At 41.2% G+C, this 57,671-nt stretch carries 55 protein-coding genes and 1 tRNA gene (2 of these 56 running past the window's edge); 20 read left to right on the forward strand and 36 right to left on the reverse strand.

Annotation, left to right across the window (positions count from 1 at the left end):
* The 5 genes from ACFOSV_RS00795 to ACFOSV_RS00815 form a co-directional block, all read left to right on the forward strand.
* On the forward strand, positions 1–538 hold the 3' portion of the coding sequence (locus ACFOSV_RS00795) for an amidohydrolase (RefSeq protein WP_377902391.1). Its footprint begins 887 nt before the window's first position; the window shows 538 of its 1,425 coding nt (coding positions 888–1,425); its start codon lies off the left edge, out of view; the stop codon is at positions 536–538.
* Positions 539–543: 5 nt separating this feature from the next.
* On the forward strand, positions 544–2,889 hold the full coding sequence (locus tag ACFOSV_RS00800; protein WP_377902393.1) for a patatin-like phospholipase family protein: 2,346 nt from the start codon (positions 544–546) through the stop codon (positions 2,887–2,889).
* Between the two features lie 85 nt (positions 2,890–2,974).
* Complete coding sequence (locus tag ACFOSV_RS00805; RefSeq protein WP_377902395.1) at positions 2,975–3,511, forward strand: gluconate 2-dehydrogenase subunit 3 family protein; 537 nt, start codon at positions 2,975–2,977, stop codon at positions 3,509–3,511.
* 6 nt (positions 3,512–3,517) lie between these two features.
* Entirely contained in the window at positions 3,518–5,215 is a 1,698-nt protein-coding gene (locus ACFOSV_RS00810; protein WP_377902397.1) for a GMC oxidoreductase, read from the forward strand.
* Between the two features lie 62 nt (positions 5,216–5,277).
* Positions 5,278–6,141, forward strand: coding sequence for a sugar phosphate isomerase/epimerase family protein (locus ACFOSV_RS00815; RefSeq protein WP_377902399.1), 864 nt, complete (start codon positions 5,278–5,280; stop codon positions 6,139–6,141).
* Positions 6,142–6,477: 336 nt separating this feature from the next.
* Here ACFOSV_RS00815 and ACFOSV_RS00820 read toward each other — a convergent pair whose 3' ends face one another.
* The 3 genes from ACFOSV_RS00820 to ACFOSV_RS00830 form a co-directional block, all read right to left on the reverse strand.
* A complete protein-coding gene (locus tag ACFOSV_RS00820; protein WP_377902401.1) occupies positions 6,478–7,899 on the reverse strand; it encodes a DUF1501 domain-containing protein in 1,422 nt (473 codons plus the stop codon).
* A gap of 5 nt (positions 7,900–7,904) precedes the next feature.
* Positions 7,905–10,388, reverse strand: coding sequence for a DUF1549 domain-containing protein (locus tag ACFOSV_RS00825; protein WP_377902403.1), 2,484 nt, complete (start codon positions 10,386–10,388; stop codon positions 7,905–7,907).
* 106 nt (positions 10,389–10,494) lie between these two features.
* Positions 10,495–10,953 (reverse strand): GlcG/HbpS family heme-binding protein, encoded by a 459-nt coding sequence (locus ACFOSV_RS00830; protein WP_377902405.1) that lies wholly within the window; start codon positions 10,951–10,953, stop codon positions 10,495–10,497.
* Positions 10,954–11,250: 297 nt separating this feature from the next.
* On the opposite strand from ACFOSV_RS00830, the gene ACFOSV_RS00835 reads away from it, so the two are divergent.
* Positions 11,251–12,216 carry a c-type cytochrome gene (locus tag ACFOSV_RS00835; RefSeq protein WP_377902407.1) on the forward strand — a complete coding sequence of 322 codons (966 nt, stop codon included), beginning with the start codon at positions 11,251–11,253 and terminating at the stop codon, positions 12,214–12,216.
* A 122-nt stretch (positions 12,217–12,338) separates the two neighbouring features.
* Here ACFOSV_RS00835 and ACFOSV_RS00840 read toward each other — a convergent pair whose 3' ends face one another.
* Genes ACFOSV_RS00840 through ACFOSV_RS00855 form a run of 4 tightly spaced genes read right to left on the reverse strand, consistent with a single transcriptional unit; the run spans position 12,339 to position 15,661 of the window.
* Positions 12,339–13,487: an aspartyl protease family protein gene (locus ACFOSV_RS00840; protein WP_377902409.1), complete on the reverse strand. Its 1,149-nt coding sequence runs from the start codon at positions 13,485–13,487 to the stop codon at positions 12,339–12,341.
* 7 nt (positions 13,488–13,494) lie between these two features.
* Positions 13,495–13,866: a VOC family protein gene (locus tag ACFOSV_RS00845; protein ID WP_377902411.1), complete on the reverse strand. Its 372-nt coding sequence runs from the start codon at positions 13,864–13,866 to the stop codon at positions 13,495–13,497.
* Between the two features lie 41 nt (positions 13,867–13,907).
* Positions 13,908–15,005 carry a Gfo/Idh/MocA family protein gene (locus ACFOSV_RS00850; RefSeq protein ID WP_377902413.1) on the reverse strand — a complete coding sequence of 366 codons (1,098 nt, stop codon included), beginning with the start codon at positions 15,003–15,005 and terminating at the stop codon, positions 13,908–13,910.
* Complete coding sequence (locus ACFOSV_RS00855) at positions 15,005–15,661, reverse strand: DinB family protein (RefSeq protein WP_377902415.1); 657 nt, start codon at positions 15,659–15,661, stop codon at positions 15,005–15,007. The genes ACFOSV_RS00850 and ACFOSV_RS00855 overlap by 1 nt, the downstream gene beginning before the upstream one ends.
* Positions 15,662–15,812: 151 nt before the next feature.
* Between ACFOSV_RS00855 and ACFOSV_RS00860 the strand changes: the two genes are divergently transcribed.
* The gene (locus ACFOSV_RS00860) at positions 15,813–16,100 is read left to right on the forward strand and encodes a hypothetical protein (RefSeq protein ID WP_377902417.1); all 288 of its coding nucleotides are present in this window, start codon (positions 15,813–15,815) and stop codon (positions 16,098–16,100) included.
* 35 nt (positions 16,101–16,135) lie between these two features.
* Positions 16,136–17,776 (forward strand): M28 family metallopeptidase, encoded by a 1,641-nt coding sequence (locus ACFOSV_RS00865; protein WP_377902419.1) that lies wholly within the window; start codon positions 16,136–16,138, stop codon positions 17,774–17,776.
* A 43-nt stretch (positions 17,777–17,819) separates the two neighbouring features.
* Here ACFOSV_RS00865 and ACFOSV_RS00870 read toward each other — a convergent pair whose 3' ends face one another.
* From ACFOSV_RS00870 to ACFOSV_RS00885, 4 genes are all read right to left on the reverse strand, one after another.
* On the reverse strand, positions 17,820–18,275 hold the full coding sequence (locus tag ACFOSV_RS00870) for a DUF4231 domain-containing protein (RefSeq protein WP_377902421.1): 456 nt from the start codon (positions 18,273–18,275) through the stop codon (positions 17,820–17,822).
* A gap of 5 nt (positions 18,276–18,280) precedes the next feature.
* Positions 18,281–18,712 carry a hypothetical protein gene (locus tag ACFOSV_RS00875; RefSeq protein ID WP_377902423.1) on the reverse strand — a complete coding sequence of 144 codons (432 nt, stop codon included), beginning with the start codon at positions 18,710–18,712 and terminating at the stop codon, positions 18,281–18,283.
* A 66-nt stretch (positions 18,713–18,778) separates the two neighbouring features.
* Entirely contained in the window at positions 18,779–19,213 is a 435-nt protein-coding gene (locus tag ACFOSV_RS00880; protein WP_377902425.1) for a VOC family protein, read from the reverse strand.
* A gap of 39 nt (positions 19,214–19,252) precedes the next feature.
* Positions 19,253–19,849: a hypothetical protein gene (locus ACFOSV_RS00885; RefSeq protein WP_377902427.1), complete on the reverse strand. Its 597-nt coding sequence runs from the start codon at positions 19,847–19,849 to the stop codon at positions 19,253–19,255.
* An 85-nt stretch (positions 19,850–19,934) separates the two neighbouring features.
* Here ACFOSV_RS00885 and ACFOSV_RS00890 point away from each other — a divergent pair, with 85 nt between their 5' ends.
* The gene (locus ACFOSV_RS00890) at positions 19,935–20,477 is read left to right on the forward strand and encodes a hypothetical protein (protein ID WP_377902429.1); all 543 of its coding nucleotides are present in this window, start codon (positions 19,935–19,937) and stop codon (positions 20,475–20,477) included.
* Between the two features lie 141 nt (positions 20,478–20,618).
* Here ACFOSV_RS00890 and ACFOSV_RS00895 read toward each other — a convergent pair whose 3' ends face one another.
* Complete coding sequence (locus ACFOSV_RS00895; RefSeq protein WP_377902431.1) at positions 20,619–21,746, reverse strand: amidohydrolase family protein; 1,128 nt, start codon at positions 21,744–21,746, stop codon at positions 20,619–20,621.
* Positions 21,747–21,757: 11 nt separating this feature from the next.
* Positions 21,758–22,303, reverse strand: coding sequence for a DUF2911 domain-containing protein (locus tag ACFOSV_RS00900; protein WP_377902433.1), 546 nt, complete (start codon positions 22,301–22,303; stop codon positions 21,758–21,760).
* Between the two features lie 185 nt (positions 22,304–22,488).
* Here ACFOSV_RS00900 and ACFOSV_RS00905 point away from each other — a divergent pair, with 185 nt between their 5' ends.
* Together ACFOSV_RS00905 and ACFOSV_RS00910 are read left to right on the forward strand one after the other, a co-directional pair.
* On the forward strand, positions 22,489–23,085 hold the full coding sequence (locus ACFOSV_RS00905; RefSeq protein ID WP_377902435.1) for a hypothetical protein: 597 nt from the start codon (positions 22,489–22,491) through the stop codon (positions 23,083–23,085).
* Positions 23,086–23,766 (forward strand): DUF2490 domain-containing protein, encoded by a 681-nt coding sequence (locus tag ACFOSV_RS00910; protein ID WP_377902437.1) that lies wholly within the window; start codon positions 23,086–23,088, stop codon positions 23,764–23,766.
* A 105-nt stretch (positions 23,767–23,871) separates the two neighbouring features.
* Here ACFOSV_RS00910 and ACFOSV_RS00915 read toward each other — a convergent pair whose 3' ends face one another.
* The gene (locus ACFOSV_RS00915) at positions 23,872–25,251 is read right to left on the reverse strand and encodes a fibronectin type III domain-containing protein (RefSeq protein ID WP_377902439.1); all 1,380 of its coding nucleotides are present in this window, start codon (positions 25,249–25,251) and stop codon (positions 23,872–23,874) included.
* A 156-nt stretch (positions 25,252–25,407) separates the two neighbouring features.
* Entirely contained in the window at positions 25,408–25,635 is a 228-nt protein-coding gene (locus ACFOSV_RS00920) for a DUF3820 family protein (protein ID WP_377902441.1), read from the reverse strand.
* A 273-nt stretch (positions 25,636–25,908) separates the two neighbouring features.
* On the opposite strand from ACFOSV_RS00920, the gene ACFOSV_RS00925 reads away from it, so the two are divergent.
* Together ACFOSV_RS00925 and ACFOSV_RS00930 are read left to right on the forward strand one after the other, a co-directional pair.
* Positions 25,909–27,138 carry an amidohydrolase family protein gene (locus ACFOSV_RS00925; protein WP_377902443.1) on the forward strand — a complete coding sequence of 410 codons (1,230 nt, stop codon included), beginning with the start codon at positions 25,909–25,911 and terminating at the stop codon, positions 27,136–27,138.
* 211 nt (positions 27,139–27,349) lie between these two features.
* Positions 27,350–27,850 (forward strand): YybH family protein, encoded by a 501-nt coding sequence (locus tag ACFOSV_RS00930; protein WP_377902445.1) that lies wholly within the window; start codon positions 27,350–27,352, stop codon positions 27,848–27,850.
* Between the two features lie 85 nt (positions 27,851–27,935).
* On the opposite strand, the gene ACFOSV_RS00935 is transcribed toward ACFOSV_RS00930, so the two are convergent.
* From ACFOSV_RS00935 to mltG, 18 genes are all read right to left on the reverse strand, one after another.
* Positions 27,936–28,020: transfer RNA gene (locus ACFOSV_RS00935), tRNA-Ser, on the reverse strand.
* A gap of 161 nt (positions 28,021–28,181) precedes the next feature.
* Entirely contained in the window at positions 28,182–30,011 is a 1,830-nt protein-coding gene (locus ACFOSV_RS00940) for a DUF885 domain-containing protein (RefSeq protein ID WP_377902447.1), read from the reverse strand.
* Positions 30,012–30,194: 183 nt separating this feature from the next.
* Positions 30,195–31,271 carry a PCMD domain-containing protein gene (locus ACFOSV_RS00945; RefSeq protein ID WP_377902449.1) on the reverse strand — a complete coding sequence of 359 codons (1,077 nt, stop codon included), beginning with the start codon at positions 31,269–31,271 and terminating at the stop codon, positions 30,195–30,197.
* A gap of 13 nt (positions 31,272–31,284) precedes the next feature.
* Positions 31,285–32,055, reverse strand: a complete 771-nt coding sequence (locus ACFOSV_RS00950; protein ID WP_377902451.1) for a hypothetical protein — start codon at positions 32,053–32,055, stop codon at positions 31,285–31,287.
* Between the two features lie 108 nt (positions 32,056–32,163).
* Entirely contained in the window at positions 32,164–32,823 is a 660-nt protein-coding gene (locus ACFOSV_RS00955; protein WP_377902453.1) for a DUF3299 domain-containing protein, read from the reverse strand.
* A 35-nt stretch (positions 32,824–32,858) separates the two neighbouring features.
* Positions 32,859–34,109, reverse strand: a complete 1,251-nt coding sequence (locus ACFOSV_RS00960; RefSeq protein ID WP_377902455.1) for an ABC transporter permease — start codon at positions 34,107–34,109, stop codon at positions 32,859–32,861.
* Positions 34,106–34,849 (reverse strand): ABC transporter ATP-binding protein, encoded by a 744-nt coding sequence (locus ACFOSV_RS00965; RefSeq protein ID WP_377902457.1) that lies wholly within the window; start codon positions 34,847–34,849, stop codon positions 34,106–34,108. Before ACFOSV_RS00965 ends, ACFOSV_RS00960 begins: the two co-directional genes overlap by 4 nt.
* A 253-nt stretch (positions 34,850–35,102) precedes the next feature.
* Positions 35,103–36,281: a hypothetical protein gene (locus tag ACFOSV_RS00970; RefSeq protein WP_377902459.1), complete on the reverse strand. Its 1,179-nt coding sequence runs from the start codon at positions 36,279–36,281 to the stop codon at positions 35,103–35,105.
* Between the two features lie 222 nt (positions 36,282–36,503).
* A complete protein-coding gene (locus ACFOSV_RS00975) occupies positions 36,504–36,929 on the reverse strand; it encodes an ATP-binding cassette domain-containing protein (RefSeq protein ID WP_377902461.1) in 426 nt (141 codons plus the stop codon).
* Between the two features lie 175 nt (positions 36,930–37,104).
* A complete protein-coding gene (locus tag ACFOSV_RS00980; protein WP_377902463.1) occupies positions 37,105–38,400 on the reverse strand; it encodes a DcaP family trimeric outer membrane transporter in 1,296 nt (431 codons plus the stop codon).
* Between the two features lie 17 nt (positions 38,401–38,417).
* A complete protein-coding gene (locus ACFOSV_RS00985; protein ID WP_377902465.1) occupies positions 38,418–39,818 on the reverse strand; it encodes a metal-dependent hydrolase family protein in 1,401 nt (466 codons plus the stop codon).
* A 156-nt stretch (positions 39,819–39,974) separates the two neighbouring features.
* Entirely contained in the window at positions 39,975–41,261 is a 1,287-nt protein-coding gene (locus tag ACFOSV_RS00990) for a carbohydrate porin (RefSeq protein ID WP_377902467.1), read from the reverse strand.
* A gap of 51 nt (positions 41,262–41,312) precedes the next feature.
* Entirely contained in the window at positions 41,313–42,242 is a 930-nt protein-coding gene (locus ACFOSV_RS00995; RefSeq protein ID WP_377902469.1) for a hypothetical protein, read from the reverse strand.
* A gap of 92 nt (positions 42,243–42,334) precedes the next feature.
* Positions 42,335–42,592, reverse strand: coding sequence for a hypothetical protein (locus ACFOSV_RS01000; protein WP_377902471.1), 258 nt, complete (start codon positions 42,590–42,592; stop codon positions 42,335–42,337).
* A 196-nt stretch (positions 42,593–42,788) separates the two neighbouring features.
* On the reverse strand, positions 42,789–45,347 hold the full coding sequence (locus tag ACFOSV_RS01005; protein WP_377902473.1) for a LuxR C-terminal-related transcriptional regulator: 2,559 nt from the start codon (positions 45,345–45,347) through the stop codon (positions 42,789–42,791).
* 680 nt (positions 45,348–46,027) lie between these two features.
* Positions 46,028–46,996 carry a YihY/virulence factor BrkB family protein gene (locus ACFOSV_RS01010; protein WP_377902475.1) on the reverse strand — a complete coding sequence of 323 codons (969 nt, stop codon included), beginning with the start codon at positions 46,994–46,996 and terminating at the stop codon, positions 46,028–46,030.
* Positions 46,997–47,002: 6 nt separating this feature from the next.
* Positions 47,003–47,407 (reverse strand): acyl-CoA thioesterase, encoded by a 405-nt coding sequence (locus tag ACFOSV_RS01015; protein WP_377902477.1) that lies wholly within the window; start codon positions 47,405–47,407, stop codon positions 47,003–47,005.
* Complete coding sequence (gene mltG, locus ACFOSV_RS01020; protein ID WP_377902479.1) at positions 47,407–48,456, reverse strand: endolytic transglycosylase MltG; 1,050 nt, start codon at positions 48,454–48,456, stop codon at positions 47,407–47,409. The genes ACFOSV_RS01015 and mltG overlap by 1 nt, the downstream gene beginning before the upstream one ends.
* Before the next feature lie 82 nt (positions 48,457–48,538).
* Here mltG and ACFOSV_RS01025 point away from each other — a divergent pair, with 82 nt between their 5' ends.
* From ACFOSV_RS01025 to ACFOSV_RS01040, 4 genes are all read left to right on the forward strand, one after another.
* Positions 48,539–48,952 (forward strand): (deoxy)nucleoside triphosphate pyrophosphohydrolase, encoded by a 414-nt coding sequence (locus tag ACFOSV_RS01025; RefSeq protein WP_377902481.1) that lies wholly within the window; start codon positions 48,539–48,541, stop codon positions 48,950–48,952.
* 4 nt (positions 48,953–48,956) lie between these two features.
* Positions 48,957–49,586 carry an L-threonylcarbamoyladenylate synthase gene (locus ACFOSV_RS01030; protein WP_377902483.1) on the forward strand — a complete coding sequence of 210 codons (630 nt, stop codon included), beginning with the start codon at positions 48,957–48,959 and terminating at the stop codon, positions 49,584–49,586.
* Between the two features lie 3 nt (positions 49,587–49,589).
* Positions 49,590–50,213 carry a WbqC family protein gene (locus ACFOSV_RS01035; RefSeq protein WP_377902485.1) on the forward strand — a complete coding sequence of 208 codons (624 nt, stop codon included), beginning with the start codon at positions 49,590–49,592 and terminating at the stop codon, positions 50,211–50,213.
* 81 nt (positions 50,214–50,294) lie between these two features.
* The gene (locus ACFOSV_RS01040; RefSeq protein ID WP_377902487.1) at positions 50,295–52,820 is read left to right on the forward strand and encodes an ATP-dependent Clp protease ATP-binding subunit; all 2,526 of its coding nucleotides are present in this window, start codon (positions 50,295–50,297) and stop codon (positions 52,818–52,820) included.
* Positions 52,821–52,870: 50 nt separating this feature from the next.
* Here ACFOSV_RS01040 and ACFOSV_RS01045 read toward each other — a convergent pair whose 3' ends face one another.
* The 3 genes from ACFOSV_RS01045 to polX are packed head-to-tail and all read right to left on the reverse strand — an operon-like array spanning position 52,871 to position 55,350.
* The gene (locus ACFOSV_RS01045; RefSeq protein WP_377902489.1) at positions 52,871–53,335 is read right to left on the reverse strand and encodes a hypothetical protein; all 465 of its coding nucleotides are present in this window, start codon (positions 53,333–53,335) and stop codon (positions 52,871–52,873) included.
* A gap of 18 nt (positions 53,336–53,353) precedes the next feature.
* Positions 53,354–53,641, reverse strand: a complete 288-nt coding sequence (locus ACFOSV_RS01050; protein WP_377902491.1) for a hypothetical protein — start codon at positions 53,639–53,641, stop codon at positions 53,354–53,356.
* Positions 53,638–55,350 (reverse strand): DNA polymerase/3'-5' exonuclease PolX, encoded by a 1,713-nt coding sequence (gene polX / locus ACFOSV_RS01055; protein WP_377902493.1) that lies wholly within the window; start codon positions 55,348–55,350, stop codon positions 53,638–53,640. The genes ACFOSV_RS01050 and polX overlap by 4 nt, the downstream gene beginning before the upstream one ends.
* 101 nt (positions 55,351–55,451) lie before the next feature.
* Between polX and ACFOSV_RS01060 the strand changes: the two genes are divergently transcribed.
* The 3 genes in view from ACFOSV_RS01060 to pyrR are tightly spaced (at most 34 nt apart) and all read left to right on the forward strand, a layout consistent with a single transcriptional unit that may run on beyond the window.
* Positions 55,452–55,850, forward strand: coding sequence for an EVE domain-containing protein (locus ACFOSV_RS01060; RefSeq protein ID WP_377902495.1), 399 nt, complete (start codon positions 55,452–55,454; stop codon positions 55,848–55,850).
* Complete coding sequence (locus tag ACFOSV_RS01065; protein WP_377902497.1) at positions 55,847–57,475, forward strand: transcriptional regulator; 1,629 nt, start codon at positions 55,847–55,849, stop codon at positions 57,473–57,475. Before ACFOSV_RS01060 ends, ACFOSV_RS01065 begins: the two co-directional genes overlap by 4 nt.
* A 34-nt stretch (positions 57,476–57,509) precedes the next feature.
* A protein-coding gene (pyrR, locus tag ACFOSV_RS01070) for a bifunctional pyr operon transcriptional regulator/uracil phosphoribosyltransferase PyrR (RefSeq protein ID WP_377902499.1) crosses the window boundary here: on the forward strand, positions 57,510–57,671 show its start. The gene runs 387 nt beyond the window's last position; 162 of the gene's 549 nt are visible here — the first part of the coding sequence; it begins with the start codon at positions 57,510–57,512; its stop codon lies off the right edge, out of view.

Genomic DNA, 57,671 nt, shown 5'->3' on the forward strand with positions numbered 1-57,671 from the left:
CGGAACCAAAACGGAAATGGAATATGAAATCATCAATGGGGTTTATAACATTCTTCCCAATGAGACGATTTCAAGGATCATGCATAAGAATCTTGAAATTGTTGGAGGAGTGGAATATACTGCGGAGGAGAGAAAATTTGCCGAAGAAATTATTTCCACTTTCCCTGAAGGGGTACTCGCTTCTCCAGAGGATGCTGCTAAGATCGAACCATTTGAGGTCAGAGAAAAAGGAACAGGTGGTTCAACAGATGTAGGAGATGTGAGCTGGATTGTACCTACAGCAGGTTTGAGAACAGCCACTTGGGTTCCAGAGACATCTGCTCATACATGGCAAGCAGTGGCCGCGGGAGGCACCACAATAGGAAAAAAGGGTATGATGGTAGCGGCCAAGACTTTGACCCTAACTGCAATGGATATTTTTAATGATCCATCCGTAACTGCAGCGGCAAAAGCGGAGCTAGATAGAAGGAGAGGGTCAGGCTTTAAATATGAAGCTTTGACAGGTGAAAGAAAGCCACCACTAGATTATAGAAAATAAATATCTTGGCCCTACCCAAAATTCATCTTATAGGCATTTTGAGCCTCTTTTTGGTCTCCTCTTTTGCATTGGCACAAGGAGAAACCATGCAGGAAGTAGATCGTCCGAAAATCGGCTTGGTACTCAGTGGAGGTGGGGCAAAAGGGATGGCCCATGTGGGCGTGATTAAGGCGATGGAGCAGGCTGGGCTTCGAGCGGATTATGTGGTCGGGACCAGTATGGGATCTGTGGTTGGAGGCTTGTATGCATTGGGGTATAGCTCTGAAGAACTTGAGGAAATCATCCGAGGGATTGATTGGGATTTATTACTGTCTAATCGGGTCAGTTTTGAGGATATTTCCTTTGAGGAGAAAGAGTATTACAACCGTTACTTGCTCGAGTTTCCAGTCGTGGATAGAAAAATTGCATTTCCATCTGGCCTGATTGAAGGTCAGGCTCTTCTGGATGTTTTGCATTATTACACCTGGCCCTCTCTCGAGTACGAAGATTTTGATGACTTTCCGATTCCTTTCCGCTGTGTAGCCACTGATATCAGTACGGGTAATCCCATTATTTTTGATCAAGGGTATTTGCAAGATGCCCTGCGTTCAAGCATTGCCATTCCAACGGTTTTTTCCCCATTTCAATTGGATAGTACTGCGGTGGTTGATGGAGGAGTGGTCAATAATTTCCCAGTGGATGTGGTCAGATCCATGGGAGCAGATATCGTGATAGGAGTTAATGTAAGTGATGAAGATTTTGTTGCAGCAGATGAGTTGGAGAGTTTTGCTGAAATCTTGATGCAGTTGGCCATGGCGGAATCTTTAAGGCGAACTAGCGATAATATCGCTGACACGGATATTTATATCAAACCTGACTTGGGTCCTTATTCCACGGGTAGTTTTGGAGATTACAACGAAATTCTCAAACTCGGCGACGAGGCAGGACAGGTATTCCTTTTGGAATTCGAGTCCTTGGCCAAACGTATCGGAATGAATGAACCGGTAAAAAATCTAGATTTTCAATCCGTTCCCATAAAGATCAATACGATTAGCGTAAAGGGTAATCGCATCATATCCGACCCGCTGATCTTGTCTAAGTTCAGTATCAAGTCAGGTCAGCTAGTGACAAGGGATGACCTCCGGTACGGTATCGACATGATCTTCGGAATCAATGCATTTTACAGAGCCGATTACGCCTTAAAACCTACAGGGCAAGGAACCTATGACGTGGAAATAATCGTCAAGGAAAAGCCCGCAACTCTATTGAGTACAGCCATTCATTACGACAATCAATTTTCAGCTGGAATACTCCTCAATCTAACCGCCCGAGACTGGCTGGGGAAGTTGAGCCGATCGGTATTCTTGTTGGATATATCCGAAAACCCAAAGTTTCGGTTTGACTATTACAAGTATACTGGGGAGGCCAAACGATTTGCCTTTAATGGTAGGATCAACTTTTTGAACTCCGAGCTTCCCCAATATGAAGAGGGGCGTGTGAAAGAGGTTTTTGGGGAGCGAAATTTTCGAATGGAAGCCAATATAATCTCCACTTCCTCCCTCAAGCAATCTTTTTATTTGGGTATGGTCTATGAAAACAGTAGATCTCGGGCCAAAATAAATCTCAGCATTCCTGAGGATATCCGAAGTGCGAATCAAGGCTACTTGGGGCTTCGATTTTTATACTATCGAAACTCCCAAAATGATCGAAATTTTCCTACTCGAGGAGCTGAATCTATGTTTGAGCCGGTATTTCATTTCTCAGAATGGACTAATGTCAACTTAAAAAGTGGAGTCGATAGTGTGTTTCTGGACTTTATGGGGACGCCGATTGGAATTCCAGCAGATGAATTTGAGGAATTTGCCAAGAATTTAGCTCCGGACCCCTACATGAAGTTTTATGCCAGATATTCCAAATTCATCCCATTGAGTCAAAATATCCAGTTTTCACCTTCCTTAGCATCCGGGATTTCATTAGGAATTGATCAGGAGTTTAAAAGCTTCAATGAGTTTTTTGTAGGAGGATTTCAAAATTTGAGGTTCAACGATACTCCCTTTTGGGGTCTAAATTATGGAGAGGTAACCACGCCGAACTTTATAAAATTAGGAGCGGGCTTTCAGTTCATTCCCCTTAAGAAGATTTACCTCCGCGCCGGAGCAAATTATTTGGCCTATAGCGATTATGTTCCCTTAGATGAGCCTGATTTTACGGATCGAGTTTTTCAAGATGAGAGCCTATTTGGATATGGATTGGACCTTTCTTATCAATCTATTATCGGCCCAATCACCGTTGGCGTGTCTAGCAACTCTAGTGATAGCAAGCTGCGCGGATATTTTTCTTTAGGCTTCTCATTTGCCTATTCAGACCGTTAGCATAATTCAGGAGTCATTATTCTTCAAGTATTTATGAGTTTTCATTGAAAAGGCTATCTTACTTTTTGAAGTAAACACCCTTTAGATGAACCGAAGAAAAACTCTCAAAATCCTTGGTGGTACTGTGGTAGGCGTAGCAGGTCTAGTTTTTGCCGATTGGAAGTGGCAAATCCTGGACAGTATCAATCATAAAGGATTTTTCACCCTGAGCCAAGAGCAAATGATTTCCAAAATTGCGGAAACCATTATTCCTGAGGGCTTACCCCCTATTTTACCTCAGGCTGATGCCAAACCCATTGGTGCTTCGAGCACTGGTACGGATGATTATTTGAAAAAGGTTTTTGAGCACTGCTACGAAAAGGAGGAGCAGGATTTGATCATTCGTCACTTAGATAAATTGTACGAATCGGGTTTTTTAAAGGCAAGTAAGGAGGACCGGGAGAGAATGCTTCTAGTCTTGGAATCTTCAGAAATTGAAGATGAAAAGACCTTTTTTAAAACTATGAAATCGGAGACTATTCGGGGATTTACCACAGTCAAAGAAGTAATGGTGGACTATAGAGATTATAAAATTGCACCGGGATTTTACAATGGCTGCGTGGATGTGAGCCCTCAAACCTAATTTGACATGTTACAAGATTCTAAAGAAAAGCGTACCTACGACGCCATTGTGATTGGCTCTGGTGCTAGTGGTGGTTGGGCGGCGAAAGAACTTTGCGAAGCCGGGCTCAAAACCCTAGTTCTCGATAGAGGTAGAATGGTCAGGCATATCGAGGATTATCCCACGGCGTCCAAAGCGCCTTGGGAATTCGAGTTTCGGGGAAATATCCCGGTCGAAAAGCGATCTGGATTAGCCAGCTGGTCATGGAAAAGAGAAGAAACAGTCCAATGGGCCATGACTGAAGATGAGCAGCCAGTAATTTTTGAAAAGCCATTTCGTTGGTTTAGGAGCTATCATGTAGGAGGGAAGTCCTTGCTTTGGGCCAGGGCCACGCAGCGCTGGTCTGATTACGATTTTGAGGGGCCAGCAAGGGATGGATTTGCCATAGATTGGCCCATTCGGGCAAAGGATTTGAACCCATGGTACAGCTATGTAGAGAAGTTTGCCGGGGTAGCAGGAGCCAAGGATAACCTTCCTGAGCTACCAAATTCGGAGGTGATGCCGGGCTTTGAATTGAGCTGTATCGAGCAATATTATAAGGAGCAACTAGCGGCAAATTTTGGGGACAGGCATTTGATTCAAGGACGATGTGCTCACTTGACCGACCCACAAGAAATACATAAACAGCAGGGCCGAAACAAATGCCAGCATCAAGACATGTGCAATCGCGGTTGTGTCTATGGAGGATATTTCAGCGCCAATGCATCGACTTTGCCTTGGGCAGAGAAAACTGGAAACCTCACCATTCGCCCAAATTCTATTGTCCATTCGGTGATCTATGATGATACCAAAGAGAAAGCCACTGGCGTACGGATTCTTGACAAAGAAACAGGCAATGAAATGGACTTTTATGCTAAAATAATTTTCGTAAATGCCTCTACTATCGCTTCAAATGCGATTCTTTTGAACTCTAAATCCTCCAGATTTCCAAATGGAATCGGGAATGATTCTGGACTCATGGGGAAGTTTTTGGCTACCCATAATTATCGAGGAAAGGGCTATGCGACCTTTGAAGGGTTTTTGGATAAAAAGCAAGAAGGAAAGCATGCTGGCCATGCCTATGTTCCTCGGTTTAGAAATGTATTTAAGCAAGACACAGATTTTTTGCGTGGGTATTCTATAGGAATGTCTGGCGGTCGTGGGATGAGCTCAGATACCAGTATGATTGGCGATCAGCTGCGCGATAATTTGCTCAATCAAAGGCTGAATAATGTATGGGGAATGGCTGCATGGATGCAAGGAGAAACTGTGCCAGTGGAGGATAATCATGTAAGATTGAGTACAGATCAAACCGATAAATATGGTATTCCCAAAATCATCTTATCCGTGGAGTGGAAGGAAAATGACGATAAAATGACCAAGGATTTTATCGAGCAGCAGACGGCTATGTATGAATCAGCAGGCTTTACCAATATCAAAGTGGAGGACTCTGGCGCACCTCCAGGATCTGATATTCATGAGATGGGTGGAGTTCGAATGGGTAAAGATCCCAAAACTTCACTTCTGAATGAATGGAATCAGCTTCACCATTGTAAAAATGTCTTTGTAACTGATGGAGCTTGTATGACTAGTACCAGTACGCAGAATCCGACGCTTACTTTTATGGCGATTACAGCCCGTGCGGCCAATCATGCCATTGATGAGCTGAAGAGACAGAATCTGTGACACTAGGAATTTAAAATTTAGAATTGAAAAATTTAAAATTGGTCCTTGACCAAGATCAGACTATGAAAAACAGAAGAATTTACCTCGCTCTAATTATACTTTTTTTGGCATCAGAAATGGTTTTGGCCCAGAAAAAAGGAGAGCCCTTGATGCAGGCACCGCTAGGCATTGCAGCTTATACTTTCAGAGATCAGTGGCAAAATGGAATTCCTGAGACTCTTGATATTATCCAAGAAATGGGGTTCAAGGAGTACGAGGGAGGAGTTCCTAAGGGGGCTTCACCTACCGAATTCAAAAAAATGTTGAACGATCGAGGGATCAGTATTCCGTCTACCGGAACAGGTTTTGAAGCTCTGGAAGATGATCCACAAGCAGTAGCAGAACGCGTGAAAGCCTTGGGCGCAAAGTATGTCATGTGTGCATGGATCCCCCATAAAAGAGGGCAATTTTCCAAAGAAGATGCGGATCGGGCAATCAAGGTGTTCAACGAGGGAGGGAAGGTGCTCAAAGAGAATGGGATTACGTTCAAGTACCACGTGCATGGCTATGAATTCCAGCCTTATGAGGATGCAACCCTATTTGAATATTTGGTGGAAAATACCAATCCAGAGTACGTGAAGCTGCAAATGGATGTGATGTGGACCCATTTTGGCGGAGGAGATCCAGTCGCTTTACTCAAAAAATACGGCAATCGATGGGTGTCGCTTCATCTGAAAGACTTTAGGAAAGGGGCTCCAAAAGATATGACTGGACTGACAGGACCTGAAAATGATGTGCCACTTGGTACAGGAGAATTGGACATTCCCGGTATTCTGAGCGAATCCAACCGCATCGGGATTAAGCATATGTTTATTGAGGATGAAAGCGAAAAGGAATTAGAGAATCTACCGAAAAGTATCGCCTATCTGAAAAGCCTAGAGTATTGAGAATTGGTGGTGCAGAGGAACGGGTAAACCCAACTATTACCCGTTTGCCCTCTGTCTTACTCTAAAAGAAAATCGAACCTAACACCACATTAGCCGATTTCTACAGTCTTAACGGGAGCTTATTTGGGTGTGGATGAAAATAATAATTAAACCTTTTTATGGTATCCATTAAAGTGGAATTCCAGCTTATTTAGGCAGAAAAAAATTTAGATTTTCTTTCATAATCATCTCAAGCTTCCTCCTGGTAAATGCCAAGGTCCTAATTCATGAAGTTTGCTCTTGGTCAAATTATAGGAGCATCAATTCAGACACCTATCCCCGAAATCAAAAAAATAACTAACCCAATAAATCCATCTCTGGCTTTCCCTTTCCATCGGGAGTTGTGTAGAACGGTCTCTGCTCTATTTCGTAATGCTTGTCTGAAGGGATACCTAAGGCATGATAGATGGTCTGATGGATCCCATCTATTTTAATGGGGTTTTCGATCGTCCTACAAGGGCGCTCATCAGCGGTTTTGCCAAATACATGACCACGTTTGATTCCTCCGCCGAACATCAAAATGGAACAGCCATCTGTAAAGTGTCTGTGCATTCCGTAGTTTTTTAAGTCTTCAATCCGATCAGGAACCTCAACCTGATCCTTGACTTTCAGATCTGGCCTTCCTTCAGTAAGCATGTCTCTGCTGAATTCACTGGCCAAAATGACCATTGTTCGATCAAGCCTTCCGCTTTCATCCAAATCTTTGATCAATTGAGCTACTGGCCCATCGATCATTTTTTTCATATCCTTCAGTCGAGTGTGGCCATTATCATGGGTATCCCAACCGAAGAACGGCTCGTACTCTGTGGTCACGGTAATGTATCTAGCTCCTTGATCGACTAGTCTTTTTGCCAAAAGACAACCCTGTCCAAATTTCCCATTATTGTATTTATCAAAGCTTTCTTTGGGCTCCTGACTGAGATCAAAAGCTTTTGCCTCTGGGGAATTCAACAAAATGTAGGCTTGCTCCATAGAGCGTTTGAGGGATTCCTTATGATAATCTGAACCAAACTCGCCCATGGTTCCAGCCGAAATTAGGTCTTGATATAGTTTATTCCTTGACTCAAATCTTTTCGTGTCCATTCCTATGGGTGGACGTACGGAATCCAATCCTGCAGTGGGATCGGGAATCAGAAAGGGCCCAAACTCCGAACCTAAAAAGCCCGCGCTGTGAAAAGCCTTTAACTCTTCACCTTCACCCACCGTAAATCGCTGCCCAATATTGATAAAAGGAGGAATGACGGGATTGAGTGGACCTTTTTCTTTTGCGATCCAGCTTCCAAGATGAGGAACGACCACAGACTGAGGCGGCTCATAGCAGGTATGGAAATGATACTGATGTCTTGTATGCAAAATATGTCCAAGATCTGCGGCTTGGTAGGAGCGGATCAAAGTCCCTTTATCCATTACAGAAGCAATGTTTTCCAACCCTTCGGAAAAGAAGACTCCATCTAGCTTAGTGGGGATTTTCGGAAAAGTACTCAGGACCTCCTTTGCTTCCATTCCTTTACGAAATGGAGTATAATCTTTTGGATCAAAGGTTTCGGTATGCGCCATACCACCAGCCATAAATAGCAAAATCACCGAATCTGCAGTTTCCGGGATTTTGCTTTCGCAGGAAGAAAGTAAGCCCGCTAAAGGTGCGCTCATTCCCAAGGTTGCCATGGCAGCTGCACTGGTTTTTTTCAGGAAATCTCTTCGACTGGTGTAATGCTTCATGGGAATCAATAAATCATTTGAAATTCAGGTAAAAGGAAAACTGACCAAAGTAAGTCTTGTACCTCTTCAGCCTCGGTAGTTTCTCCAAAAAGCTGTCTCCCGACTCCAAGTTCTTTTTCCGTAGGGCTTCTCAACAAGGCATTAGAAAATAGTGCATTGATCAAATCATCTCCTCGCGGATATTGTTTGGCCCAATACTCGCCACCTTTAAGCAAGGCCGTATTGAGACGACCTCCATTGGTCAGTTCGAGTGCCTGAAGCAAGCTGGCTTGGGAATCTCTGCTGGTGGATACAATTTCACGATTGGGTCGGCCCAGTGCCGTTAGAAATGCATTATTAGCTACCAATGATGCCCGTGGGATGGAGGTGCCTATTTGGGCTTCAGGGATCAGCTCATAAGGTTTGAATTTAACTTCAGCAGAATCAAACAAGGGGTAAGCCAAGTTCCCAACCGCATCAGAAAATTGCTCGGCAGTCATTCGTTTTCGTATCATGCCTTGAAAAGTGAAATCTTCTGCCAATAGCAAATCCGGGCTAGCCACAGGAAAGGATTCCATCTGATATATTTTTGATGAGGTGATCTGAAGAATTAGCCGTTTGATGTCGTATCCATTCTCTACAAAATCCACGGCAAGCCAATCAAGGAGATCCTGACTCCACGGGAGATTGTCCATTTCATCCACAGGTTCCACGATGCCACGGCCCATTAGTTGTTTCCAAATTCTATTGACGAAAGTTCGGTACATTCGTCCATTAGCTGGCTGCACAAGATTGTCTGCTAGTTGACGAAGTTTTTCCGCTTTACTCGCTGTGCTGTCTATGTCTCCGAGTTCTTCCCAAAGAATCTCTGTTTTAGCAAATTTACCAGTCGGGATCTCGCAGCGGCTTATTTCCAAGGTGGAGTCAGCGAAAATATTTGCAAAAGCATACGCCTCCTCTAGCTTCCAGTCGCTGATAAAGCTATCATGGCAGGAAGCACATTTGAGGTTAAGTCCAAGGATGACCTGACCTACATTTTGGGCAGCTTGCATTTCCGTCCGCTGGCTGGCATTCACTGTGCCTCTCCATCGGATTCCTTCGATAAAACCTTTCGATTTTTCAGATGGGTTTAGGAGCTCCTTGACTAACTGGTCATAAGGTTTATTATCTCTGATAGACGTGTAGAGCCAGTCAGTAATGGCAAACCGACCATTGGTGATGTACCCCGTGCCCGTGTAGTCATTTCTCAAAATATCATTCCAGAAGGTCAGCCAATGCTGTGTATAATCTTCTTTTCGATTGAGAAGTTGCTCGCACCAGACAGTTCTTTTTTCTGGATTTGTGTCATTTTCAAAGGCCTCAAGTTCCTCTGGAGAGGGGAGAAGACCAATGATATCTAAATAGATTCTTCTGAGAAAAATACGGTCATCAGTCTCTTTTCCCCAAGTGAGTTGATTATCTTCAAAATAGCTATCCACCCAAAGGTCAATAGGATTGTTAAGTCCTACTTTTGCTGGAGGCAAAGCCGGGTTTCTCGGCGCCAAATCAGCCACTCGATACACGGATTGTTGCTGGACTCCATCTGGCCAGGGAGCCCCCTGATTGATCCAAAACGTAAGGATATCGATCTCATCGGCTGAAAGTAGCTTTCCCTTTGCGGGCATAGCTTTTTTGTTGTTTTTAGGCAGGTTGATCCGCCTGATTAATTCACTTTGAGAGGCATTCCCCGGAATAATGACAGGACCATTTTCACCTCCTTTGAACACAAATTCTTTCTCATCGAGCAGTAGTTCTCCTTCGACCTTTGCTCCTGAATGACACTTGTAGCAGTTGTGTGCCAAAATAGCTCGTACATTGGCTGCTAATTCCACTTCTTCAGTATTGGAAAGCTCGGATCCTAAATTGGCTAAATTCACGGTCAATGATGCCGGAGCCTGCATTTCTTCATTCCATGGAAGAACCTCGGTTAAGAAATTTTCTCCATGAACAAGTGTTCCTCCGAAGTGGCCTGCCAGCCCCACCCCAAATCCAGTAAGAAAGAGAAGCCCACGATAGATTTGAATGAAATGGGTGTTGGGTTTAGCTTCAGTTTTTCGTGAGAAAAAAACCAATACTACACTCAAGGCTGCCGTACCAAAACCTAAGTATTGGTGCAGGTCAAGGGTGTCACCACTGATTCCCTGTCTGCTTGATAAAAGCCAGCCGAAGATCGCGGAAAACACTGCTGCTATTGCACCAAAAATCACCATTAAACGAATGGCCTGTCGCATGGGATGTTGGAATTTCCCAAGGGTAAAAATTTCTAAAAAACAAGCGAAAATTAGAAGACTGATCGGAAAATGAGTGATAATAGGGTGTAGCCTACCAAGAAAATCCCAAAGCCAAAAATTCGAAACTGTGTCACTTAATTCATTTCCAAAGGCCAACCCAGGCTGCATGCAAACTAGGAGTACTAGCGCAAATAGATTCTTCGAGTGAGATCGTAGGATTTTGTTTTGCTTGGGAAACATGCAGTTAGCTTGTAAGGAAATGGTAATAAATGTTCAAAAATATACGGATTCCTTGCGTAGTAACCATCCTGAACTGAGTGGCCCATTAAGTGAATTAATTGCACAATTAATATCCGGCGATTCCCGCAGCAGCGATTATTCCATCTTGTGCCGAAGTAACACCAGAAACGCCAATGGATCCCACAATAACACCATCCTTGAAAATGGGAAGTCCTCCCTCTATAGCCACGGCATTTGGAAGTGTGGCGATTCTACCTCCACCTTCTGCTTTCATTGCATCTTCAAAGACCTTAGTGGGACGCTTGAAATAGACAGCTGACTTTGCCTTGGCAAGGGCGACTTCAACACTTCCTATCTGTACGCCATCCATGCGTTGAAGAGAAAGAAGATGACCTCCATCATCTAATATGGCGATGACCACATTCCAGCCTTCAGCCTTTGCTTTTTCGGTGGCAGCGGCCGTGATACGCTGAGCGTCTTCCAGATTGAGATAGGGTTTGGTTTGATTTTGCGCGAGCGCAAAAAGTGGTGCAAGCAGGAGCAAAGATAAAATGAGCTTTTTCATATAGACATTTTTTGTAGTGATTTAAGGTAATCAATTAGGCGAAGTATTGGTAGAATCAGCCGCTGCTTTCCATCAATTGAGGTCATGATTTTTATATTAATTCATTGTTTGAAAGTCTAGGAAAGAAAATAATTCCTTGAGATTGAACCTTAACTAACAATTCTTAGAAAAATTATATTTAAATTTTAACTAACTGAAAAATAGATTTTTATAACTAACCAATCATTTTTATTACCACTTGAATAAGTACAATTGAGCGTTTTTAAAATTTTCTTTCACTTTTAAATGAAATAAACCATGAAAAAAGTATTCAGATTTTTGCTGTGGTTGGGGGGGATTGTGTTTGTTTTAGTAGTCGGAACCATACTTTATGTGCATTCAGTATGGGATAGGACCTATGAAGCTCCCTATCCAGAAGTGACGGTAAGTATGGATTCTGCCGTGCTTGCTAGAGGGGAGTATCTGGTCTATGGACCTGCCCATTGCGCGACTTGTCATATTGATCCGTCAGATTATGATGCGATGGCTCAGGGAGAATTGGTGGCTTTGGCAGGAGGTGGAGAGATTAATATTCCACCAGGACAATTCAGAGCGAGAAACCTGACTCCTGATGTAGAAACAGGAATTGGAAGACTTACAAATGAAGAAGTTGCTAGGGTGATGAGATACGGGGTGGGTCATGATGGGAGAATTATTTTTCCCTTTATGCCTTTCGAGAACATGACTCAAGAGGACCTCAATGCGATTATTTCATTTTTAAGGTCTCAACCTCCGGTCAAAAATAAAATAGAGCCCACGGAATACAGTTTTCTAGGCAAGGCTGTTTTGACCGCAGGATTAATAAAACCCATAGAGCCCAATGGAACTCCACCTGTGTCTCTTGAGAAGGAAGCTTCGGCAGTATATGGATCGTATTTGGCTAATTCGGTGGCAAATTGTGTAGGCTGTCATTCCCCTAGAGACCTGAACAGTGGTGAATTCATAGGGCCTAAATTCTCGGGTGGATTGGTATTTGAAGAAGCGAATGGAACATTTACTACCCCTAATCTTACCCCTGACCCTGAAACTGGATTGACAGCCACCTGGACCGAAGATACCTTTGTTGCCAGACTTAAAGGTGGGCTTGTCCATGAAGGCACACCGATGCCTTGGTCAAGTTTTGCCATGATGGATGAGATAGATATTCGAGCGATCTACAGATATCTTGAAAGCCTTGAGCCGACGAAAAATAAAATAGAACAGACCGTTGCTTACAGGGAGTAAAGCTTTTTCAATTGAGGCGAGAAAACCCTTCTGTTAAGGCAAGTAAATGAGTTGAAAGGGATTGTTGAATCCGTTCCTTTGTGGAGAATGACGGCCTTGAGTGAAATTTATCTCATTGAGCCTTAATTCAAGGCTGTACGTGCGACTTTCAATGTTTTACCTGTGGACGTCTTTATAGTCATGTCATCTGCATCATAGGTGAAGTACCAGTTAACAAAATCACACTCTTCGATAAAATCGGAAGTTGGAATTCCATTTATCGAGAGGATTTCCTCACCTAGTTCGATCTGAGAATAAACGTCATCCACCTCAAGAGATTTTCCAGACACGATCACTTTACCATCTTGATACTGGAGATTGAGGAAAAAAGGGTCCCTGAAGCTATATGATTCCCTGAGCAGGAGGTGATAGGTGGACTCTGAATTGTTGATAATCGTTTTGTGGCTAAGGCCTCGGAAAAAACCTATTCCCAGTTTGCTCGATTTTGTGGATTCAAAATCTGTGGGAATTGAAACAAATACCCCACTTCCTAGCTCAAGAGAATCCACTTTGAGCTGCGCTGACTCAACGATTTGCTGACTTATGGCTCCAGTTGAAAGGCTAATATTGGAATGACTTAGCCCAAGTTTTTCTTTTTCTCCCAAATAGCTCAGAACCAACTCCGAAGAATTATCTACCTCCAAAATATTACTGAAACCAGTATCAATCAGAATGTTTTCAAACTTCATCCCTCCAAACTTTAAGGTGGTGAAGGGACGATTAGATGAATAGCTAACCGGAAGAGAAATGTAGTCTGGTGAAACTTCAAAAGGCTCCTTTGAAGCGCGAATCTCCATTCGGTCAAAATCTATTTGCCAATTGAGCAATTTGATCACATTTGAGCCCAACAGATAAAAGTCTTGACAGGCAAGATAAGGCATCTCCGTGATCAGACTTTTTACATTACTCACTGTAAATCCTCCAATCTTCATTTCATCTGTGTAGCCTGTTTTGACTCGCTTGGTTTGGTCATTTGAATCGCGGATCGTCATTCGTTTACCTTTGATTTTGACTTGTTTGCTATCCACAAAGTCATTCCCTGCCAAGCCTAAGGCAGCTCCCGTATCAAAGGCAAAGTTTGCGGGCATTCCATTCATTTCTCCCTCAAATACGATCAAACGAGAATCCATATGGAAGGGAAAAGTGAATACGGTATCCGCTGACTGGGCATAAGTGCTCAGTACAAAACCCATTAGGCAAATCCAAACGAATACCAATACGCGTTTTAGCATGGAAAGCTTAAATGTGTTGATCAATCAAAATGCCATTACCATCCGGATCAAAAACCAAAATACTTCCAGGCCCTGAACCCGAGGGATCTGTTTCTTGTGCCAAAGGAATACCCTTACTTTTCAACTCGGCTTGGATGGTTCGGACATCATCAAACTCTGAGAGAGTTTGCGCACTTTGATCCCAACCTGGATTAAAGGTGAGTATATTTTTCTCAAACATTTCATGAAAAAGGCCGATCAGCGTCTGCTCATTTTTCATGATGAGGTAGTTCATTTCTTCGCCTCCGCCAAAAGCGGTAAAGCCAAGATTTTCATAAAATTTTTTGGATGCCTGTAAATCTTTGACTGACAGGCTCAGAGAGAATGCACCGAGTTTCATAAGCAGGGATTTTGTGATTTCTCAATATAATCCTCAGTCGCTTACTTTTCAAGAAAAATGGTCTTTCCGGTTGTGGCGCTTTCTTTGGCTGCCTGCAAAATCTCCATGACGAGCATGTTATTTTCTAGACTGTATAAGTCAAACTTTGGAAGGATTATTTCTTCTCGCACCACAGATTTTAGCAATTCAAAAGGATCTCTGTAGGGAGATTCCAATTCGGGGAGATTCATTTTTTCTTCTGAATAGCCATCATACCCTTCGGCGATTCGGACCCGGAGGTCATTTCTATTGTCTGCATAAATTGCCCCAATGAGCCCATATATTTCCATATCTTTTCGGCCCATGGGCCAGTTCCAGGATGCCTCGATAATCAGCAATTTGTCAGGATATTGGACCAGAATCGTGGCCTCGTCATCGACATTCCGATTGTTTTCGGGCTGTAATTGTTGGGTAAGTGCAGTGACCGAGCGTGGCCTTTCCCCTTCAGTGAGCCAGGTCATCAGGTTGGCTCCATAGCAGCCAAAGTCCATCAGCGCTCCACCGCCGTTTAGCTCTGGATCAGTAAGCCAATCCAAAAATTCCTTTCCCACTCCGATTTTCTTTGGGCCTCTGTGCCCATCACGAACTACTACTTTGCGGATGTCCCCGATTTCGCCTTTTTGTGTTAGCTCTTTAGCAAAATGATTGGTCGGGTACCAACTGGTCTCATAATTGGTCAAAAGGTGGATTCCATGGCTTTTTGCCAAGCTTTGCATTTCTAAGCCATGCTCCAGCGAAACAGCCAAAGGCTTTTCTACCATCACATGAACGCCTTTGGGAGCAGCTTTTTGTACTACGGCAAGGTGATCAAAGGTATTTCCGAAGGCCGTGATCGCTTCGGGTTGAATCTTTTCTAAGAGCAGTTCCAGATTTGGATAAATCAAGTCAGTGGAAATGCCGTAGTTGTTACACAGCCTTTCCGCGAGCTCACGATTGGCCTCGGCAATGCCCAAGATTTCTAAATCTCCTTTTCGATGCGCATCCAAGACCCAGCCCACGTGGCCATGTGTGAGCCCCGCAACAGCGACTTTGAGCTTCTCTTGGCCCAGAGATATGCCTTGGAAAAGCAGAAGCAGGCCAATCAATAAGAACAATCTCATTAGCCTGCAAGTGCGATTGCTGCCCGATCTCGAATGATTCGCATTTGTCCCCCGTGATTGGACTCATGCTCCATCACATGAAACCACTTCCAATAGGTATTGACTTCATTACCCGGCTGGGACCAAGCTTTGTCCACTTCCATCAGCCAATTATCATCTTTTTCCTTCAGCTTTTTCAGTGTTTCTTCTCTGACGTCAGCGATCATTTTGAGGTAGTAGTCCGCAGATTTACCTTTGATTTGGCTTCGGCCCTCATCGCCAAGTCTCATTGCGGCGCCCCAAATTTTATCTTCCTCCGGAGTGAATTCTTCTCTTCCTTCGAAAGTATTGATTTGGTAAAATTTATCTGTGGCACCCAAGTGCAAAACCAGCGCGCCGATCGAATTTGCCTTGTCATCCATCAGATAATCCAGTTCTTCTACGCTAAGATTTTTGACGGTATTGATGATGGTATGTCGCATGTAGAACATCATGGACACCAAAGAGCCGATGGCCGGGGAGTAGCCCTTTCTAGGCCCAATGGACATCAAGTCTTCATTTTTTGGAGGGGTGGAGGCGCTAGCGGGCAAGCTAAAACTTGCAAAGGCTGCGAATCCACCGCCCATGGCCAAAGTTTTCTTTAAAAATTCTCTTCGAAAATGGTTTTCGGTCTTCATAATTCTGGGATTTGATGTTATTCTATTCAATTTGGCTATTCGAGTGGCTTTATCAAAAGTATTCACATCTTTTTGCAATTCTGAAAAACACTCTACCTCAGTAGGAAACGAGAGGAAATTTGTAATTTGATAGCACCTAAACACCAACACTATGAATCGATATTTAAAAAACTCCCTTCTTTTACTGCTAATCATGCTTGTTTTTACCTCTTGTGCAGAGCGAGTACCTATCGAGGAATGTGTGGGAGAGGATCCTTACGGATTTTTGGGAGGTCTTTGGCATGGACTGATTGCGCCTTTTAGCTTTATCGCCAGTATTTTTATGACCGATGTAGCCATGTATTCTGTGGATAACAATGGTTTCCTTTATGATTTGGGCTTTGTACTTGGCGCCGGGATTCTATTCGGTGGTGGAGGCAAGGCGAGTAGCTCCCGATAATCTATTTTTCATCAATTCAACTTTTAAATAAAAAAATGAGACTAAATCTAATTTTATGTGCCAGTGTTCTGGTACTTCTGGCTTCCTGTTCAGCACCTGAAAAGGAGCCTTATGCTTTCCAAGTTTCCGATCTCGAGCCCCATATTGTCAAACTGGCCTCAGATGAGTTTGAGGGCCGAATGCCTTTTTCCGCAGGAGAAACCAAGACCATTAACTATTTGGAATCTGAGTTTAAAGCCTATGGTCTAGAGCCGGGAAATGGGGACTCCTATTTTCAAGATGTTCCGCTCGCTTCGATCACAAGCATGGGAGCGCCTACGATGACAGTAGCCTCTGCAGCGGAATCAGTTACCCTTGAGGGCCTGAGTGATTATGTGATCTGGACGCAGCGCACAGACTCTTTGGTGACTTTTGAGGATACCGAGATTGTATTTGCCGGCTTCGGAATAGTGGCTCCTGAGTATGGCTGGAACGATTATAAAAACATCGATGTGAAGGATAAAATCGTGATGGTTTTGGTCAATGATCCTGGGTTCGGTACGGAAGACGCTTCTTTTTTCAAAGGAAACACCATGACCTATTATGGTCGCTGGACCTATAAATATGAGGAAGCGATCCGTCAGGGAGCTTTGGGAGTACTGATCGTCCACAACACCATCCCTGCTGGCTACGGATTCAATGTGGTACAGAATCGTTGGAATTCCGAGCAGCTCTACCTAGACGATAGAAAAGAAACTACTTACAAACTAGCTTTTGAAGGTTGGGTGACTTTGCCGACGGCAAATAAGCTTTTTGAAATGGCGGGCTTGAACGAAAGGGAGATGCTTGCCAAAGCGAGAAAAGCGGATTTCCAAGCCATCCCCATGAATTTAAAGGCCTCTTCTTCCTTAATTGTATCTACGAAATACGATGTCTCTAAGAATGTGATTGCGAAAGTAACCGGAGCAACAAAGCCCAACGAATACGTAATCTACACTGCTCACTGGGATCACTTGGGAATTGGTGCGCCGGATGAAACAGGCGACTCCATTTACAATGGAGCCTTGGACAATGCCTCAGGTACTGCGGCTTTATTGGCCTTGGCGGAGGCTTTTGCTAAAGAAGAGAAGCCTGAGCGAACGGTGGTATTTCTCGCTGTGACGGCTGAGGAGCAAGGACTTTGGGGTTCCCTCTATTATGCCCTGAATCCGGTCTATCCTAAAGAGCAAACCGTAGCGAATATCAATATGGATGGCATCAATCCTTCTGGTAAAATGAACGACGTATCGGTGATCGGGATTGGTCAAAGCGAATTGGAGGATCTTTTGGACGTGGAGTTAGCCAAGCAAGGGAGATATGCCTCACCTGACCCTACACCCACTGCAGGCTATTACTTCCGATCTGATCATTTTAGCTTCGCAAAAGTGGGTATCCCTGCGCTGTATTTTGGTACTGGAATAGATCACTTTGAGAAGGGTAAAGAATACGGAAAGCAGCTTGAAGATGAGTATGTACAGCTTTACTATCATAAACCGTCCGACTCATACGATCCTGAGCGTTGGAATCTGGATGGGGCAGTAGATGATGTGCAGTTGCTCTACAATATCGGCCAAAATCTATCCAATTCGGATGTCTGGCCCCAATGGAAAGAGGGCTCGGAGTTTAAGGCGATTCGGGATGGGTATATGAAAAAGTAAGTCAAAAAAATAGAATGCTCTGAAATCAATTTCAGAGCTTTTTTTATTCATTCTCCACCAAGCCGGCACTTTTTGGTTTGTACACTCTTCGCATGTATTGACTCCAATTGGTATTTTCTTTGGAGATCATTCCTTCTACCCGCTCTACCAAAAGCTTCAAAGAATCTGTACCTGTATAAGGCTCGCTTCGGGTAAGGAACAGATATTTTTCGTGTTTCAATGTTTCTGAGGTGGTGCGGTATTGCAGCCAGTTTTCTTGGAATTTATATAGACCTAGAATTCCTGAAATTATTGCAATTACCGCCCCGAGAAATGGAATCAGATAGCGCAAGTGGAGGAAGCTTTCTCCGATAAAAATTCCCGACAGGGTAATCAACGATGCAGCGATAAGCTGGGTCAATTGGCAGCGTCTGTACCAGCGTTTATTGATCACACTTTTCGCATCAAACCAATTAATTTGAGCTTCTAGTCTATTTTTTAAATATTCATCTTCAGTCATTACAATCAAAATTTGTTGTGAATTGGATCCTTTAAAGCATCAATAACCCCTGTTCGCAATTGATAATCAAGGGCTGAGATTGTAGGATCAATATTTCCTAGAACTTGACGAATTTCCTCAAGAGTTTTTCCAAGCGTTCGGTAATAGTCCAGCAAGCCAGGATGACTCGCATTGAGCCCATAACCAGTACACCATTGAAGAAAATCTAAACTTTCTTTATAGTCTTGGATAGCTGAAAAAACTAGAAACAAAGCCATCAGTGGGAGTTTTTCACTGAAATCATGGTATTCATCTTGGATCAAAATTTTCCAGCTCCTCGAATCAATATTAATATTTACCCAAATCACTTCGTCGTCAAATGCTTCCAGTTGCTCAAAGGATATGACATGACTATCAAAATGCTGACGTAAGAGTGAAATTTCAGAATAATTCTTCATCCTGTTTATATGTGTATCCCAAGGTCATTTCTTGGAACTTATAGAAAAAATTTTGGTGATGTGGAATTACTCTTCTCCAGGTTTAAGATCATAACTCACCATCCAGCAGATTCCATATTTGTCCGTGAAGCTACCAAAGTATGAGCCCCAGAAGGTCTTTTCTAGAGGCATCTCAAGTTGGCCGTCAGCTGATAAATGATCAAAGACTCGTTTGGTTTCATCCATAGAATTTAGATCTAAATAGACTTGAGCTTGATTTCCTTGCCGGTATTCTCCACCAAATCCAGGGAAGGTATCACTTCCCATGAGCCGAAGGGTATCTGAGAGTTGTAATGTGGCATGCATCACACGGTTTCCATCCTCAGTAGACATAGGAGGTGCATCTGGCATGTCTCGCATATACATAAAACCTTGTGGAAATTCTCCGCCTAGGATAGATTGATAAAACTTCATCGCTTCTTCGGCCTGACCATCGAAAGTTAAATAGCTGTAGATATTCATGTGTATTGGGTTTTGCTAATTTAAAGTACTAAAAATCAATCAATTATTTTGAGCATAATCATCAATCTTAGCCTTATCGGCCCGAAAACTTAACACTGAAAGTATAATTCCAACTACTACAACTCCTAGAGCAATGGGCCAATTGTAATAAGAAACCAAAATTGAAAATAGCTGCAAGGCGAGTCCGGACAGCCAAACCAAGTGTCCTTTTGCCGTTTTGGGAGATCGCTTTTTGATCTGATTGGTGGTGGCGGTTTCATCGATTAAGGGGCGAAAATAGTCGCGGTATTGCCAAAGCAGAATGAGATTTAACAGCATCAAAAATGCTAAGACAAAGGGTGTGCCTCGCCACTCCAAGGAAATGGTGACCACTAATATGTTTCCGATTAGGGGAAGCATCATGATCGCCCCAAGTAGTTTGTATCGGGTGGTGACCAAGCAGTACCCGATGACTATCTGAGAAATAGCGATAAACTGTCCGTATAAGCCAAGCCCATAGGGCCGGAGTTCGTCAATCAACCAAACAGGCCCGATCCATCCAAAAAATTTGTGTTCGAAATACAGCTTTGCCATGCCAGAACCCCAAAAAGTAAAGCCAAGAAATACCGAAATCGCTAAGACTAAGAATTTTTTCATTTGAGTAAGCAATGCATAGTAAAGCAAAAAGTTACAGAAATTCGGAGTCTTTTGTACTTTACGTAATCATTTTAAACTTTTACATATGTCAGCAAGCGAACTTGCCCCCGGCTCTAAATTAAGACATCCCAAATTTGGTACAGGAATGATTCTGTCTGTAGAAGAGGAGTATTACAAGATTTATTTTTACCAGTCTGAAGAAATCAAAACCCTAGCTCGAGATTACGAAGGGTTTGAGGTAGAGGAAGCCAAGGTTCCGGATTTCCCCATGCTCACGATGCGAGATGTGGAGCGGGCTATTCGTGAGGCGCTTTTAGCTACTTCAGAAAGGGCTCCATTGGTACCGCTCGGTGGCAAGTGGATAGGTGGACAGGTTGTCTTTGAGCCACATGATCAGACCTTGGCTACTAAGGAGATACCCATGGCCACATTTTTTCATAAGATCGTCATGGTGAGGGAAAAGCTACGTGTGCTTGAGCAAAACATCAATAACCACCCCAAACTTGATGATGAAGATCGAATCCATCTGCAGCAATACATTACCCGCTGCTATGGTTCACTAACTTCATTTAATGTCCTTTTTGCCTACAAGGAGGATCAATTTAAAGGCAGTGGAGGAAAGGATTAATTGAGGCAAAGAATCATATTCCTTCATCCTTTGAAGTTTTGAGGATGACTCATTTTACCGAAGATTGCATGGCATTATCGGCTGTAATTTTGACTACCTGAATAATTCAATTACAGATATAAAGTGGATTAGCCCAACTAATCACTCCGTCGGGAAAAGAGAACGATCAATCCCAGGAATCACATGGAGTGCATTGGCATAATAGACTTTGCGAAGCACCGAATCAGGCAGGCCAAGACCATACATTTTCCAATGGGCATGTCGTTTTCGGTAGTAGTCAAAATATTCATCCTCCGTCTCCAAAACACGGAAGTAAGTATAATATTCTTCCATTTTGTAGGTGTCTTTGCCAAAAAGGACCCGATCCTGGTACTCGATCATAAACTTTCGAGCAGCTCGGGGCTGTCGACCTAGCTCGGCTAAAACTGCTCCGATCTCGGTGTACATATTTGGGAATTGATCCATCAGATCGCCAAGCTTTTGGAGGTCCCCGCCATACCATCCCAAATGTGCATTAATGAACTTCGTCCCGGGATGCTTTTCGAAAACATGGTGCTGCTCAGCCATGATGGACTCAAAGCTTGGAAGCGTAGCAGGATCCCTGTATCTGCTAGGATATTGCTTGAGTTCTAGCCAGCGTTCGTTGTTTTTGTCTTTGGGTTTCCAAAAAGATGCAGGCTCTCCAGAGTGAATGAGCACGGGAATGCCTAGGTCCCCACATTTAGCCCAGATGGGATCTAGCCTTGGGTCGTCTACTGCGATTCGGTTTCCATCATTATCCACATCAGTCAGGCCAAGACCTTTGTATACCTTCAATCCTTTCACCCCCTGTTTCACCCCTTCTTCCAGCATGGCCAGAGGTTCTTCAGGCCAACCGGGATCATCCAGATTTTCAAAATTGATATTGAGGAATACCACAAAACGATTGGGGTGATTATCTTCTACATTGTCCAAAGACCATTCGAGAATCTTACCCCTAAAGCCGCTCAGGTTTACCATGACACCCATATTGAGCGAGTCCATTTCTTCGACTAAATCATCCAAATCTTGGATCGGCATGATCCACTGATGATTGTGAACGTCGATGAAGGGGTATTTGGATTTGGTTAGATGGTGCTCAGGGACAACTAGGGTAGAGATGGGTTCATAGTCTTCCACATCCATTACATTCAGACGATACTGGATCAATCCGATCACCCAATAGGTAAGCCCAAGAAAAATGAGTACCCCAATTGGAAGGAGTACCCATTTCTTTTTTGAAAAAGCCATAGCCTTTTTTGTTATTGAACTTGGATAGGGACAGCCACCAAGGTCTGATCCCAAGCAATATTCATCAGGATGTTTGCTCCCGATTCCTCAAAACTGATGGTAAACGTCTCGACCTCTGATGGAGGAGTAGAAGTGGGGACATCTACTTTAACTACATCCATCGCATAGTCCGGCTCTACTACTCCTAGAAAGACATCTAACTCCGAATTAAGACTAATTTCAAAGGAATTCGGGCCAGGAACAGCATACATTCTATAGGTTCCAGCAGAAACCGACTCTCCAGCGAAACTCACATCTTGGCTAAAGGTGATTTCAGTGGCTGCATTAGCTCCGAGCCTCCAATATTTGCCGTAAGGCTGCAAGGCTCCTGAAGCCTCGTCACCAAAGATGACTCGACCTTTTTTGGAAGGCTGTGAATAATGTACTGTGATGTCCAGACCTTGAGCTGAAAAGGAAGTGCTAGTTGGGGGGCTAGCAGGAAATAACATTCCGTACACAAAGAAGGCGACCACTGCTAAAAACAGCACGCCGATTCCAATACCAATTTTCTTTAACATAGTGATGGGGTTGATGATTTATATGAAATGTAGCTTAATTCGTAAGCGAATGCAAGGTGGAGACATCTTTTGACTGCTTTCAAACGATCCCAAAGATGAAATGAACTACTATTCTAAAGGCACGTTTTAACCATGTTAAGCCGATTATGCGTTAATTTAGGCATGATTCCTTTCGAGTTTCACTTATGAAAAACCTCCCTTATTTAGTTTTTGCATTGGCTTTAAGCTTCCTATTTGCTGGTTTTGGCCTTTCAGCCAAGGCCCAAGACAAAGTGGAACGAGAAAAAAAAGTAAAAAAATCAGAGGTTCCCAGTCCTGCGAAAAAATGGCTCAAGGATGCTTTCGAAACCCTGAAATCTCCCAAATGGTATTTAGAGACTAATGAATCCGGTTACTCCTATGAGGCTAAGTTTAAGTGGAACGATCAATACTACAGTGTGGAATTTGATTCTTTGGGAGTCATCGAAGATGTAGAAATAGAGTTGAACTTCGAAGAGTTAGCGGCCGAGGTACAGCAAAACCTAAATCAATATTTTTCTGAAGGCTATAAAAACTATAAAATCAGACGTCTGCAAATTCAATACTCTGGCCATCCCGACGATTTAGAAGATCTTTTTGATGAAAATGAAATGGAAGGGCTAGAAGTCAGATATGAAATCGAGTTTGTAGGAACGGACATTGATGGACTATCACAGTTTTGGGAAGGACTATTTGACGAAAAGGGAGTTTTTATCAGCAGGCGAAAAATCATTACTCCACCAAATGAAAACCTGATTTTTTAGATGAAGAGACTAGTGGTTTTATTCGCTCTGATACTTTGGGGCAATGCTTGTCTTGGACAACAAAATCAGTTTTTTGGAGGGCTTTTTCCAGAGGCTGCGATCACCAAAAAATTGAAAAATCAAAGGCAAATCACTTTTAAAGTAGAGCATCAGGATATTTTCTTTGATCGGGAGGATAGGGAAGAGGGAAAGGTATTCAAGCACTACCGAACGGACCTGATGGCCTTTTATGGATTGAAACTCAATCATTCTAAAAGTATCGCCTTTGGTGTTTTTCACCGGATCCAAGATGGCCCCAATGCCAATCGAATAATTCAGCAATTTGCCGCTGTGAGCCGGATTCGCAGTACTCGTTTGGCTCATCGTTTCCGAACCGATCAGACCTTTACCAAAGATGAAGATGTGGAATTGAGACTTAGGTATAGGATTGCTGCCGAATTTCCACTTTCAGGAACTACCCTTGAGCCTCAAGAAAACTACTTTGTAGCATCCAATGAACCCATTCTCAGCTTACAATCGGGGGAATTTGAGATTGAAAATCGACTCGTGTTTACGTTAGGCCGATTGTTGACGGCTTCTCAGAAGTTGGAGCTAAGCGTGGATTACCGTACGGATAAATATATTCAGGAAGGCTTCAGAACCCGCTTATGGTTAAAAGTGGGATACTTTTACACGTTCTAACCATCCAATCGTTAGAAATTCTTGCCCAAGAGAGTTTCATCAGAGGAATGATTTCCTCTAGGCCAAGCTAATTTGCCTAAATGGATACGATTTGAAAGGAAAGAATTATTTGTTGGTACTAAATACTCTCTCTGGTATGGCCTCGCCCTTTCGCTCCACAAATTTATTGGGACCGTCGCCATTTTTCATTAATTCAAAAGCGTCATAGAGTTCACCTACCGGAGTAAAGGATTCGAATACAAGTTTATCACCTTGGATAGTAATCACTTGAAATAGCTGGGTGTTTTCCGCGGTGCGGTCCTTGATTGCACCTAGTTCTGTCCAGTCTCCGCCTATTTCATACATCTTGCCTCCACTGATGGAAACTACATATACTGTCCCTGTCTCATCCCGCATATTGAGGCCATCGAGTTCATTGTTTTCTGGAGCCACACGACCTCTGGCGTAACTATGGTCATGGCCTTGTAAGACCAGATCCACCGCGTATTTATCAAAGATTGGCTTCCACATTTTGCGAAGCCTATCATTGTCACGTCCAATAGCGGCAGAAAACATGGGGTGGTGATAGGTGATAATGACCCACTTTTTAGTGTTTTCTTTCAATACTTTTTCTACCCAATTTGCCTGAACCTTGTGATAATCATTGCTATTGAGGGAGATGATACGTGTATCCTTGTAATCTATGTAATAGACCGTTTCTTCCAGTCCTTTTGGGCCATTTTGTGGAAGGGTAAATTGAGGGTTCCACTGCAATGAAAGAATTGAGGGCTCTTCATTTCCAGTGTTTTCCATTCTTGGTTTGTACTCATGGTTACCTGGGGTGGGCATGGCTGGAATCATGCTGTGAATAAAGCCTCCTGCCATAAACCATTCATGCCATTCTTGTTCCCGATGGGCATGATTGACCAAATCCCCGGCATGGATAAAAAACTTTGCATCTGGAGCTTTGCGAAAGCCTTCTCGCACTACTCGAGACCAAAGCTCTAAAATGTAATTTTGGGCATCACCCACATAAAGGAATGAGAACTCCTCATCGGGATCCTCAGTAGCCGTAGTAAACTGAAACCATTCGCTCCAGAGTGTTCCATCCCCAACTCGATAAGCGTAGGTTACACCAGGCTTCAATTTTTCTATCGTTACGGAATGGTAATTTGCACGTATGCCCGCTACTCTCACATCACGTAAGTCTAAAATCTCAGTTTTAGCCTCGATTTGGATTGATTTTTTGATGAACATTGGATCAGCCGTGGCTTGTGCCAGTTCAAGAATTCCTTCGTTCACTTCAATACTCGTGCGCCAAGTCACATTTACGGAAGTGCTCAGGTCTTCTGTGACATTGAGAATTATCCGGTCTGGCCGTACAGTAGGCTTGCTCCAGGATTCAAGAAATTGTCTCTGTGCATCTGCTCCAGCTGGTGTCTGTGACCATGTAGTGGAAACAAAAAAGAGGAAAAGGGGTACGAAAAGGAAAACTTTATTTGTCATCTGTAAAAAAAATGTCTCATATAAAGATAAGTGAAATAATCATTGAGGCAATTTTTTAAGTCTGCACTTTTGGCTTTCAAGTTTTTGGTTAGGCCGATTCGAAGTGATTGGTCATGAAACCTCCCGATATTGTAGAGTGCTAGACCGAGCCGAAATCTAATAAAGCTTAGAGTGGTTTTTGCGGAGTTCGTGAAGAATATGCTCCAAACCATTGAGCCGAATCTCATACAGGGTATGAAGCCACATCCCCAGTTTTCCTTCTGGAAAGCCCTTTCCCTTAAGCCAAACCAAATAATGCTCCGGAACATCGCAGAGCAACCTACCCTTATATTTTCCATAGGGCATTGTCTTGGTGACTAGGTCGATCAGGATTTGCTTGTCCATAGGGTAAAGGTAATGATGAATTAAAAAGTCCTGAAGACCTGAGGGAATTCTGTTTTGAGGAATTGTTCTAACTCTCTACTACGATACTCAAAAAATCAGCAAAAAACATAGAATTTAATTATATTAAAATCTATGATCTCATTTGGCTTTGCCTCATTCCCCTATCGACTACTTGGGCATCTATTTCAATTTTAGCCATTCTGATGACAAGCCCATTTTGGTGAAAATAGGAGGATAGATTCATTTTATGTTTGTTCAAATAAATTATCAAAAATGAAAAGCTCCTTTAAATTTTTGTCCTTTTGGTTTCTAGTATTCATTGTTACAGGATGTTCAGAACCTATCAAATATGATCTCGTGATATCGAATGTCCATATCTTTGATGGGGAAAAGAATCTAGGAATTACAAATATTGCTATCGCTGGGGACACGGTAGCTACAATCAGTATTGAAACATTGCTTGCAGATTCTGTAATCGATGGAACCGGTAAATTTGTTGTTCCTGGACTAGTGAACGCGCATGTTCACATGTGGGAGTCGGAGATGCTTGCCACTTCTCATGATGTTGGGGTACTAACCGTTTTAGATCTTTTTGAATTATCTCTATCGGAGGAGAATGCAATGCGTCAGTATCGGGATTCTCTGGGTTATTCCAATTACTATGGCGCCGGGCCTGGTGCAACAGTGCGAAACGGACATCCTCATACTTATTTACCCCTTTCGGATGATTTTCCTTTTATTTCAGATAGTTTGTCAGCATCTGAATTTGTAAAAATAGCAGTGGAGAAGGGAGCAGAGGTGATCAAAATTATTCGTGAGCCAGGTTGGTATGAAGAAGCGAAGCTCGTAGAACTGCCAACCTTATCATACCAACAAATTGAGGAGATCATACACGAAGCAAATTCACACGGACTGAAATCATTGGTGCATATTACAAAACTGGATGATGCCTTGGCTATTGCAGCCCTTCGGCCATCCGGCTTTGCTCATTTTTGGGAAACACAAGGAGAATTGTCTGAAGAAGATAAGAAGTTGCTCAAAGAATCTGGAATATTCTTTATTCCGACCCTGAAATTACAGCAAAACTTGAATATGCAGACACAATATGATACCACAATGAGCCAGATACAAAGGGAGTTTGACTACCAGAACTATCTGGTTCCGGACAAGCTTTTTGAAGAGAAGATTTATGAAATTTATGAATTAGGGATACCAATCATTGCAGGTACAGATCCACCGAACGAGGGTGTTAATTATGGATCAGATCTCATCGAAGAGCTCAGGATTTATGACCGAGCTGGCATTCCACTGCTGGAAGTGCTAAAGACGGCGACTGGCAACGCTACACGCCACTTGCCTATCGATGGGAATGGTTCCCTGAAAGTTGGAAGTCCAGCAACCATGCTAATCCTGAACGGGAATCCATTAGAAAACCTAGATGCGCTGGAGGATATTTCCATGATTATAAAGAATGGACATCAGTCAGTGCGAGCACCTCGTTAATCTTGTTTTTTATAAACGAAAATAGCTAATGATACTAAAGTATTCGAACATTGACGCCAAAGTTGAGGTCCTCAGTTTATTTTCTACAAACTACTCAAGAAATGGGGGGATTCGAGCCACGAGACTGTTTTTTCTCTAGTCAATTTACTGGCTATCACTTTGTGTTTGGGGTAGTTTTTTTTTAAATTCATTCATAACCCTATAATTATTAATGTTTTATCAAACTCCTGAGATGATGAAATACTTAGCGTCAATACTATTGTTAGCGATTTTCTCTTCCTGCCAACAAACTTCAAAAGAGGAAGAAAAAGTGTCGAAATTAGATATTCCTGCTGAACTTGAAAAAATTGAACAGTTGAGGGCTGCATTTCAGAATACAGTAAAAGAAAAGCGCTATGATGATTTGAGAAAATTTGCCGCTCCGGATATGATATCTGTTGGTCCGGGGAGCGAGGATTGGGTGGCCTACAGAAAACTTCGAGAAGAACATGGTAACAAGTTTCGATATGACAGTATCAAAATGAGGCCCAAAGAAACCGTTATAGTTTCCGACTCCATTGCCTATGATTTTGGGGTTAGTACTATGTATTATACTGATGAAAATGGGGATGTTCAGGAATTAGAGGATACATTTTTAATGCTTTTAAAAAGAACAAAAGATGGGGAGTGGAAAATGTTCAGGGAGATTGCTTCATCCTTGGTAGATGATTAATAGCCCGCATCCAGTAGCACATCGAAAGGATAGCCCCGACGACTCGAAACGAAAAAACCCAAGCATTTGCTTGGGTTTTTGTTTGCAGAGGAGGAGGGATTCGAACCCCCGGTACCTCACGGTACAACGGTTTTCAAGACCGCCGCGATCGACCACTCTGCCACTCCTCTATAGTAAACTTGCGTGATCTCGCTTGTTTAGGTTTGCAAAAGTAAGGGTATTCTCTTTTAATACAAATACCAAAACTGGATTTTTTCTAAACCCTTGATTCTGTTAGGGTTATTTTTTCAAGACTTCCTATGCAATTTGCTTAGGTTATCATTGAGCAATTTTACTCAGCTACTTCAGCTTTTTCCTTTTCCACCCATTGGTTGACCACTTTTTCTAAAATGTCTAATGGCAAAGCTCCATTTCCTAAAACGGTATCATGGAAGCCTTTCAAATCGAAATTATCACCCAGTTCCTTTTCGGCCATAGCTCGAAGCTCAAGAATTTTCAACATCCCGATTTTATAACCAGTCGCTTGACCAGGGAAAACCATATACCGTCTCACTTCTGCTTTGATCGCTCCAGGGGCTATGGATGAATTTTCTGAGAAATAATCAACCGCCATTTCCTCAGTCCAGCCTTTGGAATGAATTCCTGTATCTACGACCAAGCGAATTGCTCGCCAGATTTCATTAACGAGTCTTCCAAAATCATAATATGGGTTTTGGTATTGCCCCATTTCCTTGGCTAAGATTTCCGAGTAAAGTGCCCATCCTTCCACATAGGCATTGAACCCTAGTTGTGTTCTGAATTTGGGGAGAGTCTCCAGCTCCTGTGCAATAGATATCTGCATGTGGTGACCGGGATTTCCCTCATGATAGGCTACCCCTTCCATGGTAGATTTAGGCATGGCATTCATGTCAGATAAATGTACGTAGTAAGTGCCCGGACGAGAGCCGTCAGGAGTTCCTTGATTATAATGCTGGGGTGCTCCATCTTGCTCCCGGAATGCTTCCACACGTCTTACCACCAAGTCCGCTTTGGGTAGGATTCCAAAGTAATCAGGAAGTTTTTTCTTGATTTCATCTAAAAAGGCCGTGCTTTCATCCAAGTAGGCCTGCCTTCCTTCGTCTGTATTTGGGAAAAAGAATTGTGGGTCACTATTTACGAATTCAAAAAACTCATTCAAATCCCCCTCAAATCCCACATTTTCCTTGATGGTAAGCATTTCCTCTTGGATTCGCTTTACCTCACTCAGACCAATATTATGGATCTCATCTGCGGAAAGAGCTGTTGTTGTGTTTGTTTTTAAGCGCTGTGCATAGAGTGCATTTCCGTTTTCATGTCGACTGACACCGGTAGGTTTTTCTTCTAAGTTTGGGAGTTCAGATTCCAGCCAGGTAATCAGTTCCTGATAGGCTGGCTGAAATTTATTGATAAGGTTTTCCTTGGCTTCGGCTTTCAAAGCTTCGGCTCGTTCTGCCGTAATTTTGTCAGATTCTACCAGGGCTTCTATTTTGCCTAAAGCATCATTCCAGAGAGCGGAATTTTGTCCTGTTTCAGTAAAGGGTGCTCCATTTATCAGGGCTTTGGACTGATCAATTACATATTCATAGGCAAACTTTGGTGGTCGAACTCCCTCAGCAGTTTGCAATTTTGCTCTTTCCAAAAGCTGAGTTATAGCTCTTCCCCCCTCGGCATATCTTGAAATCAAGGCTTCCGCATCACTGGCATCATCCACCTTATGGAAATTGATGATCACGTTTGGAAGGAGAGTATGTGGACCAGTCATTTGATTGAAGACATATTCCATTCGACGAAATTCTCGGTTACTCTTTTCCATCTCATACTGATAGGTCCACAAGTCGTAAGAGATTTTGGCTTGCTCGCTAAGGGATTCGTAGGGGAATTTGTCCTTCAGCTCTTGAACACTCGCTTCCATCCAAGCTAGCTTTTTATCCTCAGCCTCCTCGCTCATATCATCGACTTCACCATAACGGTCTTTCCTTCCTTGGACAGTCAACTGAATAGGACTCATTTGAAGAAGTTCTTCATATTCGGCGTCAAACCAAGCATTAATTTCAGAATCAGGGATTGTATTTTCTGCAGGTTCAGAGCAACTTAAAAGTAAGCCCGTGAAGATCAGGAAGTAGAAAATTTGGATTTTTTTCATAGTGAATCGATAAGGAGATGAGGATAAAAGTACAGAAGTTTTGGCAATACTATTTTCGCAAATATTTGAGGATATTGGAAAAAGGGTCTTTGATTCCTTCACGGATCAGATCTAGACTCACATTCATTTCAAAGCAAAAAAAACACTTCTTTCAAATAAGAATTAGATTTTTCTAGTCGAACTTCACTCTTTATAGACCATTTCCACATCATCAATAATTAGTGTACTTCCTATTGCCCCGGCAAAATTAGCACCGTCGAAACTGGAGGATGCCACGAAAATAATATGTGTTGGTAATACAAATGAGGCGGAATCTGAGCTGACATAATCTTGGCCTACGGGTTTCATGTAATCCGGGAAAGTGGCATCAAGTTCACCATAGGTAAATGGAACCTCCAAAATAACCATATCCGACTGATTGTCGCTACTTCTAAACCAGGCTGTAGCCAAGCGCTCTGTTTTACCTCCTAATCTTATTTCCAAGAGCGCATAAATATCTAACATGTCGGGGTACCCTAATTCATTACCCTGTTTATTCTTATTTACTTCACCAGCTTGGTACTTATATTTTAACCTCAGTTTCTCAGGTCTGCCACTAAAAGGAGTTCCAAAGTCTATGGCGGCCTGCGGATTAGAAGGGTCAATTTTGTCCGAATCAAAAACCCCCGTAAATATTGATCCCGTGGATATGGGCGCACCAAATGTGCCTGCCAGCCTACCATTGTCCAATGTGATCATTTGTGCAGCGAGATTCCCATTTCCCAGATCAAATGGAACAGTAGCTAGTTTGTTCAAAATCTGGGTGCCAGGATTCCCAGTTCCCCATATGGTTGATGCAGCATCCTTTCCGGGCTCAAAATAATCCGAACCCGTTTTATACCATTGATTTAGATCTCCATTATCTAGCTGAGGAGTTGCGGATGCAACAAATGAAGTGATGGTCCAAGCGTGCAAACTTCCATCCTCCGCCGTTACAAAAATCTGTTGAGGTTCTCGTAAGTCAAGTATGTCACCCACTTGCTTGTCTGCTGTGGCGAATGAAGATAGTTCCAAGCTTTGAATTGAGATGTTAGAAAGATCAACTCCTGCTGGGATTTCAACTTCTACTGTAAATTCATTGGTATTGATTAATGCATTGCTCGCCTGGTTGCTTACAACTATAGATTTGATATTTCCATAGTTTGACAAGCCAAAGAAATCTTCCTTGACACAGGAAGATAAAACTATGGTCAAAACGAAAAGAATGATATATTTTTTCATAATAGATTCTATTTTATCTCTTAGATCCAAAATAGTATGCCAGCCCAAGATTTAGGGAGAGCAGATCAATATTGAAATCCACATTTTGCCGGATTTCCCTTGATTCTACCCCATCGTTGACCTTTTGATCTCTGACTTGAAGTTCATAGCCTAGCACATTGAGTTGAATCTCAAAGGCAAAGTTTTCCATCGCAAAAAAAGTGATCCCAGGACTGATACCCACGCGAAAATTGAAATCTGAGGAATAGGTCTTATCTACCACATCAAGGTCTCTAACGGTTCGTCTTAGTGTATTGCCAAAGCCAAAGGTTAACCCCACTTCCGTAAAAAAACTAAGGCGCTCATTGTCTGTCAGGGGCACAGAAGACCGGAAGTTTGGCGTAAATTCAATCCCCCTGCTGATGGAATTTGACTGAAGGGTATCAGGTTCTCGAAAGACTTCTCCTGCAAATCTATTTTGGTAGTACTTGAAATTTATCCCGACCATTCCATAGTTACCTGTATAATATCCTGCTCTCAGCAGGAGGTCATAGTTGAGTCGGTCGCCGTCAATGATATTTTCTAAGAGTCCGATAGTATTTGTCGATTGCTTGTCTTCCAAGCCAAATGCCATGCCTATGTAAATGTTTCTCTTTTTAAAAGGATGAAAATCATTGTTGTAATAATTGGACATCAATTCATATGGCGTGCGTTTCAAATCGACATCAGTTGTATCCTGCTGAGCTATCGCTTTTACAGTAATGCTGATCAGGAAGATAAGTGTTAGAAAACGGGTAAGATTCATATATATAAAGTTTGCTGTTTGAAACATAAAAAGTGTTTCAAAATCTAATTTTTACTACAACTGACATTAGCGTATTCTCTTTCCATATTGGTCCCTTGCTTGTCTTATTTACTTTTTCTTGTAGGCCCAGATTTTTTTTGCCGACATGGCATAGCCCACATTTATTTTGGACTCACCATCTGCCAAATAAAGATCTTTCGTTAATTTTTCTGTTAGCAGCGTGCCTTCCACCCACACTGGGGCAAAGAGGGAATTCACTTCGAAGCCTTTGTCAAATTTTATAAAAACAATTTGATTTGCGGGTGGTGGCGGTGTGTGGATGCAAGCCCCTACCCAGGGCACCAAAAGAAATTCAACACCATTTTTTCCATTAAAGTCCAGCGGCAATAAATAACCTAACATTCTAATGTTTAATCCGTCTAAGGACTCGACCACTGCTTCCGCATTCTTTTTCAGAAGCTCCGTAATAGCTGTATGCTGGGCAAGAATGCTCTCAACATTAACTCCTTCAGCGGCAAGTTTTTTTTCTTTTTCTTCAATTGTTTTCAGACTTTCAGCGGCCACACTCCCCGGTTTTCTTTCTTGAAGCGTCCGCATTCTCACGATATATCTTAAATCATCAATTTGATCCTCCGTCAATTTTTCAAAAGGATCATCAATTTCAACTTCATCCGGAATCAGATCATCCCATTGAATTTCTTTTACCTCCTGGGCAAAGGAACCAGTAAAAACGGTTAAAAACAGAAAAGAGAAAATTAAACTACGCATATTTTTTTTATTAAGCTTTTTAGTGTGAAATCAAATTATATTTTAACTGTCATTCCATCCAGAAGTGAGTATTTATATATTTTGTACCCAGGAATTATCCCAATTAGTACTCCCAAAATTATTACCGTTCCGGTAATATAAATCTCCCGTAATGATATCCCTGAGGGATTTAAATAAATGCCGTACTGTGTTTCCAGTATGGGTTTAGCTATCTGCAATAAGAGAAAAACAAAAGCTATACCCAGCGCTGTTCCCCATAGGGTAATTACTATAGATTCGCTGGAAATTAAACCGAATATTTTTAAGGGGCTGGCACCAACCGAACGTAGAATTGCCATTTCGCGCCGTCTTTCGTTAACGCCGGTAAGCAATGCTACAAGCATACCTATTAATCCGGCAATGGCCACAAAACCAGAGACAATCAACAGTGCTGTTTCAATTTTGCCCATCATGTTCCAAAGCCGTTGCAAGGTAATCCCCGGCATAACCGCAGTTAAGGGCTCAGTATTATTTGTATTGATTTGGCGCTGTAAGGCCAATACGTCTGTTCGGTTTTTTAATCCCACCAAAAAAGCAGTAATATATTCGGGTTTAAGGTTTAGCTCCTCTACCTCTTCAGCCGAAAAGTGCATGCTTTTGTCGGGCATTCCATCTACCCAGTCAATATGAATGGCTTCGATCCCTTCTAAACTAACATGAATGGTTTGGTCCACAGGTGTGCCGGTACGTTGCAGGATTCCAGTTACGTGAAAAGGTTTGTCGCCATGATCTTGAAATGCAATTTCACCCGAACCGTGGTTGATGACAATTTCATCGCCAATTTTATAGTTATGAGCGGCTGCAACATCTGCCCCCAAAACGGCATCAAAAGTTTCTTGAAACGCTTTTCCAGCCTGAAATTGCAAATGCTGTTTATTAGCAAATTGATAATGTGTAAAATAGTCTTGGTTCGTGCCAATTACGCTAAATCCATCATGCGAATCGCCCAGTGAAATCGGAATCGTCCATTCTATTAATTCATTGGAGGCAATATCTTCGTAGCTATTCCAGCTGATATTGTTGGAAGCCATACCGATATGAAATACTGTTGACAAAAGAAGTTGCTCGTCGCCGGTGGGCCCGCCAACAACCAAATCGGTGCCTGAAATTGTATTGGTGAAACTATTTTCAACGCCAATCCTTATCCGTTCAACACCCAATAAAAGTGTGATACTAATAGCGATAGAAAATATGGTAAGTGCCACCGTAAACTTACGGTTCAACATACTTTTTAACGCGAGTTTCAAGATGAACATTCCATGGCCTCCTTTCCTTTTTTCTCAGCAATCCGCATATTTTCTGTAAAATCATGGATGGAAATACTTTGTTGGAATCTTTGTTGGATACGACTGTCGTGACTTACATACAATAAAGTGCTGTTGTTTTTATTGCACTCTTTTAAAAGCAGTTCGAGGAAGCGCAAAGAATTCTTTTCATCAAGTGCTGAAGTTGGTTCATCGGCCAGGATAATTTCTGGCGAACCAATTAAAGCCCTTGCTGCCGCAACCCGCTGCTGTTGCCCAACGCTGAGTTCGGTCACTTTCTTTTCATGAATCTCTTTCTGCTGAAGACCCAATTCAGACAGTAAGCGGATTGCTTCTTCTTTTGCAGTACTTCCCCTTGTCTGGATTTTATTCTTTTTGACTTCAGAAAAATGTATGGGAATAAGTACATTTTCTATAACCGAAAGATAGGGGATGAGATTAAACATCTGGAAAATAACACCCATGTGATTTGCCCTGATGGCATCCCGTTTTGAAGATGACACATCAGCCAGATTCTCGCCTAATATTTTTATCTCACCACTGCTTAGGGGTAAAACCCCGGATAATAAATTCAGAAAAGTAGTTTTTCCACTTCCGCTGTCGCCTTTAATCAAAAGATGTTCACTTTTCAAAACTACAAGTCCCGGAATTGTAATAAAGGGAACCTTTGATTTGTCCCAATTAAACTGTAAGCCCTGTATTTCTATGATTGAATTATTCACGATGAATTTAGAATTGAGTGGTATTGTTTTTAATAAAGTCTTTCTTCAAAAACCGGAAAGTATTCAAGGATTCATCGGTCCAAAATAAACTACTTTGAAAGTTTAATTCGAAACGGGGCAACAAGGTAAAAGTTGAAAACATGGTCGCATAGTCATCACTTGATCCTAACCATTTTGCACTGTAGTTAAAAGACAATTCTGCATTAATTCCCTTTGTAGGCGAAAACATTATCTCTGTTATCATAAACTATAATTAAGTGCCAAACAAAGTTTGAAGCAATATTTCAAATAGCTCAGCAGGGGAATAAATTGTAAAAACCAACGGTAAAAATGGTATAAGTATCAATCCTGCACTTAAAAGAAACAAGCGTATATCAATTGGCACAAGTTTCATATTTGCAATTGAAAGATAACTGCCGTTAATATCGTTTAATGAAGAATTATCCATTGCTCCCAAAATGGGTTCTTTACCATCGTTATTGTATATCCATTTTTCCAAATAATCGTTATTATGTTTGGATATTAAACGCCCAAATAAATGGACTCCCCTATTCTTTAATCGCAACAAGATGGGCAAATAGGCTAATAAAGGTACGTATAGAAGTAGCGAAAGCGTCAATACATAAACCAGAATGTCATACACATTATTTTGGAGCAAATCGCCTTCGAACATAATTCTAATGGCAAGCATTGAGGCATAAATGCTTGAAAATGCTGCGAGTACCTGTGAGAGATAAAAAGGAAATAGATTTAGATATGCTAGTCCTCCCATCTGATCAGCATGCATGGGTTCGATATTGAATTTAAAACGGGAAAAGCGTAAAACTGAGAACAACCAAATCAACACGCGCCAAATCCATCTGAATACCAATAATTGATACACCGGAAAGGAAAATAATATGAAATACCAGCCTGCTAAGGTTAATTGTTCAGAGCTTTCAGAAACCAGGTATCCCCTTCCTGATTCAAAAACATGCAGGTTTTCCCATCGAAACAGAACTACTGTATAAATTGAGACAAGAATAAAAATTTCAGGCAGAAAAGAATTGGACAATCGACCAAATAGTGAAACCAAACTTCTAAATTTTTCCTTACACTCACTTTTTATAAGAATACTTGTGGTTTGCAAGTACTGAACATAGATTTTATCAATGCTCCCTTCTAGTAATATAAATAAGGGTACTACAAATAAAAATCGTGTATACATTGAAATATCTTTGAAAAATGGAATCCCATCAACTTTTCCTGCATAATAATATCGGATGGTTGATAAAACAGCAAGCGGAATCCAAGTCAATAAAGCCATAATAATAGCTTTATTTCGCAAGCTATTTTTCATAGGCATTCTACCTTGAATTTTAAGGATAATGGCATAAATAAGTCCTCCCTGAACCAAAGAAACTCCTTGCATATTATCTTCTTTTTGTTCCATAGAACCTAATTTAACTCGCAAACCAACTCTCTGTAGAGTTCTGATATGTTTTTTCTATCGTAACTCAATGGAACAGCTTTCTCTTTAAAAGCTTTGTTATAAATTTTGCGAACTTGTTTCGTATGTTTAAATTAAAATTATTTCTTAATGTTCTTTGATGGCTGAGTTAGCACGTTCATACCAAGTTGTATAAATCTGTTAAGCTATTCTAGGAGGACTTACTTACAAAGTATTCTTATATACTTTTCCATCTTTCATTTTAAGTTTCATTTTTTCGATGGTATCCCATTTTGAAGATGACACATCAGCCAAATTTCCGCCATATATTTTTATCTTACCACTGCTTAGGGGTGAAACCCCGGATAATAAATTCAAAAAAGTAGTTTTTCCACTTCCGCTTTCGCCTTTAATCCAAAGATGTTCACTTTTCAAAAGTGCAAGTTTCGGAATTATTATAAAAGGAACCTTCGATTTGTCCCAATTAAACTGTAAATCCTGTATTTGTATGATTGAATTATTCACGATGAATATAAAATTCGAAGATATTGTATTTAATAAAATCCTTTTCAAGAATTGAGGAGAGAAAATAACAACTCCTATTTCAAAACCCTCACCTAGACTGTCATCGAATAAGCCTCCGTCAGTCATAGCTGGAATAATGCAGCAATTGAGTTCCAAACGCAATCCTACTCTGTATTCCGGTTTCGAATTTGCCTTTCCCTCGGTCTCAAAAGCTTCTGACTCATTTATTATTTTAAATTATTCGATTATGATTTTCCATTTATAACATCACTTTATTTACAGGTACTGGTTAGAGCTGTCTTTAAAATAGCTGTATCCCAAATTGAAAACGGTTATTATTGAATTTTCCCCCGTTGAAATTTTCCTTGGCTGAGTATATCCATTCCACACCAATATTTACATATCGATTAACCCTGTAAAACGTATTAATAAAAGCGAAGGTGCTTGATTTTATATGTGGATTAGGATTATTGGGAATTTCATCACCGACAAACATTCCATATGCGAAATTACTCCTGAATTTTTCGTTCCATTCATGGCGGTATGCACCAAAACCACCATGTTGGGTTTGTAATTCAGTTCGAATTCCATCGAAATATCCTGTATTGCTATCCGCTCCCAATAGATAATTTGAGGCTCCTGAACCATACAGGCCTGCAAGCGTAAGCTTGTTAGCATCATTTGGTTTAACGATGAGCGTTGCGTTGCTTAAATAACCAGTTGCAGGATTTTGAGAATCATCTGTTAAATCAGCAATAGACATGGGGCGAACCATTCCCATGATGCTAAAATGAAATATAGATGAAGGGTCAATGCTCAGTGATCCAACAAAAAGAGGATATTTATTCAACGGAATCATATTAACTCCTTTCAGATCTGAATTTCTGGGTTCTTCCATAGAAACCGATAATGCAAGCGTTTTCGAGAGTGGGGTGCTAAACCGAATTTGTCCAAGGCGTATAAAGGGGAGTCCACTTATCGTAGGTTCAACCAAACCTTCAGGAATTGCCTCCAAATCCATTATGAGACTCCAGTATTGCCCCATTAATAGTTTTTGACCCTTTTTATTACTCAATTCTAAATAAGCGTGTCGCAAGTTAAATCCCGATGCTCCCGTGAAGTTCATCTCGAAATAACCTCGCATATCTATATCCTTTATGGTAGACCTTCCATCAAAATATAATCGCGATGCTTTGGCGCCCATATAGGTCTGACCTTTATAAATATTTTCGGGAGAGAATGTGCCGGGAAGAAGGATTTCGTTTTTTTCATTATATCTGGTATCGTATAATGCAACAGCCTTAATAAATCCTCCAATGGCCAGAGAAACATCTGTGCCGGGGAGTCTAATGGCACCCGGGAAATCACCTTTTCTAATAGCTGCTTCATTTAGATCTCCTATGTTATCGCGTATCGGTGTAATGGAATCAAGCTTTTGCGCATTTAGATTTGTAAAAGCAAACAAACAAACTAGCAAGGCAATGAAGCGGTAGGAGAGGCTGGTAGCCCTTGTTAGTTTTAATGAAGACAGAATATGCCCTCCCTTTGTTAGAGGGATTGACACATTCAGTCTTTTTTTAATCCAGATCGATTTCATTCTTTAGAATGACTCACTTACAAAGTATTCTTATATACTTTGCCATCTTTCATGACAAGCTTCATTCCTGGGATATCATCACCTGCACGTCCAGGTGCATCAAACCATTTTTCATTAGCTCCAATAAGTGTTAAGTCTTCTAATGGATTTCCGGCTACAATAAGAAGATCTGCATAGGCTCCAGGTTTTACTACGCCTAAACTACCTTCAAAATATGGGTCTAGAACATCTCCTGCAAGTTTTACAATTTCACCATTTACAGAAGTCAGCGATTTTAATGTAAATAAATTACCAAAGAGCTCTCCACTTAAATAAATGGAATAGTCAGCTTGCGTTATACCGTTTTGAAGATCGCCAATCGCATCAGTATTGAACCCCATTTTTGGTTGATATTTATTTACATTTTCAACAAAGTCTTTAGCCGCTATTTTCGCAGACTCATATTTTTTCTTAGACATTGGACTTGTTCGTATATAATCCAGTTGATCAATGAGAGGAGAGAAAGACGTCACGTTTGTGGTCATATATGCTCCCTTTTCTTCCATTTTTTTCGCAACCTCTTCATCAAACATTAAGCAATGCTCTATGGTCTTTACTCCATTATCTAAGCACCTCATAATTGCTGTCTTGGAGTACGCATGAGACTGTACATAAGAGCCATAAGCCTCTGCTACTTCAACAGCAGCTTGTATGTCTTCTGCAGAGAACGCATTTAATTGCCAAGGGTCGAATTGTGAAGCAATTCCACCGCTAGACATGATTTTAATTTGAGTTGCTCCTTGCATAAAGTTTTGGCGAGCCGCTGTTTTAATCGCTTCTGGACTATCAGTCGTATAACTCATGCCATTGCGAGCGGCCGAAGAATGCCCCCCAAAAAAAGTTTCGTTAGGAGTTGTATAATTTCTAAAATCTGCGTGAGAACCAGTTGGGCCAATTATAGCACCAGAGGGATAAATTCTTGGTCCATCTACTAAACCTGCATCAATAGATTTCTTTAGCCCAGAACCCATTCCTCCTGCATCTCTCCAAGTCGTAAATCCTGACATTAAAGCAGCTTCAGCTTTTACCGCTCCTCTAATCGCTAATTCATCATAACCTTTATTATTTTCAATATCCGCTAGCGTGGAGCCATTCAAGTATAAATGGCCGTGTCCCTCAATTAAGCCAGGCATTACGGTACCACCTTTACCGTCTATTACAGTTGCACCTGCAGGTGCTGTAATTCCATTCTTAACCTCTTTAATTAGGTTGTTTTCAATTAATACGTCTGCTTTTACAAGCTTATCACTTGTTCCATCCCATACATTCACATTGGTGATTAATTGGTAACTGGGTGCTTCTTTTTCTTGCGCAAATACATTACTATTCAGTAATACCAATGCTACAAGAAGACCGAAAATAGATTTCATTCTTTTCATAGTAAATTGTTTTTGGTTAATGTAAAATTTGTATTAATGTCATTTTTTTTGTTACAATTTTTTTTATGTTTTATCTTTTACTTTTTGTAATCATTTTTATCAAATTATTATATTGTTTATTATTCCTTGATTTTTACAATAATTTTCCTAGTGTATTTATATATTAATTCGTGTACGTGCTCCAAAAATTGTTGTAAAGTTTGCATTAGTATTTAATGCTGGATTTAGTATGAATTGTATATTTGGTGAGAATTCAATATGATGCGTAACCTGTAATTTGTAGAATATTTCAGACAGGTATTGATCTTTCAAGCCAGTGCCAAATAGACCTTCATTTGGTCGGTTCCAGTTTAATCCTAATCCAAATACGTTGGATCCTATTACATTATAACCAATACCTGTACTGACTGAGGCTGTAAAAATACTGCCACCATCTTTTGCCCAGCCCCCTCTCAGATATGGGAATAACTTATTACCTAATTCCCAGCTAATAGAGCCTGAAAGACCCCAACCACTAGGAGCACTTGCTGTCTCGTCCACTTGCCATAAGGTTACATGTAAGTTTTGTAAAATAGGCATTTCGGAATTTGGTGTAAAACCAATTTCAAAAGTTTTGAGGGTTTCAAATTTGGTAAAGAACGTATCAAATCCTTTATAAAATTTTGTGGCGCTACCATTAGCATCAATTAAACCTCCTATAACATAAATATCATCAGTTAACCATGCGCTTACCATTAAACCTAATGAACCATCAGGGTATAAACCACCGATAGTACTAGAACCTGTTGCAAATGATAAATTGTTAAAACTACTCCAAGGGCTAGCCAATACAAAAATATCAGTCCAATCAGTCACATCCAGAAATCCCGCATAAGCGACAATATTAGCCTTAGCAAATGTTTGTCTCCAATATAGATTACTTACACGCCACCTGTCATTATTATAAACAGATTGCAGAAGACCTGCATAACCTACGCCTTCCAGCCCCCATTCACGCAATGGTAGGTTGGTGTATTTATGTCTATTTTCAACTTTAAATACTAAACCGCCCTCATTTGAAGTTCCTCTACCAACAAGATTATACTTACCATAAATACGAAACACACCACTAGCACTAACATTATCTCCAATTGCTTCGGTAGCTCCCATTATTTGTGAGTTATAATCTGCATTAATAATAAATCCAGTTTTTTTATAAAACCTTTTTTTCAATTGGTCTAAACTGTCTAACGCAGACCCTATATAAAACAATCCGTTTGAGGTGTTGTCTTGATTCATCTGCTGACTTACAGAGTTTGGACCTGAAAGATCTCTTACAAGAATAGTGTCTTTCTTTATATCTTGCCCATAGACAGAATAATTAAGCATTACTAAAAAAAATAGTAGTGTTAAACCTATATTTTGGCTTTTCATACTTTCAATGTTATTTGATAATATTTTCATACATTTCTCCTTTTTCTTAATAAGCAGTATGTCCTCATTATTTATGAGCTCTTACCATGGCAAAGGCACAACTGGAGAAAGCGTAAGGCGGATTTGGTGTTGCGGGCCAAAAGCTTCAGGTGATGCAACATAATACCAATATTGGAAATTGATTTTAAAAGGCAACTTGCCAATACGTGTTACTTTAGTTGCACCCGTACCAATAGGAAATGTTAATTTATTGCCTTCTGAGGCTTTGTGATTATAAGACCAGGTTGGTGACGCCATGATCTGCCAGGCATTTGGTAAAGTAACGGTATAAAAATATTGACCGGCAGTAATACTAGCAGATTCTCCTCCTTCTGAGGCAATCCATATATTATCACCTGTAATAGAAAAACTATCATCCGTTGATGGTTCAATCTTATTCACATTCCATGAGTGATTTACCATAGCACCGAGAACACCCCATTTAAAAATTTGAGCAACCATGATTTCAGGTCCTAACAGCGTATAAGGAGACTTTAAGATATCGTCTGTTGCCGTTCTAAAACTTCCAAATGCCCCGAGTATCCCTACTGTTTTTGATGGAAATGTTTTACCTACTGCAATATCAGCACTGATATTTCCCAGATTGACTCCAGCATTTTCAAAACCATTCTGCCCATATGCCGGTTGCGAAAAATAAACTGGGATATTTGGTCTTACAAAAAGATTGGTAGTCTTGTTTATTGGTATGGGAAGGCTAGGTTGAAAACTCATCGAAAAGCTGTTTTGGCTTCCCGCGCCGGGCAAAGTGCCCTGGTAATGCATGTAATCAAAGTTAAAGTTCAAGGTACCCCTTACAGTATTGGGATTAGCTAATTCTTTGGCTATGTCTGCCGCACTTGGTTCAGGTTTTGCCGAACTTTTCTCAGTTTCCTCTTGTGCATAAGTAGATAATGATGCCAAAGTGAAGAGACATGCGAGAACTATTTTAGATATATTAAAATTCTTATTCATATAATATTGATTGCTTGGTTTGAGTTTTTTTTCATAAACCGGATTTAACCACCGATATATATTGAGATTGAATTCTCTTTTATTATTCAGTGTTAACCAGTTTCTAAAATGCGTACCGATAGTATTTCATGACGGATGTCATTCACGGCATTAAGAATACCCAGAAGAGCGGATTGGTCCTGAAAACATCCAATGAGATTGATTTCATCATTTTCAGGATGCTTTTGAATTTGCATATCACCGACTATAGCTATAAGTGACGATGTCACTTGGCCCGAAATCTTGATCTGATAGGCAGAGGATTCTTGGGGTACAATTTTCCTAAAGTCAGTTAGTTCGTCCCTTCTCATTCTAACAATATAGTGAGGGACCAATTGACTATTTCTACAACTTAAGTCGCAAAAAGGTAGGATTATCCTGATTTTTCCTCTAAAAACAAGGCTGACGCTTAGTTTTAATTAGTGAAACTTAATGTTTTGAATTCAGATTTCTCAAAAAATTAACTGAGATTAATCAGGCAAAAAAATGGGTTATTGAAGATACGATTTACTGATTTCGAATTATTCGAAGCATTGAGGTTCGATTAGGGACATCAAGCTTTCGATAAATATTGGTCAAGTGGCTTTTTACGGTTACAGTAGAAATATTAAGTTGATCAGCAATCTCTTTGTTTCTAAGTCCATTTGCGATAAGCTTCACGATCTCCTGTTCACGAATTGTCAATTCTTGAATAGTCAGCTTTTCTGGATTTTGTTTCACCAGGCTATTTTTGAGGCCCAATCGGGCGAGTGAATGGAAAGATTCACTTGAAGAACTGATGAGATTAAATAATTCGGGTAAAACATGGTATGCCTCAAGTATGGGCCTGGATACTTCAGAGCTTTCTGCAAGTAATAGGGCTTTCTCAAGGGACTTTTCTGCAGAATCCGAATCACCTATACGATATTCCGCTATCGCTTTCAAAAGCGCTATATCGACCGCGTGGTACTTGTTATAAATTTCATTTAGAGCACCTTCAAGAGTGTCAAGTACCTCTAGTGCTTCCTTTACCAATTGAATGGATCCGTGGGTGACTATGATCCGGAGCTTTGTTAGTTCAGGGACATCTATTAAAAACAAATACTTCCCTGTGGGTTGTTTTACCCAACCTTGGATTGCCCAGTCCAACTCTTTTTCCCCTTGACCATCATGCCAGCGGACTCTTGCCTTGACGGATTCGAAGTAATCTTGAAACTTCGGGTTATTCAGGCTTCCGGCCAATTGTCTCATTTGTTCTAGAAATGAATTAGTTGTCTCTTTATCTCTTTTTAAAGAACTAATTAGAGTCAACCCACTAAGGGCATCAAAATAAAGTCGATAATGTAATCTTCCCTCCAAAGTCAACATTTGTGTAAACGCCTGTTTGGTTTCCTTCTCGTTGTGAGATTGAATGGCAATGTTGCCAAGAAAATAGTAGATCCAACATTCTGCATAATTGAAATCGGAACCTTGGGCAAGAAATTGTAGTTTTTTCGAATCACTGGCAGCCGATCCAAAATTTCCTGAAAGTAAGTGAACAAAGACTTTGCCTTGAACAGCTCGATATTGCATTATTGAAGAATAATCAAATTTTTCTTGGATATCCTCAAGGGTCTTCAACGCAAGATCTGATTTACCCAACATTTGCCTGTTGGTGGCAATTATGACTTCCCGGAGAGTACCAAACATGGCACTTTCGTCGTAAAATAAGGCTTTTGATTTTTCAAGCGCTTCTTCTGCTTTTTTTGGATCTGGGTTGACATAGGTCAAGTAGTAGCCTAAATGAAACAGATATTGAGAAAAATCCTTCGGGTTTGAGTTTTCAATCCCAATTGAATCCAACATTTTCAGGATCGAAGATAAATCGGCAAGGTTCCATGTTTCTTCACAAATAAGTAATTCTGTAAGTAAGAGATCAATATGGGAATTTCGAATTTTACGGGGAATGTTTTTTATCCATCGCTGCAAAACCCACCACTGTCCTTTTTCCAGCAAAACTCCTCTATGGTTCTTTATCAGATCGCAGGCTAAAGTATAGTTATTAGCCTTGATCGAATATTGCACTGCTTCATTAAATAAGCCCTTTTCTGAAAACCACTCACTTATTTGCTTATAAATTGAGTTGACTAAAGCCGGTTCACAGTTTTGCAACTGTCTTTGCAGAATATCGCCAATTAAATGGTGGAATCTGAATTTTCCTTGCGTATCTCTTATGGGGATTAAGAAAAAGTTCAATTCGACAAGTTTGGAAAGAAAGGTGTCAGCTGAACAAGAACCGGGAAAAGCACACTTACAAATAGCGTTGATTAACTCTTTGTCAAATTGATCAAAAAGCGCGCAAAGTTGCATTATTCGAAAAAATTTCGGGTCAAGATTTTCACTAATATGAAACATCAAGCGATCTAGATCATGGACTAGGATATCATTGTTGTTGTTTGCATCATCAAGATCCGAAAAGGATTTTGCCAATAGAAACATTCGGATTGCTAAGATCCATCCCTCAGTATTTTCAAAAAGTGAATTAACTTCAGTATCGCTGATTCTAATGTCATCCGCAGTGGATAATAGTTCATGAATCTCAGATTTATCAAATCTGAGGTCACGCATCCTGAACTCAAGCATTTTTTGATATAACCTCAGTTCTCTTAACTGGAAGGGAGGATCCCAACGGGTGCTGATCACCACCTGAAAATTGATTAAATTCTCATTGATTAATACTTTTACTAATTGGTGTATATCTGGATTTTTGATCAAGTGATAATCATCCAGCACCAACCTAAAATTTTTCTGAATTTGGTTAACTGAATTGATTATTCTATCTATAATCGCATCCCAGGAAAGGAAGTGCAGTTCTTTTTTATTATTAAAAATCCTTTGAATCTCCTCATTATCCCCAAACTTCTCTAAACTATCAACCAAATAGGAAATGAAAGTAGAAGTATCATTCATACTTTCATCCAATGAAAGCCAGGAAAAATCTTTTTGGTATTTCATCAGCCATTGGCTGACCAGCACACTCTTACCATAACCCGCCGGAGCAGATATTAAGATCAGGGGCAAGTGGCTACTTTCTTCCAATTTTTCCACAAGATGAGTTCTGTGTAAAAAATCTTTAGATAAAGTGGGCCTATTTAGTTTTGTGGTAAGCATGAATAATTCGGTAGAAAAGTATTTCTAATTTGGAATAATATTTCAGGAATTAAAAATCTCTTTGAAGGAAAAATTCAATGAAAATTGGTTTCAATATAATTATTCACTAAATAATTCAACAATAGACTAATTTAGCTGTCTTAGGCGTAATTCAGCAGTTTTTTGTCCTTCAAATCGGATTTACGCTTTTCTAAAAAAAATAAAGACTTGAATATTGATCCCAGTCTTTTTTGTAGTAGTTGTTTTAAGCTTGCGTTTCTTCTGAATAGAACTATTTCCCATGTTCAAACTTCATTAAATCTTACGAGTGCTTTTCCAAAAGATCAATATATCTCTTGTCCGGTTTTTACGGGCAGAGCTTCATTGTTTTTTACCACGGTAACGCCATTCACAATTAGAAATGGGATTCCATTGGTAGGGTTACCATATTCCCCGACTTTGAAAGTGGAATTTTTATTAATTGTGTTTGGGTTAAAAAAAGTAATGACAGCTTAATCTCATCGAATGACTGTTCCTCACTCTAAAATGTACTTCTTCTTCTTTTGGTATTCATGCCTCTTTCTAGGAAAACAACCTTTTCCAATAGTTTCACACACTTTAGAGAGGAAAGAAAATTTTTAATCTGCAAAGGGAGGAAGGCGATCTTCTTCTGCTTCAGCATTCCGGATGTCCTCTTGGATCAGATCTAGACTCACGTTCATTTCAAAGCAAATCAATACAATCATCGAGGTGATCCAAAGCCAAAGCATTAGGGCGATGAGGGTACCAATGGACCCATAGAGCTTATTGTAGCTAGCGAAATTATTCAAGTAAAATGTGAAAGCATAAAATCCGCCTGTGATCAGCAAACCGGCCATTTTGGCTCCTATCGAGCCAAATTTCCACTTGTCATGTACTACCGGGGCAAATCTGAAAATAAAGGCTGAGGTCACATAAAACATCAAAAGAAGGATCAAAAACTTAAAGGAATTGAAGAGAAATAGCATAAAGCCAGAATTGAACATTTGCATTTCGTCAATTCGGTTGATCAAGACTGACCCAAAAATCATTACTGTACTTGCTGCGAAAACAGTCAAAGCCAGCATAATCACAATAGCCACTGCAATAAATCGGGTTCGGAAAAAACTCCTGCTTTCCTTTGTTTTATATACTGAGTTGAAGCTATCCATCATGGAGACCACACCTTGGGTCGAAGCAAAGAGGGCAAAGAAAAAACCCAAGGAAAGCAAGCTTTGCCTGGGGATGGATACGATATCCATAATGGTATTCTCCGTTTGGGAATAGAGGTCACCTGGTAAAATCTCTTGAATAAAAGCCAAGATGTTTGCCGTGGTGACGTAAGGGAAAAAGTCTTGCAGATATGGAACTAAATTCAGTAAAAACAGGAGTAGAGGAAACAGGGCGATGGTAAAGCTGAAAGCCATCGAACCCGCGCGCTCATTAATATCATCCTTGCGCAGCTGCTCAATAAAGATTTGCCCGAGGTCGTAGAGATTGTTTTCCGGGTGGCCAAAATGAATTTTCTTCAGTTTTTTGGCCTGGTGAAGCAGCTCTCTCTGTATACTTTGAATTTTGTCTTTTACCACGCAGCTTTAAAAATAGGCTTTCAGTAAATCTAATAAATTCTTTGGAGGTCTGGTCGGTCGGTGTGTCGCTTTGTTGAGAAAGGTTAGTGTGGTCCAGCCTTCCGTGATCAGTTCTTCTGCTTCATTGAAGACCTCGTATTCGAAACGGATGCGTACACTCGGCTGCTCTGGGATTTTGGTACGAATGGTCAAAAGCTCATCGTATTTGCCCGGGCGATGATATTTGATGTGACTTTCCAGTACGGGCATCATCACTCCTGCATCTTCCATTTCTTTGTAAGAAAATCCCACCGAACGCATGGCTTCCACCCGAGCTACCTCAAAGTACATGGCATAATTGCCATAATAGACGTAGCTCATTTGGTCTGTTTCCGCGTATCGTACACGGATTTGGGTTTCGGCTTGATACATTATTGGTAGATTTTAGCCCGATTTAGAGCAGCTTGATAGCGTCTTGCATTGGCATTGTGCTCAGCCAAGCTCGAGGCAAACTGATGATAGCCTGAAAAATCTTCCTTGGCACACATGTACAGGTAGTTATGATCCTGCGCATTGAGTACCGCGTCCAGGGATGCAATATTTGGTAGGTTGATGGGACCTGGAGGCAAACCCAGATTTTGGTAAGTATTATAAGGGCTGTCGATTTCCTTGTGTACGTTGAGTACTCTTTTAATCTCAAAATCTCCTAAGGCAAAAACAAGGGTAGGGTCTGCTTGCAGTGGCATTCCAATCCGAATTCTATTCAGATAAAGCCCGGCAATAGTGGGCCGCTCATCGGCTTTTTGCTGACTTTCCGCCTGTACGATTGAAGCGAGAGTACTTACTTCCTTCTGAGACAAACCGAGTTTTCTAGCTTTCTCCTTGCGTTCATCGGTCCAAAAGCGCTGATATTCTTTATACATTCGATCAAAAAGCGCTTCTGGGCTGGTATCCCACCAAACCTCATAGGTATTGGGGATAAACATGCTAATGATGGTTTCTTCTTCAAAGTCGAACTTCCGAATATAAACCGAGTCTTGAATAACCTTCAGAAACTGCTCTTCACTCATCTCCAGATTTTTGGTTATTCGCTCGGCAAGGTCTTCCTTGGTACGGATGGAATTAAAAGTGATTTTCACAGGGGCTTGATTACCGGATCGAAGTAGTCGAACCAATTGCAGATTGGTCATTTTTGGCTTGATGATGTAGAGCCCGGACTTCACCGCATCCTGATATCCCAGCACCTTGGATACAAAACCAAAACTCACAGCGTCATTAATCACACGTTGATCGTAAAGCTCTTTATTCACCATGGCATAGGTGGCATTACTTGGTATTTTGAGCACATATTCCTGTTCGGTCTCTAGAAGTGTGTTTGGGCTATAGAAGACCTGATAGAAATAAAAGGTAAACGAAATGGCGAGAACCGATCCGGTGACGAGAAGCACCAGCAGGAAATTTCTTTTCTTATCCGTAATCATAGAGGGCAAAAATAGGAAAAAGACTGCTATCCCCTACGTTTATCCTTAGGACAGGTTGATCTTGAATTTTTATCTTTGATGGATGGAGGCTATTCAGGTCGTGTGCGCTATAATTATTTCTGAGGGTAAATTGCTTTGTGCCAAGCGTTCAGAAAGTATGAGTCTGCCAGGCTATTGGGAATTTCCTGGCGGAAAAATTGAAGGTAAAGAGACTGAACAAGAGGCTCTTATCCGAGAAATAAAAGAAGAGCTGGGGGTCAATGTGATTCCTACTCAAAAACTTACTTCTAGTCATCTAAAATCTGAAAAGGGGAAGCTCATTGAACTTATCCCGTATGTATGTCTTTGGGAATCTGGCAAATTGGTGGCTTTGGAGCATGAAGAAGTAGCGTTTTACAGTTTTGATCAAGCCAAAAAACTTAATTGGGCGCCCGCTGATATTCCTATTTTTGATGAATTACTGACTTTTTTTTCCAAATTGACCCCAAGATTATAGACTCATGAGTGCAGAATTTATCAAGTTGTATCCCGAAAACCCTGAAGAGAAAAAGATTCAGCATATCGCGCAGGTGCTCAGAAATGGGGGAGTGGTGATATATCCCACGGATACCGTTTATGGGATGGGTTGCGATATTACCAATCAAAAAGCGATTGAGCGGATTTGTCAGATCAAGGGAATCAATCCCAAAAAACATAATTTTTCATTTATCTGCGCGGATTTGAGCAATATCTCAGTGTATACCCGAGTCATTAGCAAGCCTGTTTTTAAGATGATGAAAAAGGCCTTGCCAGGTCCTTACACCTTTATTTTGGAAGCAAGCAATGAGGTTCCACGCATTTTGCACAGCAGGAAAAAAACGGTGGGAATCCGGGTTCCGGATCACTTGGTACCTCGTATGCTAGTGGAGGAGTTGGGCCAACCGATTTTGACCACTTCCATTGTGGATGAAGATGAAGTGATCGAATACAATACCGATCCTGAGTTGATCTATGAAAAGTATCAAAACCTGGTCGATGTCGTGATTGATGGTGGCTATGGACAGAATGTGGCATCCACGGTTTTGGATTGTACTCAAGACGAAGTGGAGGTTTTGCGAGAAGGTCTAGGCTCTTTAGAGGATATTTTTTAACCCATGAGCAAGCTTGCTGCTGATCTTTTCTATTTCCCAAACCTTGAGTTTTTCTGTGCTATTCTTGACTATGATGAGGTGGTTTTTTGTCGCGGGCAGGAATTTCGAAGAAAATCATTTATCAATCGTACAGATATCCTTGGTCCGAATAAAGTTCAGCGCCTCACCGTACCCATTCAAGGGAGACGGCCACGAATCCCAGAGGGTAAACTTCTAATCGATTATGAACAAAAGTGGGTGATGGGCCACCTAAGAAGTATCCAAAGTGCGTATGGAAAAGCCCCATTCTTTGAACATTACTTTCCTTTTTTTGAGCAGATTTTTCAAAAAGAGCATTCCCATCTTTGGGATTTGAATCTTGATATTCTGACATTATGTCTACGTTTTTTGGGTATTCCTGCCAAGATCGTCCTAGTTGATGACCCGGCAGAAATACAAGTAGAAAAGGACATAAGAGGGCATATGAGCACCCAGGAGCCGTATACTACCCGAAACTACTATCGGGCGACACCTTATTTTCAACTTTTTGGCGTAGACTTTGAACCCAACCTCGGCGTATTGGATTTGTTGTTTAATGTCGGACCGGAGTCAAAAATGATTCTGAGCGATTCGGTAAAAAAACATTGAACAATCGTTAAATTGATTGTGTTTTTAAAACAAATTCGGTAACATTCGTTAGGGAATATTATATAATCAGAAAGGAATTAAATGGAAGCAAAATTTTCAAATAGAGTCAAAGAGGTGATTTCTCTCAGCAGAGAAGAAGCGCTTCGCTTGGGCCACGATTACATCGGCACAGAGCACCTCTTGTTGGGCATGATTCGAGAGGGGGAAGGAGTAGCTGTTTCCATGTTAAAGAAACTGGGAGTTCCATTGGATGAATTGAGAAACTCCATTGAGCGCGCAGTGAAAGGAACTGCAAACCATAATGTAAAAAATATGGCCAACATTCCACTGACTCGTCAGTCGGAAAAAGTCCTTAAAATAACCTACCTAGAAGCTAAAATTTTCAAAAGCCAATTGATTGGCACGGAGCATTTATTGCTTTCGATCTTGAGAGACGAAGACAATATCGCGACGCAAATCTTAAATAAATTTGACGTGAATTATGACTCTGTGAAAGAAATGCTAGAGATGTCTGGAGATGCTACGCCAAGTGCGCGAGCAGAAGCAGAAGATGGGGATGATGATGGTTCTAAATTATTTGGATCGTCTAGTGGAGGATCTTCCAGTGCCAAACAAGGAACAGAAAAGTCTAGAACTCCAGTATTGGATAACTTTGGACGAGACCTTACCAAAATGGCGGAAGACGATAAGCTCGATCCGATCATTGGTAGAGAAAAAGAGATTGAGCGTGTAGCTCAAATTCTCTCAAGAAGAAAGAAAAACAACCCGATTCTGATCGGTGAGCCTGGTGTAGGTAAGACGGCAATTGCCGAAGGACTTGCGCTACGCATCATTCAGAAAAAAGTGTCTCGTGTGCTCTTCAATAAGCGAGTAGTTACACTGGATTTAGCTTCTTTGGTGGCTGGTACTAAGTATCGTGGTCAGTTTGAGGAGCGAATGAAAGCTGTGATGAACGAGCTGGAGAAATCCCCAAATGTGATCCTTTTCATTGATGAGCTGCACACCATTGTAGGCGCCGGCGGTGCCAGTGGATCCTTGGATGCATCCAACATGTTTAAGCCAGCTTTGGCTCGTGGTGAAATCCAATGTATCGGAGCCACTACACTTGACGAGTACAGACAGTACATCGAGAAAGATGGAGCTTTAGCTAGAAGATTTCAAATGGTGATGGTGGATGCCACCTCTCCAGAAGAAACCGTTCAGATTCTCGAAAATATCAAGGACAAATACGAAGAGCATCACAATGTAAACTATACGCCAGAAGCGATTCAGGCCTGTGTGCAGTTGTCAGATCGATACATTTCGGATCGATTCCTTCCTGATAAAGCCATCGATATTTTGGATGAAGCTGGAGCACGAGTGCACATCAACAACATTCATGTACCAGAAGATATTCTGAAACTTGAAGCTGAAGTAGAAGACATCAAAACCGAGAAAAATCGAGTAGTGAAGTCTCAGAAGTATGAGGAAGCAGCTCAGCTGAGAGATAAAGAAAAGAAACTTCTTGAGCAGCTAGAACTTGCTAAAACCCGATGGGAAGAAGAGAGTAAATCTAAAAGATTCACCGTGGACGAAGAGCATGTGGCTGAAGTTATAGCCATGATGACTGGAATTCCTACGAAGCGAATCGCTCAGAAAGAAGGAGCTAAGTTGTTAAGTATGACGGACGACTTGAGTGCTAAGGTGATCGGTCAAGATGAAGCAATTAAGAAGCTGACCAAGGCCATTCAGCGTACTCGAGTGGGTCTTAAAGATCCTAAAAAACCGATTGGATCATTCATTTTCTTAGGGCCAACCGGTGTGGGTAAAACCGAATTGGCAAAAATGCTCGCGACCTATCTTTTCGATAAGGAAGACTCCTTGATCAGAATCGATATGTCTGAGTACATGGAGAAGTTTTCTGTATCCAGACTCGTGGGAGCACCTCCGGGATATGTGGGTTATGAAGAAGGTGGACAGCTTACTGAAAAAGTAAGAAGAAAGCCATACTCCGTTGTTCTTTTGGATGAGATTGAGAAAGCTCACCCTGACGTATTCAATATTCTTTTGCAGGTATTGGATGATGGAATTCTTACAGATGGCTTGGGTCGTCGAGTGGATTTCAGAAATACCATCATCATCATGACATCAAATATCGGTGTCCGTGATCTGAAGGATTTTGGTTCAGGAATCGGTTTTGCCAATAAGGCTAAGACTGATAATCTCGACGAAATCATGAAAGGCACGATTCAGTCTGCGTTGAAAAAGGCATTTAGCCCTGAATTTCTCAATAGATTGGATGACGTAGTGGTATTTAATAATCTGGATCAAGAGCACCTATTCAAGATCATCGATATCAGCTTGGGCAAACTCTTTGCGAGAATCACAGACCTTGGCTACAGTATCGAATTAACCAAGAAAGCAAAAACATTCCTTGCTGAAAAAGGGTACGATAAGCAATATGGAGCGAGACCACTGAATCGAGCAATTCAGAAATACCTGGAAGACGCCGTGGCCGAAGAAATCTTGAAGGGCGATTTGTCCGAAGGAGATGTCATCAAGGCGGATTATTCAGGAAAAGGCGAGGAGTTAACCTTGTCAGTTAAAAAGAAAGAGAAAGCGGATTAATCTCCGTGAATTGATAAATGAAAAGTCCCAAGCATCGCTTGGGACTTTTTTTATTTCGAGAAGAAAAGTCGCGTGATAAAAATTCCTTGTCCGTCGGTTTCCCCACCATCACTTTCCACTCCACTAGTCACATAGGTTAGTTCCCAACCTTCTTCGAGTAGGGCATTGATTTTAGCAGAAATTACCGCATCATTTGAGGCAATATTTTGAAAATTAATCCCCGTGGCGCTGAAAAAGTTCAGGAGCTTGGTTTCTTCCATTTCATCGATTCGAATATCCTTTCGATCGATTTCTTTTTGATTGCTCTTCTTTCCATCCGTTCGCTCGGTGGTGAAGTTTGCCACATCTACTTCTCCTTTATTATCTATAATTCTAGATCGTCCAATTCCCATGGGAACGATCGACTCCACAATGGTCACGATTTTGAATTCCTTTTTTGGAGCTGACTGAGCTAAGGCCCCCTGATACGTAAGGCAAAGCATCAAAATAAAGACTGGAAAGCACTTTTTTATCATAAATAAGATTGATTGGTTTTAAAGGGATAAAATAAAAAACAAAATTGCTGCACCCAGCACTACGACCATCTTTTGAGCTTTAACTTTGTGTTCTTGGGATATTTTTCTTTTTCGCAAGAGCAAAACTGCCATACTGAGTCCAACGAGCTGAAGGCCTATACTACTTCCATTCAGAGGCCCCATAGGACCTTCGAAAAGGCGGAAATTTTGATTGACAAGCGACACTACACCGATCACTATTCCAGTGATTCCAAAGAGAAATGATCGCTTCAATAAGTTCGCATCGGGTATATCAGTCCACTTCATTTCTGTGTAATTTCTTTTTTCCGCTTCGCGAAAAACTCTGCCAATTCATTCGCACTCATAGTATTTAAGGTCATCTCCGGGGTAAGTCCACCTTTTCTACCCACAAGTACTCCGTATTTCATATCGAGATATCCGTCCATTTCGTGCGCATCTGGATTGATAGAAAGCTTAACTCCCTTTTCCATCGCAAATCTAATCCATCTCCAATCCAGATCTAATCGCCAAGGATTGGCATTGATTTCTATGGCCACATTATTTTCTGCACAGGCTTCAATAATTGCTTGATGATTGATCGGGTATCCAGCTCTTCGGAGAAGAAGTCTACCTGTAGGGTGCCCCAAAATGGTAGTGTATGGATTTTTGATGGCTGTGATCAGTCTGGAAGTGGCCCGGTCTATATCCATATTCAGTACAGAGTGAATGGAGGAAACGATAAAATCAAAACTTGCCAAAACCTCCTCAGGATAATCCAAACTTCCATCTGGTAAAATGTCACTTTCGATTCCCTTGAAAATTTTGAATGGGGCCAGTTCCTTGTTTAGCTCATCGATTTCCTGATGTTGTTTCTTTACCCGTTCGATTTCCAATCCACCGGCATAAAATGCCGTCCGGCTGTGGTCTGAAATGCCCAGATAGTCATATCCCAGAGCTTTACAGTGCTCAGCCATTTCTCTAAGGCTATGTTTACCGTCGCTATAGGTGGAGTGATTGTGGAGGATTCCCTTAAGGTCTTTGTCTTCGAGAAGTTTTGGGATGGCGTTTTCGCGTGCCAATGCTATTTCATCCAGCCCCTCGCGCAACTCTGCAGGTATGTATTGAATGCCGAGCTGTTCAAAAAATGCCTTTTCATCTTTAGCATCCGATTCCTGAATGGCTTCAGACATTGTTTTGGTGTCGCTCACTCCAAGTTGAAGGTGTGTTTTTGACGCAGTCAGAAGAAGCTTTTTCTTCAAAAACTCAGAATTACTCGTGAAGTAAATCGCAATCGAAAGGTCTTGTTCAACCAACTTTCCCCTGAGGGTAAAAGGGCCAGAAAGTGCTTTCTCCCAATCTATGGAATCTAGTTTTTCAAAATCGGAAATAGAGGAATCTATATTTTCTGATCCGACCACAATCTCCAGCGTGTCGATGATTTCCATTTTTCGCGCATATTCACCCACTATGGTGATTTGCTCAGCAGGCTTCAGCAAAGCAGTGAGAGACTCGAGAAGCGGTTCGGTAATTTCTTCCGCATCAGCATACAGCCATTTGCCTTGATTTGAGGCCTTGAATTCAAGGTTTTGGATGATTGTGGATTGGGTTTTTTCACCAAATCCTTTCAACTTGGCCACCTCACCAGATTGGCAAGCCTCCATAAGTTCGTGAGCGCTTGTGATGCCTAGGTCCAGCCAAAGAGTTTTCACTTTTTTTGGTCCTAAGCCTTTAACCTCCAAAACTTCCAAAATACCGGTAGGTGTCTTTTCCAAAAGTTCTTCTAGCAAGGTATGGGTGCCAGATTCTTTGAGCTGGTCAATGACATCAATGATACCTTTTCCCACTCCTTGAATCGCGGCGAGTTCGGTATTGCTCAAACTCGTAAGGTCCTGATCCATACGGTCCAGGGAATTCAAGGCGCTTTGATAGCTCCTGATTTTGAAGGCGTTTTCATCATGAAGCTCCATGAGTTGTATGGAAAGCTTCAGTTTTTTGAGGATGGTTTTTTGATCCAAAATGAATTAATTACGTGTATGATGAGGACAAATGTGGCCAAATATTGTTTCAATGTAAAGCGAGATCGCTTATCTTCAATAGATACTCAAAATAATATCAAATGAATTATTGGATTGTGAAATCAGAACCTAATTCTTACTCTTGGCAGGATTTTGAACGCGCCCAGGAAGATGTATGGGATGGCGTGAGGAACAACCAAGCGAGACTTTTCCTTCGCGAAATGCAGGAGGGGGATCTAGTCTTTTTTTATCATAGTGGAAAAGAAAAAGCAGTCGTTGGACTGGCAGAAGTGAGCAAAGAGGCCTTTCCCGACCCGAATGACGAGCAGTGGGTCGCTGTAAATCTCCGAGTAAAGAAGAAACTGGAAAAGCCTGTCACTTTGGCTCAATTGAAAGGTGAAGATATTCTCTCAGAAATGAAGATGCTCAAACAATCACGGCTCTCAGTTTCTCCTTTAGAAAAAGTTGAATTTGATCAAATCCTCAAAATGTCTCTATGAAGCAATTTCTGACCATATTCTTGATTTTATTTTTTTGGGTTTCCGGACAGGCTCAGGTGAAATACATTGCTCGAACTGAAGTTCCATCCAATCTCTACGATACACCTTTTGAAATGATGAGACTGGAGGAAGGGATAGCAGCATTTAGGACGATTCCTGAGAAAGGATTGAGTTTTAAATTGTTGCTACAGTATATCAGACTTGATTTCAATTTGAATTCAAATGATGGGCTTTTGGAATATCCTGTTCGACCAGGATTTGATTTGATCGGCTATGATTATGCAGACGGGGATCTTTATCTCTTGTTCCAAAAGGGATCTAGTTTAAATTCAGAAAAGTACATTTTCAAGATCGATAGCGAAACCAATCAAGGGTTTGAGTTTAATGCAGATAATCTACTCGAATTTCAATTGCTTGAGTTTTTGGTAGAAAATAACAAAGCCATTTTTATGGGAGATGCGGATGGTCGACCTGCCGTCCAGATTTTTGATTTGGAAGATAAAAGTGTTCATACCATACAAGGGATCTATGGCAATGATACTCAAATCCTTCAGCTCCAAAAACTTCCAGAAATAGATGCGATTCAGGTAGTGATCAGTCGAAAAGGCCAATATCGAACTCGAGAAATTCTAATCAATACGTATGATCTGTTAGGTAATCTGCTCCGTGAAATACGCGTGGATGAGTTTGGTGAGGAGAATCAAGAGATTTTAGAAGGTTTGCTCTTACCACCTTTCGATTATAGACAGGCCATGATCGGTAGTTTTGGACTGGATCGAGGCGACTCATATCAAGGTATGTACCTGATGGATATCAATGAATTTGGTGAGTTTGACTTCAAAACCTATACCCTGATTGACTTTCCTAATTTCTATAATTACTTACCTGAAAAACTCCGAGAAAAGCGAATACAGGAAATCATCAAGCGGGATGAAAAAGGGAAAACCAACAATATCCGAAACGTCTACACCATCAGATCTGTACGAACCACAGACGATGCTTTTTACATCTATTTTGATCATCTCAATGTAATTAATAGCCGGGGTAGTATTCGGCCAGGCTATTCTCAATTTGGGAGATATTATCGCTACGATCAGTTTAACCGAATGGGTTATTCTCCCTTTTTTGATGATGCGATGGGAGGTGTTCGATACCCCAATAATCCAGTTGCAGCACAGTTGACTTCAGAATTTCAGTATATCTCCGCCCATTTTATCAAGCTGGGAAAAGAAGGGAATGTTGTTTGGGATAATTCTAGCACCTATGACGATTTTAGTACTACCTATCCTCAACCTTTTGGAGAAATGGCGGTGGTGGGAGAGGACCTTTATCACGTTTTTGTTAAAAATCTGACGGTCAAGATGAGCTACTTCAAAAAAGGAGAGAAGGTTTTTGAAAATGCTGATTTTCCCATCGAGTTGATCAATGAAGAGGAGCGAATCCGCGAGACCAATGCCAATAGCATTCAGCTCGTACACTGGTATGGCCCCTATTTTTTGATGACAGGCACCCAACGAATCCGTTTTCTGGATGAAAATAATAAAGAGCAAACTCGTGAGGTGTTTTTCATTACAAAAATCTTGGTGGATGGAGATTTGTATGAGCCATCAGAGTCTGTAGACTAGAAAATATCTTTATATTTGACCTCAAATCTGACTCATGCAAAAACGCCTAGTTCTAGATCAAGAAGAGATTGAAATCATCCTAAGGAGGTTTTGTTATCAATTGATCGAGAATCACGATGACTTCCACAACAGTGTTTTACTCGGATTACAGCCGAGAGGACCTATTTTTTTGGATAAGATCGTTGCGAAGCTTGAA

It is taken from the genome of Algoriphagus namhaensis, from assembly GCF_042649705.1.
GTDB classification, from domain to species: Bacteria; Bacteroidota; Bacteroidia; order Cytophagales; family Cyclobacteriaceae; genus Algoriphagus; species Algoriphagus namhaensis.

Coding starts and splice junctions, on each gene's coding strand:
- ACFOSV_RS00875 (WP_377902423.1), bottom strand. CDS start 18,712: ATGAAGAATTATTCTGAAATTTCACTCTTACGTCAGCATTTTGATAGT.
- ACFOSV_RS01045 (WP_377902489.1), bottom strand. CDS start 53,335: ATGATAAAAAAGTGCTTTCCAGTCTTTATTTTGATGCTTTGCCTTACG.
- ACFOSV_RS00895 (WP_377902431.1), bottom strand. CDS start 21,746: ATGGCTTTTTCAAAAAAGAAATGGGTACTCCTTCCAATTGGGGTACTC.
- ACFOSV_RS00805 (WP_377902395.1), top strand. CDS start 2,975: ATGAACCGAAGAAAAACTCTCAAAATCCTTGGTGGTACTGTGGTAGGC.
- ACFOSV_RS00900 (WP_377902433.1), bottom strand. CDS start 22,303: ATGTTAAAGAAAATTGGTATTGGAATCGGCGTGCTGTTTTTAGCAGTG.
- ACFOSV_RS00990 (WP_377902467.1), bottom strand. CDS start 41,261: ATGAAAATATTATCAAATAACATTGAAAGTATGAAAAGCCAAAATATA.
- ACFOSV_RS01015 (WP_377902477.1), bottom strand. CDS start 47,407: ATGTATCAAGCCGAAACCCAAATCCGTGTACGATACGCGGAAACAGAC.
- ACFOSV_RS00985 (WP_377902465.1), bottom strand. CDS start 39,818: ATGAAAAGAATGAAATCTATTTTCGGTCTTCTTGTAGCATTGGTATTA.
- ACFOSV_RS00870 (WP_377902421.1), bottom strand. CDS start 18,275: ATGACTGAAGATGAATATTTAAAAAATAGACTAGAAGCTCAAATTAAT.
- ACFOSV_RS00845 (WP_377902411.1), bottom strand. CDS start 13,866: ATGAAACTCGGTGCATTCTCTCTGAGCCTGTCAGTCAAAGATTTACAG.
- ACFOSV_RS00815 (WP_377902399.1), top strand. CDS start 5,278: ATGAAAAACAGAAGAATTTACCTCGCTCTAATTATACTTTTTTTGGCA.
- ACFOSV_RS00970 (WP_377902459.1), bottom strand. CDS start 36,281: ATGGAACAAAAAGAAGATAATATGCAAGGAGTTTCTTTGGTTCAGGGA.
- ACFOSV_RS01035 (WP_377902485.1), top strand. CDS start 49,590: ATGAGCAAGCTTGCTGCTGATCTTTTCTATTTCCCAAACCTTGAGTTT.
- ACFOSV_RS00855 (WP_377902415.1), bottom strand. CDS start 15,661: ATGAAGACCGAAAACCATTTTCGAAGAGAATTTTTAAAGAAAACTTTG.
- ACFOSV_RS01025 (WP_377902481.1), top strand. CDS start 48,539: ATGGAGGCTATTCAGGTCGTGTGCGCTATAATTATTTCTGAGGGTAAA.
- ACFOSV_RS01050 (WP_377902491.1), bottom strand. CDS start 53,641: ATGAAGTGGACTGATATACCCGATGCGAACTTATTGAAGCGATCATTT.
- ACFOSV_RS00930 (WP_377902445.1), top strand. CDS start 27,350: ATGTTTTATCAAACTCCTGAGATGATGAAATACTTAGCGTCAATACTA.
- ACFOSV_RS00910 (WP_377902437.1), top strand. CDS start 23,086: ATGAAGAGACTAGTGGTTTTATTCGCTCTGATACTTTGGGGCAATGCT.
- ACFOSV_RS00955 (WP_377902453.1), bottom strand. CDS start 32,823: ATGCGTAGTTTAATTTTCTCTTTTCTGTTTTTAACCGTTTTTACTGGT.
- ACFOSV_RS00975 (WP_377902461.1), bottom strand. CDS start 36,929: ATGACTGACGGAGGCTTATTCGATGACAGTCTAGGTGAGGGTTTTGAA.
- ACFOSV_RS00840 (WP_377902409.1), bottom strand. CDS start 13,487: ATGCTAAAACGCGTATTGGTATTCGTTTGGATTTGCCTAATGGGTTTT.
- ACFOSV_RS00865 (WP_377902419.1), top strand. CDS start 16,136: ATGAGACTAAATCTAATTTTATGTGCCAGTGTTCTGGTACTTCTGGCT.
- ACFOSV_RS00885 (WP_377902427.1), bottom strand. CDS start 19,849: ATGAAAAAATTCTTAGTCTTAGCGATTTCGGTATTTCTTGGCTTTACT.
- ACFOSV_RS00980 (WP_377902463.1), bottom strand. CDS start 38,400: ATGAAATCGATCTGGATTAAAAAAAGACTGAATGTGTCAATCCCTCTA.
- ACFOSV_RS00880 (WP_377902425.1), bottom strand. CDS start 19,213: ATGAATATCTACAGCTATTTAACTTTCGATGGTCAGGCCGAAGAAGCG.
- ACFOSV_RS01065 (WP_377902497.1), top strand. CDS start 55,847: ATGAAGCAATTTCTGACCATATTCTTGATTTTATTTTTTTGGGTTTCC.
- ACFOSV_RS00945 (WP_377902449.1), bottom strand. CDS start 31,271: ATGAAAAAATATATCATTCTTTTCGTTTTGACCATAGTTTTATCTTCC.
- ACFOSV_RS00915 (WP_377902439.1), bottom strand. CDS start 25,251: ATGACAAATAAAGTTTTCCTTTTCGTACCCCTTTTCCTCTTTTTTGTT.
- ACFOSV_RS00890 (WP_377902429.1), top strand. CDS start 19,935: ATGTCAGCAAGCGAACTTGCCCCCGGCTCTAAATTAAGACATCCCAAA.
- ACFOSV_RS00820 (WP_377902401.1), bottom strand. CDS start 7,899: ATGAAGCATTACACCAGTCGAAGAGATTTCCTGAAAAAAACCAGTGCA.
- ACFOSV_RS01040 (WP_377902487.1), top strand. CDS start 50,295: ATGGAAGCAAAATTTTCAAATAGAGTCAAAGAGGTGATTTCTCTCAGC.
- ACFOSV_RS00810 (WP_377902397.1), top strand. CDS start 3,518: ATGTTACAAGATTCTAAAGAAAAGCGTACCTACGACGCCATTGTGATT.
- ACFOSV_RS00825 (WP_377902403.1), bottom strand. CDS start 10,388: ATGTTTCCCAAGCAAAACAAAATCCTACGATCTCACTCGAAGAATCTA.
- ACFOSV_RS01030 (WP_377902483.1), top strand. CDS start 48,957: ATGAGTGCAGAATTTATCAAGTTGTATCCCGAAAACCCTGAAGAGAAA.
- ACFOSV_RS00995 (WP_377902469.1), bottom strand. CDS start 42,242: ATGAATAAGAATTTTAATATATCTAAAATAGTTCTCGCATGTCTCTTC.
- mltG (WP_377902479.1), bottom strand. CDS start 48,456: ATGATTACGGATAAGAAAAGAAATTTCCTGCTGGTGCTTCTCGTCACC.
- ACFOSV_RS00905 (WP_377902435.1), top strand. CDS start 22,489: ATGAAAAACCTCCCTTATTTAGTTTTTGCATTGGCTTTAAGCTTCCTA.
- ACFOSV_RS00940 (WP_377902447.1), bottom strand. CDS start 30,011: ATGAAAAAAATCCAAATTTTCTACTTCCTGATCTTCACGGGCTTACTT.
- ACFOSV_RS00920 (WP_377902441.1), bottom strand. CDS start 25,635: ATGGACAAGCAAATCCTGATCGACCTAGTCACCAAGACAATGCCCTAT.
- ACFOSV_RS01000 (WP_377902471.1), bottom strand. CDS start 42,592: ATGAGAAGGGACGAACTAACTGACTTTAGGAAAATTGTACCCCAAGAA.
- ACFOSV_RS00925 (WP_377902443.1), top strand. CDS start 25,909: ATGAAAAGCTCCTTTAAATTTTTGTCCTTTTGGTTTCTAGTATTCATT.
- ACFOSV_RS00850 (WP_377902413.1), bottom strand. CDS start 15,005: ATGAGATTGTTCTTATTGATTGGCCTGCTTCTGCTTTTCCAAGGCATA.
- ACFOSV_RS00950 (WP_377902451.1), bottom strand. CDS start 32,055: ATGAATCTTACCCGTTTTCTAACACTTATCTTCCTGATCAGCATTACT.
- ACFOSV_RS00860 (WP_377902417.1), top strand. CDS start 15,813: ATGAATCGATATTTAAAAAACTCCCTTCTTTTACTGCTAATCATGCTT.
- ACFOSV_RS00830 (WP_377902405.1), bottom strand. CDS start 10,953: ATGAAAAAGCTCATTTTATCTTTGCTCCTGCTTGCACCACTTTTTGCG.
- ACFOSV_RS00835 (WP_377902407.1), top strand. CDS start 11,251: ATGAAAAAAGTATTCAGATTTTTGCTGTGGTTGGGGGGGATTGTGTTT.
- ACFOSV_RS01060 (WP_377902495.1), top strand. CDS start 55,452: ATGAATTATTGGATTGTGAAATCAGAACCTAATTCTTACTCTTGGCAG.